This window comes from Stutzerimonas stutzeri (assembly GCF_009789555.1).
Classification (GTDB): Bacteria; Pseudomonadota; Gammaproteobacteria; order Pseudomonadales; family Pseudomonadaceae; genus Stutzerimonas; species Stutzerimonas stutzeri_R.
The window spans coordinates 1,830,752-1,888,242 of sequence record NZ_CP046902.1; the positions used below are offsets into that span (position 1 = coordinate 1,830,752).

Sequence of the window (57,491 nt, forward strand, 5' to 3'; positions counted from 1 at the left end):
TGCTGTCTCGGTCGAGTGCCGCGCACCAGCCGTCGTCCAGGCGGCGCATGACCTGCGCACCCCAGTCGTCCTCTTCGATGAAACGGTCGGGTACGCCGGTGTCGGTGATCAACAGCACTTCCAGCCGGCAGCAGCACGCCGCGCAGGTCGAGCAGCTGACTGCGTCGTCGTGCGGCAACTGACGATGGGGGATGGCGGAGCTCATCGCGGCAGTCTACGCGTATTGCCTCGCGATGGCTCATGGATACGATCAACGTCCATCAATGGGCCGCCAGCACGCGCCGTGCTGGCGGCTGTTTCAGCTTTCCTCAAGCTGCTTGTTCTTCCAGCCTTCGCCGCCGGGCAGGACCAGGTTGAGGATCAGCGCGATGATTGCGCACAGCGAAATTCCGGAAAGGGTGAATTCACCGTAACCGAACACCATGCCGCCGATTCCGAACACCAGCGTCACCGACACGATGATGAGATTGCGTGCTTCGGCCAGGTCCACCTGATGGCGGATCAGGGTGCTCAGGCCGACGACAGCGATCGAGCCGAACAGCAGGCAAAGAATCCCGCCCATCACCGGCACCGGAATGCTGAGCAGCCCCGCCCCGAACTTGCCAATGAACGCCAGGACGATGGCGAAGACGGCTGCCCAGGTCATGACTTTCGGGTTGTAGTTCTTCGTCAGCATGACCGCGCCGGTGACTTCCGCGTAGGTAGTATTGGGCGGACCGCCGAACAGGCCGGCGGCAGAGGTCGCCAGGCCGTCGCCGAGCAGGGTGCGGTGCAGGCCGGGCTTCTTGATGAAATTGTTGCCGGTAACGCCGCCGATCGCGACGACGCCGCCGATGTGTTCGATCGCCGGAGCCAGCGCTACTGGAACCATGAACAGAATCGCGCCCCAATGAAACTCCGGCGCGACGAAGTTGGGAACGGCGATCCACGGCGCTGCGGCGATGCCGGTGGTGTCGACCACGCCAAAGGCGAACGACAGGCCGTAACCCACCGCGACGCCGGCCAGGATCGGCACCAGCCGAAACAAGCCTTTGCCGAGTACGGCCACCAGCAGCGTGGTGAGCAGCGCAGGCATGGAAATCATCATCGCCGTGGCATAGGGCACGAGCTGGGCGCTTCCGTCGCCGGCCTTGCCCATGGCCATGTTCACCGCCACGGGCGAGAGGGCGAGGCCGATGGAGATGATCACCGGCGCAATCACCACCGGTGGCAGCAGCCGGTCGATGAATCCGGGGCCTCTGAGGCGAACCGCAAAGCCGAGGATCATGTAGACAATGCCCGCCGCGACCACGCCGCCGAGTACGGCAGGAAGCCCGAAGTCACCTTTCGCAGCGATGATCGGTGCGATGAAGGCAAAGCTCGAGGCAAGGAAGACGGGCACCTGGCGCTTGGTGACCAACTGGAACAGCAGCGTTCCGATGCCGGCGGTGAACAGCGCAACGTTCGGGTCCATGCCGGTGATCAATGGCATCAGGACCAGGGCGCCGAAAGCCACGAACAACATTTGGGCGCCTGCCAGCACCTGGCGTCCGAGCGGTTCCTCCATGGGGTGCGGCATGTCAGATGTCCTTCTGCTTGGTGCCGAAGATCTTGTCTCCCGCGTCGCCCAGGCCGGGCATGATGTAGCCGTTTTCGTCCAGTCGATCATCAATCGAGGCGGTATAGATGATGACGTCCGGGTGTGCCTGCTCCACAGCGGCGATGCCTTCCGGCGCGGCGACCAGCACCAGCGCGCGGATCTCCTTGCACCCGGCCTTCTTCAGCATGTCGATGGCGGCGACCATGGAACCGCCGGTGGCCAGCATCGGATCGATGATCATGGCCAGGCGCTGATCGAGATCGTCTACCAGGCGCTCAAGGTAGGTATGGGCCTGCAAGGTTTCCTCGTTGCGGGCGATGCCCACCGCACTGACCTTGGCTCCGGGAATCAGGCTGAGCACACCGTCGAGCATGCCGATGCCCGCCCGCAGGATGGGCACCACGGTGATTTTCTTGCCGGAAATCTTTTCGACCTGAACCGGGCCACACCAGCCGTCGATGCTGTAATTCTCCAGCGGCAGGTCGCGGGTCGCTTCATATGTGAGGATCGAGCCGACCTCCTGCGCCAGTTCGCGGAAGTTCTTGGTACTGATATCGGCTCGGCGCATCAACCCAAGTTTGTGGCGAATAAGCGGATGGCGGATCTCTCGAATGGTCATGGGTGGCTCCGGCGGTCGAATAAACCGGCGTAGATTAATGCATCGAGGGGGTAGCGGCTATTGATGTATCAAACAGGGCTTGCCCTGGCCACGGCAGCATCGGTATCGTCGCGCCCCTTGTTTTTCGCGTAGCCGACCTGGCTGCTTTCGCCCTTCTCATTCTCTGGAGCATCGCCATGTCCGTCGATCTCGCACACGTCCGCCAGATCATGGCCGAAGCCGACTGTCTATATGCCGAAGCCGAAGTGGAAGCGGCAATCGATGCGGTGGCCGAAAAAATCAATGGCGAACTGGCCGACCGTAATCCGGTAGTGTTCTGCGTCATGAATGGCGGACTGATCTTCTCCGGCAAGCTGGTGACCAAGCTTAACTTCCCGCTGGAGCTTTCCTATCTGCACGCCACGCGTTATCGCAACGAGACCAGTGGTGGCGAGCTTTTCTGGAAGGCCAAGCCGGAGATTTCCTTTATCGACCGCGACGTACTGATCGTCGACGACATTCTCGATGAAGGCCATACGCTCGGGGCGATCATCGATTTCTGCCGGCATGCCGGTGCCGCCGCCGTGCACACCGCGGTACTGGTCGACAAGGATCATCAGCGCAAGGCCCGCCCGGATCTCAAGGCCGATTACGTCGGCCTCAGCTGTGTCGATCGCTACGTGTTCGGCTATGGCATGGATTACAAAGGCTACTGGCGCAACGCGCCTGGCATCTACGCCGTCAAAGGCCTGTAACGAAGACATCGCCGGGTAGCGGTCCTCGACAGTCGAGGGCCGCCGGCTCCTGAGGGGGCCGGAACGCGGCGCTGCGGCCTCCGGCGTGTCCGGGCGGCGGCATTCGCTGGCGCTCATCTGTTTCCTGCCGTCCCGACGTGATTCGCCATCCTGGCGCGAGGCTCGGTTGTCGCCGTCGAGCCTCGACTGTTTCGTTTCGCCCCAACATCGCGCTTCGGTAACGCTCTTGCACGCCGCCGGATTCCTTTGCCGGCCGGCGAGGGTGGCGGGCGCCCTCCCGCTAGGCGCCGCGCGGCGTGCCATCGATGGTCGGGGGAGCACCGCTCTGCCAGATTTCCCTTCATTTGCCTGGCAACTGCTCTATTTCGGGGGTTGCGCCAAATTCGCTTGCGGCTAAGCTCTCGGATAGCTTCGCGGGGCGCTACGTTTCGAGTAGCGTGACGCCCCGTCGCAGGCCAATGACGGGAAGGCTATTCATCCTTAAGGATTACAAAACAAATCAAACCTTAGTGCGCTTAACCCTCCGCTGCCGTGTGGTTAGGGTGAGCGTACTTCGAACCAACCAGGAGCGCCTCATGACAAAAACAACAAGGCAAGGAATCTTCCAGCCCAAAACCCTGGCCCTCGCGGTCGCGCTGGGCATCGCCGCACCGGCTTATGCAGTCAACTTCAATATCGGGGAAATCGAGGGGCAACTCGATTCATCCATGTCCATCGGTGCAAGCTGGTCGATGGCTGAGCGGGACATGGATCTGGTGGGCATCAACAATGGGGGCACCGGCTACACCCAGACCGGTGACGACGGCCGCCTGAACTTCAAGAAGGGCGAAACCTTTTCGAAGATCTTCAAGGGCATCCATGACCTGGAACTGCGCTACGGCGACAGTGGCGCGTTCATTCGCGGCAAATACTGGTACGACTTCGAACTCAAGGACGAAAGCCGCCTGTTCAAGGACATCAGCGACAGCAATCGCAAGGAGGCCGCGCAATCATCCGGCGCGCAGATCCTCGATGCGTTCCTGTACCACAACTATTACCTGGGCGACCTGCCCGGCACCGTGCGCATCGGACGTCAGGTCGTGAGCTGGGGCGAGAGCACCTTCATCGGTAACTCGATCAACTCGATCAACCCGCTCGACGCGGCTGCGTTTCGCCGGCCCGGTGCAGAGATCAAGGAAGGCCTCATTCCGGTCAACATGCTCTATCTGTCGCAAAGCATCAGCGACCGCTTGAGCATGGAGGCGTTCTATCAGCTGGAATGGGACCAGACGATCGTCGACAACTGCGGAACCTTCTTTGCGGTCGATGTGGTGCAAGACGGCTGCGACAACAACTACCACGTCGGAAGCCCGGCCATCGCACCGCTGCAGCCGGTAGCGGCCGCGTTCGGGCAGGGCTTCGAAGTGACGCCGGAAGGCGTCGTGCTGCCCCGTGGCGGCGACCGTGACGCGCGGGATTCCGGACAGTTCGGCCTTGCCTTGCGCTGGCTCGGCGACGCTACCGAGTACGGTGCGTACTTCATGAACTACCACAGCCGCACGCCAAACGTGAGCACCCAATCCGCGGGTCTTGCGACCGCCGCCGCTCTGCCGGGCATTATCGGTACGGCCGAAGGCATCGCGGCTGGATCGGGTGCCGGCCTGGCTCAGAGCGTGATGCTGGGTAACGGCCAGTACTACCTGGAGTACCCGGAAGACATCCAGCTCTATGGCCTGAGCTTCTCGACCACGCTGCCCACCGGTACCGCCTGGTCGGGCGAGGTGAGCTATCGACCCAATGCGCCGGTTCAGATCAACACCACCGACGTGACGCGGGCGCTGCTCAACCCGATCGCTCCGGGCACATCACCCGTGGCAAGCACCTTCGGCGCGGAAAACCGCGGCTACAACCGCAAGGAAATCACGCAAGTACAGACCACCTTCACGCATTTCTTCGACCAGGTGCTGGGTGCGGGTCGGGTAACGGTCGTAGGTGAGATCGGCTACGCCCATGTGGGTGGCCTGGAAAGCAAGAGCGAACTCCGTTACGGTCGCGACGCCATCTATGGCACCCCTGATGATCCCATTCAGTTCGCCGCATATGGCGATGACGGTTTCGTTACCGCCAACTCCTGGGGTTATCGCCTGCGTGCGCTGGCCGACTACAGCAACGTGTTCGCGGGTGTGAACCTTACGCCGAACATTTCCTTCTCCCATGACGTTGATGGCTACGGCCCGAACGGCTTGTTCAACGAGGGCTCCAAGGCAGTGAGCGTTGGCGTCGATGCTGTCTACCAGAACAGCTACACCGCCAGCCTGTCCTACACCGATTTCTTCGGTGGCGACTACAACACCCTGGTCGATCGTGACTTCCTCGCACTGAGCGTGGGCGTGAACTTCTAAGGGGGCCGCTTCGATTGTTGCCGCGCGGCGCCTGTAGACAGGTCTTCGTCGCGCGGCGAGCTTCATGCAAGGCCTCCGGCCAAAACAAGATCAAGAGGAACTGGAAGCGTATGAAAACAACAAGAAAACTATTCAGTGTCTTGGCCCTCTCGCTGCTCGCCAGCAGCGTTATGGCTGCCGTATCTCCTGAAGAAGCGGCCAAGCTTGGCAACTCGCTGACACCGCTGGGTGCTGAAAAGGCCGGCAACGCCGACGGGACCATTCCAGAGTGGACTGGCGGCCTGTCCACCGATGCCGCCCCGCTGGATAACGGCCATCTGACCAACCCGTTCAAGGACGAGAAGCCCGAGTTCGTCATCACTGCGCAAAACGTCGATCAGTACAAGGACAAGCTGACCGCAGGCCAGCAGGCGATGTTCAAGCGCTACCCGGAAACCTACAAGATTCGCGTATTCCCGACGCATCGTAGCGCCGCCGTACCGGATCGGATTTACGAAGCCGCGAAGAAAAGCGCGCTGAATACCGAGTTGGTGGGTGGTGGCAACGGCGTCGACAATTTTGCCGATAGCCGCTACTACGCCTTCCCGATTCCGAAGAACGGCCTGGAAGTCGTCTGGAACCATATCACTCGCTATCGTGGCGGCAACGTGCGCCGTAACATCGTGCAGGCCACGCCACAGACCAATGGCAGCTACACCCTGGTGCACTTCGAGGATGAAGTGGCGTTCCCGAGCGACATGACGGATCTGGAGCCGGAACGCGCCAAGAACGCGCTGCTGTTCTTCAAGCAGCGGGTAACGGCACCGTCGCGACTTGCCGGTAACGTCTTGCTGGTGCACGACTCGCTGGATCAGGTGAAAGAACCGCGTCAGGCGTGGATCTACAACGCCGGCCAGCGTCGTGTGCGCCGTGCCCCGCAGGTTGCCTACGACGGCCCGGGTACCGCCGCCGATGGCATGCGTACCACCGATAACTTCGATATGTTCAGCGGTGCGCCGGATCGTTACGACTGGAAACTGGTCGGCAAGAAAGAACTGTATATCCCGTACAACAGCTATGAGATCAACTCGAGCGACGTGAAATACAGCGACATTCTCCGGGCCGGTCACGTCAACCAGGACCTGGCGCGCTACGAGCTGCACCGTGTATGGGAAATCGAAGCCAACCTGAAAGATGGCGAGCGTAACATTTACGCCAAGCGCCGCTTCTTCGTGGATGAAGATACCTGGACCATCGCGCAATCGGAACTCTACGACGGTCGTGGCCAGCTGTGGCGCGTCGGCGAAGCCCACCTGCTGCAGTACTACCAGCACAAGGTTCCGGCCTATGCATTCGAAGCGCTGTATGACGTGATCTCCGGTCGCTACATCGCCATCGGCATGAGCAACGAAGAGAAGGCGCATGAGTTCGGCTACAAGGCATCGGCCCGTGATTTCACGCCCGCCGCGCTGCGAAATGCCGGGGTGCGCTGATCGCGTGGCATCCAGTTGATGAATAAGGCGGCCAGTTGGCCGCCTTTTTTTTTCTCGCCAAGCGGAGGATGATACTTTTTAGCCATTAGAGGGCCGGAGATCGATCCGACACGCCGAGCGCCTTGCATGAGTCGACAAACGAGTCGTAATCGTGCAGGTTGTGAGCGCATAAGCGCACCGATACGGCTCCGTTGGGCCGGCTCCCGGCGCAGGTTCTGACGGTTGCGCTCATGCGTTCCTCAATGGACTGATACGAATAAGAGAAGCCTCGCTATGTCCGTACGCTTCAACCCTGGTGCCCTCGGCACAGAAGCTGCCGCGCAGGTTCAGGTTGCGACCATTCCACGTCTTCCCCCTTTGCATATCCCAAGGCCCCGGCTGGTCGAGGCGCTGCTGGAGGCCCGCTGTCGGCTGCGCTTGATCTGCGCGCCGGCGGGTTTCGGCAAAAGCGTGCTGATGAACGAGTGCGCACGCCAGGTCCCGGCCGACACCCATCTCGTCTGGCTCGATCTCGGTGGCAGGCCTTATTCTGCCGAAGCGCTTTACGCCCAGCTTTGCCGAGTGCTCAATCGCTCAGCCACGGCCAGTGGGGACGTGCAGCAGGATCTTGTCAGCCTGTTGGATGATTTTCAGCGGCCGCTATGGATCATGCTCGATGACTACCCGCGAGAGACCACCGCGCAGTTCGATGCCTGCCTCGACCTGCTTCTCGAAAGAGGGCCCGAATGCGTCAGCTGGTGGGTCAGTAGCCGCCGGCAGCCGGCGTGGAAACTCCCCCGCCTCTTGCTTCAGGGTGATCTGTTCGAGGTAGAGGCCGAGGCATTGGCCCTGACGGCGGGTGAGCTCCGGCAGTTGCTCAAAACACACCGTCTGGAGCTTGCCGACGACACCTTCAAGCAACTCCTGGCGGGTAGCGAAGGCTGGCTGGCCGGGGTCAGCCTGCTGCTGTTGAACGCCGATGAGCAGGCGGTGCGTGAACGGCTTGTGGCGGGTACGCCCCTGCTGCGCGATTACGTGCAACGTGAAGTGCTCGAAGGGCAGGGCGAGGACGTTCGTCGCGCATTGTTCGCGCTGGCGCGCATGCCGCGCTTTTCGCCGCAGCTATGCGAGCATGTGCTCGACGGGATCGGGAGCGACATCCTCGATGTGTTGAAAACGTTCCAGTTGTTCATTCGCCAGATCGATAACTGCGGTGAATGGTTCCGGCTGTGGCGGCCGCTGGCGCTGATGTTGCAACGGGTACCCGAAGCGATCTCGCCCACTCAAACCCATCTGCGTGCGTGCCAATGGTTCGCCAACCGCGGCGAAATGCGCGAGGCGGTGGAGCATGCACTGTGGGCCGGCCAACCCGAGGTGGCGGCCAATTTCCTGCAACGCTACGGGCAGGAACAATTGCTCATCGGCGATAACGTCTCGCACTTCATGAAATGGCGAAGCGAGCTGCCACAGGACCTGTTCAACAGCACTACCCGGCTGATCGTGCTGCATGGCTGGGCGCTGATCATTTCCGCCCGGCTCGACGAGGTGGACGATTGCCTCGCCGATCTGGCCAAGTTCTTCCCCCAGCCCGATGCCAGGCGCCAGGCACAGCTGCTCGCGCAATGGCAGGCACTGCGCGGCTTCCTCGCGCGGCTGCGGGGCGAGCCCGAGGCCCGGAGTTATTGCCTCCAGGCGCTCGATGTCTTGTCCGACCATGCATGGGCGCAGCGGGTGCTGTGCTATCAGGCGCTGTCCCAGCAGGCGATGGCTGAAAGCCAGCTGGAACTGGCACAGCATTACAACAGCGAAGGCATGAAGCTGGCCCGGCTCAAGGGCAGCGTGCTGTACGAGGCGATGCTCAACGTCGACCGAATCCAGTTGTTGGAGTTGACCGGCGAATTCGAGCGCGCCGTTGGAGTGCTTGAAGAGTCTCTGATGGTGTTGCGCGACAGTGTCAGGCATAGCCCGATAATCGGGCGGTTGAAGCTGCTCCAGGGGCACCTGCTGGCCTACCAGGGACTCGACGAGCAGGCCCGCGAAGCGTATCAACAGGGTCGAATCGAGACGGAAACCTGTGGTGATTCCTATGTGTTTTTCGGCTATGCGGGTCTGGCTGAACTGGCGGCCCGCAATCACGAATTTCCGACGGCGTATCACTGGTTGCGCGAAGCCGAGCGGCTGACCCAATGGCGGCATGTGCCGGAGGCGCGTTTCCGTGGCATTTTACCCTTGATAACCGGGTTGACCTGGCTGCATCAGGGACAGCTGAAAAAGGCCAGGGCCGTGTTCGTCCAGGTGTTGGAGCTATACGAGGGGCACACCTACCTGGCCCCATCCGGGTTCTACGAATTGCTGCCGCGAGTCCAACGCTACCTGGCCGTGATCGATCTGCTCTCCGGGCGCTTTTCGCTGGCTATCGATACCTTGCGCGAGCTGATCGAACTGAATCTTCGTTCCCAGCGATTGGGGCTGGCCTGCGAATGCCGGTTCACGCTGGCCGAAGCGCTTCAACTGGACGGTCGCCATGACGAAGCGGAACTGGAGCTGCGCAAGGCGCTCGGTGAGGCCGCCAGGCAACAACTGATCAAGCCATTGTACGAACTACAGCATCGTCAGCCGCAGTGGCTCGCCAAGTGCTTGCCAGCGGGCAAAGGGGAAAGCCTGCGTGATCGGCTGCTGCAGTTCGAGCGTGAACCTGAAGATGCGCTCGGTTCAGGTGACGAGGTGATCCTGAGTAACCGCGAGCTCACGGTATTGCGGCTCATCGCTCAGGGATGTTCGAACCAGGAGATCGCCGAGCAGCTTTTCATCTCATTGCATACGGTCAAAACCCATGCCCGGCGAATCAACACCAAGCTGGGCGTTGCCAGGCGCACACAAGCCGTGGCACGAGCCAAGGCGTTGGCCTGGCTCTGAGCGAGCCAGGCCAACGCCAGCCGATTCGAGCGGCACGGCGAGACGCGCGGCACTGAATGCCGGGCGGTGAGGGGACAGGATCGTTCTTGTTTTTATCGGAAGGTAAACGCTGGGGTTGCAGGCGCCTGCAGGCAACAGGCTGGTGGTTACTGGGCTGCGGCGTGTGAATGCTTGGTCAACCGATAAGCGCTCGATTGTTCGCCACGTTCGATTGCCAGGCTGAACTGCAGGCTGGTGATCAGCCGTTCGAGCTGCTGCTGATCCCGCCATTGTTTTGAACTGATGAAGCGCTTGACCGCGACGCCCGCGGCGTCGGTCAGCGTCAGCAGAATGCTGCCGTCAGGTTTCTCGATGCTGAAATTGACGTTGTAGTCTGGTTGGAACACATCGCTGATCTTCGTGAATGGACTGTCCATTGCCGGTTACCTGATTGGATGACTGCACCCAATGGACCGGGTCTGGATTAACTAGTTTCGCCCGCTGGGCATGTTCCCTGTGGCAAAACGAAGCAGTGGTCTGTGCAAGGCGCAACCCGTCAGGACGCGTCGGTCGAGGTCGGCAACTCCGCCAACGCCTCAGGATTGTTCTTGAACGCCTTGGCAAACAGATCCCGATGCCTGGCCATGAAGATGCCGATGTCATCGGCCTGCTGCTCGCTGAGCGACGGCGCTGCCTTATGCAGGGCGGCGGCCAGGGCTTCGGCCAGTTCAAGCATCTTGTCGTGACGATCGGCTTCGGCTTTATCCATGAACAAACGCTCCAGGTCCCGGCTGCTGCGGTACACCACTTCGACGGCCATCTACCACCTCGGCTCAATTGAATGAAATACTGGTTGTTTGTACAGTATAGGCTGCCCGGCAGAGGATGGAAAGTGCTTGTCTGTCACATGGCCATCTCAGTTGGCGAAGCTGCCTTGCAACCGCTCGGCCCGAAACTCGAGGGCACTGTTGCGGTACCCCGAGCGTAGCGGCGGTGCGGGCGCACAGGATTCCCAGCGTTCGCCGGGCTGCAAGTCTCCGGGACCGCGATATCGCGGCGCATCGAAGTTCGACGTCACCAGGTTGAGGCTGGAGCCCGGGGAATAGGCCGCGACCTCCCATCGTAGATTGCGCAGGGGTTTCGGGCTGTGGTTGTCGAGCGTGATGCGCAAAGGCTGTGCGGCCGGGCAAGCGCCGGGTGCGTACGCCAGGCGCAACTCGAGTCGAGCCAGCAGGTGCTCCTCGTGTTGCTCTTGCCAGATCACCCATGCGGCAACCAGGCCCAGGCCCAGGAGCGCGCCAAGGGAAATCGGAACGGCCCGAAGGGGATAGCGAATCAGCAGTATCACCCAGGTGGCAACCAGCAGGGCACCGATCAGCATGGTGGATGGCCGCTCGAACGGATAGACATCGAAACCTCGGTACTCGGTAGCGTTCGCGACATCCTAACGCCGGTTCCGGCGAGTTGCGACTTCAACCCTGCGCGCAGTACCGGACGCACTGACGCCATCAGTCGCCCGAGGCGGGGCGCGCGTGTCCGGCGAGTCGCTCCAGCGCCGCCTTGAGTCTGGGGTCGGTTATTCCGCGCGCCGTTTCCTGGATATTGTCCGCGGCGCGTACCGACAAATGCGGTGCCGGGCCGGGCGTATGCCGTGGCGCTTGCGGGGGCTGTACCTTGAACTGGATCCGGCTCAGGTTGCGAAATTCCTCCATGCCCTGCAACTGACGGTGCAATCGCCGTTGCTGGTAGCGCAGGCGCGTCGCCCAATGGCCATCCGTGACGATGAGCAACAGAGTGCCTTCGCGCCAGGACGCGACACGGCAGTATTCGCGCGCCGCCGGCTGCAATTGGCTTTCAACCAGCTGTTGCAGCCGATCCAGGCGTCTTGCCTCGCCGAACAGGGCCTTCAGTGGCTTTGCCTCGCGCAGCAGCGAAGCGGGCGCTTTGGCTGGCAATGGGCGCAACGACATGATGAGACCTGGGCAAGTGCGATAAGAGTGCTCATGTTAGCAGAAGCCTGCGCACGCGCCTGCGCTGGCGATCCGGCCATCGGATGGCGGGTGGGTAAGACCGACCCAGGCAGCGTGCCGGTACTGGCATATCGCCGGTGTCTGTCTGCGAACTGACCGAGGGGTCGGCGGGTTGTCAGTATCGCTGGCGCTCACGGCTGCGCAGCAGGCACCTTTTCTCTCAGGCGTTTCCGAGTAGAATGCCCCCTTTGCACGCCGCCGTAGTGGCCCTGCGGCCGTGCCTCCATCCCCAGCATGGAAATCTTTGTCGATATGTTTGCGCCTTTAATGAAGAAGCTCTTTGGTAGCAAGAATGACCGCGAGGTCAAGCGCATGCTCAAGGCGGTACAAGCCGTCAATGCGCTCGAAGAGCAAATGCTGTCTCTCTCCGACGAGCAACTGCGGAGCAAGACCGAAGAATTCAAGGCCCGCCTCGGCCAAGGCGAGACCCTCGATCAGATTCTTCCCGAAGCCTTCGCTGTCTGCCGCGAGGCAGGCAAGCGTGTGATGGGCATGCGCCACTTCGATGTGCAGCTGATCGGCGGCATGACCCTGCACGAGGGCAAGATCGCCGAAATGCGGACCGGCGAGGGCAAGACGCTGGTCGCGACGCTTGCGGTCTATCTCAACGCACTCGCCGGCAAAGGCGTTCACGTGGTAACGGTGAACGACTATCTGGCGCGCCGCGATGCCAACTGGATGCGACCACTGTATGAATTCCTCGGGCTGACGGTGGGCATCGTTACACCCTTCCAGCCGCCGGAGGAAAAGCGCGCCGCTTATGCCGCCGACATTACCTACGGCACCAATAACGAGTTCGGCTTCGATTACCTGCGCGACAACATGGCGTTCAGTCTCGGCGAGAAGAACCAGCGTGAACTCAACTTCGCGGTGATCGACGAAGTGGACTCGATCCTGATCGACGAAGCCCGTACGCCGCTGATCATCTCCGGTCAGGCCGAGGACAGCTCCAAGCTCTACCAGCAGATCAACCAACTGATTCCTTTGCTCAAGCAGCACATCGAGGAAGAAGAGGGCGTCGTCACGCAGGAAGGCCACTTCACCATCGACGAAAAGACCCGGCAGGTCGAGTTGAACGAGCAGGGTCATCAGTTCGTCGAGGAAATGCTGACCCAGGCGGGGCTGCTGGCGGAGGGCGAAAGCCTGTATTCGGCGCACAACCTGGGCTTGCTCACCCACGTCTACTCGAGCCTGCGGGCGCACAAGCTGTTCCATCGCAACGTCGAGTACATCGTGCAGAACAATCAGGTGCTGCTGATCGATGAGCACACCGGTCGCACCATGCCGGGTCGCCGTCTTTCCGAAGGCCTGCATCAGGCCATCGAGGCGAAGGAAGGCCTGCCGATCCAGCCGGAAAGCCAGACGTTGGCGTCGACCACCTTCCAGAATTACTTCCGTCTTTACAAGAAGCTTTCCGGTATGACCGGCACCGCCGACACCGAAGCCTTCGAATTCATGCAGATCTACAACCTGCCGGTCATGGTGATCCCGACCAACAAGCCGTTGGCGCGCAAGGATTACAACGACCTGGTCTATCTGACCCAGGAAGAAAAGTTCGCCGCGATCATCGCCGACATCAAGGATTGCCAGAACAACGGTCGCCCTGTCCTGGTCGGGACCGCGACGATCGAGAGCTCCGAATACGTGTCGCAGCTGCTGCAGAAGGAAGGGATCGACCATAAGGTGCTCAACGCCAAGCACCACGACAAGGAGGCCGAGATCATCGCCCAGGCAGGGCGCCCCGGCGCGGTCACCATCGCCACCAACATGGCGGGTCGCGGAACCGACATTCTCCTGGGCGGTAACTGGGAGGTTGAAGTCGCGGCGCTTGAAAACCCGTCCGATGAGCAGGTCGCGCAGATCAAGGCCGACTGGCAGAAGCGTCATCAGGCCGTGCTCGAGGCGGGCGGGTTGCACGTGATCGCGTCCGAGCGACACGAGTCGCGTCGTATCGACAACCAGTTGCGGGGCCGCGCCGGCCGCCAGGGCGATGCCGGTTCGAGCCGTTTCTACCTGTCGCTCGAAGACAGCCTGATGCGAATCTTCGCCTCGGATCGGGTGAAGAACTTCATGAAAGCCCTGGGGATGGAGTCCGGCGAGGCCATCGAGCATCGCATGGTCACCAATGCCATCGAGAAGGCGCAGCGCAAGGTCGAGGGCCGCAACTTCGATATGCGCAAGCAATTGCTCGAATACGATGATGTCGCCAACGAGCAGCGCAAGGTCATTTACCACATGCGCAACAGCCTGCTGGCTGCCGATGAAATCGGCGAGACCATCGTCGAGTTCCGGCGTGAAGCGCTCGATGCCGCCATCAGCCAGCATATCCCGCCGCAATCATTGCCCGAGCAATGGGATGTGGCCGGCCTCGAAGCGGTGCTCTACAGCGACTTCGGCACGCGTCTGCCGGTTCAGCAATGGCTCGACGAAGACGAGAAGCTCTACGAGGAAACCTTGCGCGAGCGCATCCTGCAGGCGCTTGTCGACGCGTATAAAGAGAAGGAAGAGATGGCCGGTGCCGAGGCGCTGCGCACCTTCGAGAAGCAAATCGTGCTGCGTGTGCTCGATGACCTCTGGAAGGATCATCTGTCCACCATGGATCATTTGCGTCACGGCATTCATCTGCGCGGTTACGCCCAGAAGAACCCGAAGCAGGAATACAAGCGCGAGTCGTTTGCGCTGTTCCAGGACCTGCTCGAATCCATCAAGCGCGATAGCATCCGTGTCCTTTCCCACGTTCAGGTCCGCCGCGAGGACCCGGCCGAGGAAGAGCAGCGCCTGCGCCGTGAGGCCGAACAACTGGCACAGCGCATGCAGTTCCAGCACGCCGAAGTCTCGGCGCTGGAGCAGCCTGACGATGAGCCGCAGGTCGACGGGGACCTGGCCACAGCCGCAGCGCCAGTGCGTACCGAGCAGAAGATCGGGCGCAACGAGCCCTGCCCATGTGGCTCCGGCAAGAAGTACAAACACTGTCACGGTCAGGTTCAATAAACGAGTCTGTCCAGATGACCCGCGCCGCGACCGGCCCAGCCGCTCGCGGCGTTTTTCTCCCTGTTTCACAGTGGCTCGAGGCCACTCAATCGTTCTAAGGAGTGCATCATGGCTGTCGGTCTTGGTCCTTTACCCACACTGCATCCGGTTCCCGGCTTCGAGCTGGGTATCGCTTCGGCCGGCATCAAGCGACCAGGACGCAAGGACGTCGTGGTGATGCGCTGTGCCGAAGGCTCGACCGTTGCCGGCGTGTTTACCCTCAATGCCTTCTGCGCGGCCCCTGTGATCCTGGCCAAACAACGGGCACAAGGGACGGTTCGTTATCTGCTGACCAACACCGGTAACGCCAACGCCGGTACGGGCGAGCCGGGCATGCAGGCGGCGATCCGCAGCTGTGCCAGCCTTGCCGCTCTGGCCGGGGTCGATGAGCAGGCCATTCTGCCATTTTCAACGGGTGTGATCGGCGAGCCCCTGCCGGTCGAGAAGATCGAAGCGGCACTGCCCGCCGCCCTGGCTGACCTGGACGAGAACAACTGGGCCGACGCGGCGACTGGCATCATGACCACCGATACGCTGCCCAAGGGGGCGAGCCGCCAGTTCGAATACCAGGGCGTCACGGTCACCGTTACCGGCATCTCCAAAGGCGCCGGCATGATCCGTCCGAACATGGCGACCATGCTGGGCTACATCGCCACCGATGCCAAGGTCGACCAGGCCGTGCTGCAGGATCTGCTGCGCGATGCGGCGAACAAATCCTTCAACCGCATCACCATCGATGGCGATACCTCGACCAACGATTGCTGCATGCTGGTGGCGACTGGCAAAGCGGCGCTACCTGAGATTACCGAAGCTCGGGGTGAGCTGTTCGCTCAGCTCAAGCAGGCGGTGTTCGAGGTCAGCATGGAAATCGCGCAGTCGATCGTGCGCGATGGCGAGGGCGCGACCAAGTTCGTCACAGTGGTCGTCAATGGTGGCAAGAACCATCAGGAATGCCTGGATGTTGGCTATGCCGTAGCGCATTCGCCGCTGATCAAGACGGCGCTGTTCGCATCCGATCCGAACTGGGGGCGCATTCTCGCGGCCGTGGGGCGCGCCGGTGTACCTGAACTGGATGTGAGCAAGATCGATGTCTACCTGGGCGCGGTGTGCATCGCCAGCCAGGGTGGTCGCTCGCCAAGCTACACGGAAGAGCAGGGCGCTGCGGTGATGGCCGAGGAAGAAATCGAGATTCGCATCGAGCTGGGCCGCGGCACCTGCAGCGAGACCATCTGGACCACCGACCTGTCCCATGAATATGTGCGTATCAATGCTGAATACCGCACCTGAGAGGCTGTTGCAGCGTGGCACGCGGGTGTTGCGATGAAGCGCATCCATGTCGCCGCGGCGGTGATCCGAGGTGCTGAGGGGCGCGTCCTGATAGCCAGGCGCCCGATGGACAAGCACCAGGGTGGCTTGTGGGAGTTTCCCGGCGGCAAGGTCGAGCCAGGCGAGTCAGTGGAAGTTGCACTCGCTCGCGAGCTGCTCGAGGAGCTTGGCATCGTTGTCACGCGTTCGCGGCCCTTGATCCAGGTGCACCATGACTACCCCGACAAGCAGGTGTTGCTGGATGTCTGGCAGGTGACGGCGTTCGAAGGGCAAGCGCACGGCGCCGAAGGCCAGCCGTTGGCCTGGGTCGCCCCTGACGCGCTGCTCTCGTACAGCTTTCCGGCAGCCAATCGCCCAATTGTCACCGCGGCACGCTTGCCTGATCGCTACCTGATCACGCCCGAGGGATTGGAACAGCCTCAATTGCTTCATGGGTTGGCCGGCGCGCTGGAGCAAGGTGTCGGTCTGATTCAACTGCGCGCGCCAGGGAAAACCTCGCGTGACTATGCCGAACTGGCGAAGGCGGCGCTGGCGCTCTGTTCCGGCCGGGCGCACCTGATGCTCAAGGGGCCGCTCGAATGGGTCGAGGCGTTCCCGATGGCCGGGTGGCACCTTACAGCGCGACAGCTGCGCGACTACGCGGGCCGGGCGAGGCCGTTGCCCGCGGATCGATGGCTCGCCGCGTCCTGTCACGATGCCGATGAGCTGGCAATGGCCTCCGCTTTGGAGGTAGATTTCGTCACCCTGTCGCCGGTACTTTCCACGACAAGTCACCCAGGCGCAGCGGAATTGGGGTGGCCGTGCGTTGAGGCATTGCTGCGAGGCTTCAACCAGCCTGCATACGCACTTGGTGGCATGAAGACCGAACACCTGCCGCAAGCGCTTGCCTGCGGCGCGCAGGGCATTGCGGCGATCCGTGCGTTTTGGCCTCGCTGAACCATCGAGTGACGCATGGGTCGATGCCTCTATCGCGTCCCGGAGGCGGCGTTCGATGAGGTATTACAGTGATAGCTAAAAGCAATCGTTGCAATCGCCTTAATCAATTAACCATATGCGCTGTGCTGGGTTAAGGTGTGCCCCATAAAGTTTTTCTCAACCCGAAAGGAGTTAGCAGATGTCCGTCATCAACACTCAGATCAAGCCCTTCACCGCTCAAGCGTTCAAGAACGGCAAGTTCATCGAAGTCAGCGACGCCGACCTGAAAGGCAAGTGGGCTGTATTCTTCTTCTACCCTGCCGACTTCACGTTCGTTTGCCCGACCGAACTGGGCGACGTGGCTGATCATTACGAAGAGTTCCAGAAGCTGGGCGTGGAAATCTACTCAGTGTCGACCGACACTCACTTCACCCACAAAGCCTGGCACGACAGCTCCGAAACCATCGGCAAGATCCAGTACACCATGATCGGCGACCCGACCGGCACCATCACCCGCAACTTCGATTGCATGCGTGAAAACATGGGTCTGGCTGATCGCGGCACCTTCATCGTAGACGCCGACGGCATCATCCAGGCGGTCGAAATCACCGCTGAAGGCATTGGCCGTAACGCGGCCGACCTGCTGCGCAAGGTCAAGGCTGCTCAGTACGTTGCCGCTCACCCAGGTGAAGTTTGCCCGGCCAAGTGGCAGGAAGGCGAAGCCACTCTGGCGCCTTCGCTGGACCTGGTTGGCAAGATCTGATGACCGTCGGAAGCGGCTAGCTCCGCTTCCTCTGGCTGTCCGATAGGCTCGCAGGCCGGGGTTCTCCCGGCCTGCGACCGAACGCCTGGGCGCGAACCGCCCGGGCGTTTTATTACCTGACGTTGATAAAGGGGATCGCTGCTCATGTTGGACTCCAATCTCAAGACCCAGTTGAAGACCTACCTGGAAAAGGTCACCCAGCCGTTCGAGATCGTTGCGTCCCTCGGTGAGGGCGCCAAATCCCAGGAAATGCTCGGCTTGCTGGAAGACATCGCCAGCCTGAGCGACAAGATCACATTGCGTACCGATGGTGACGATGCCCGTCGCCCGTCGTTCGCGCTCAACCGCATCGGTGGCGACATCAGTCTGCGTTTCGCCGGCATCCCGATGGGGCATGAATTCACTTCGCTGGTCCTCGCCCTGCTACAGGTCGGCGGGCATCCCTCGAAGACCGCGCCGGAAGTCATCGAGCAGATCAAGAACCTCGACGGCGAGTACAACTTCGAAACCTATTTCTCGCTGTCCTGCCAGAACTGCCCTGACGTGGTCCAGGCGCTGAACCTGATGGCCGTGCTCAACCCGAACATCCGCCACGTCGCCATCGACGGCGCGCTGTTCCAGGATGAGGTCAATGCGCGCCAGGTCATGTCGGTGCCGAGCATCTACCTCAACGGCGAACTGTTCGGCCAGGGCCGCATGGGCGAGGAAGAAATCCTCGCCAAGCTCGACACCGGCGCCGCGGCGCGCGATGCCGAGAAGCTCAGCGCCAAGGATGCCTTCGACGTGCTGGTAATCGGTGGTGGGCCGGCGGGCGCCGCAGCGGCGATCTACGCGGCGCGTAAAGGCATTCGTACCGGTGTCGCCGCCGAGCGTTTCGGCGGGCAGGTGCTGGACACCATGGCCATCGAGAACTTCATCTCGGTGACTGAAACCGAAGGTCCGAAACTGGCCCGTGCGCTGGAAAACCACGTGCGCGAGTACGACGTCGACATCATGAACCTGCAACGCGCGGCGGCGCTGGTTCCGGCGTCGAGCGAAGGCGGGCTGCACGAAATCAAGCTGGAAAACGGCGGTTCGCTGAAAGCCAAGACACTGATCCTGGCGACCGGTGCCCGCTGGCGCGAAATGAACGTGCCGGGCGAGCAGGAATACCGCGGTCGCGGCGTGGCCTACTGCCCGCACTGCGACGGCCCGCTGTTCAAGGGCAAGCGCGTGGCGGTGATCGGCGGTGGTAACTCCGGCGTGGAAGCGGCCATCGACCTGGCCGGTATCGTCGCCCAGGTGACGCTGCTCGAATACGACAGCCAACTGCGTGCCGATGCGGTGCTGCAGAAGAAACTCTACAGCCTGCCAAACGTCACCGTGATCACCAGCGCGCTGACCAGCGAAGTCACCGGCGACGGGCAGAAGGTCAACGGCCTGGTCTACAAGGACCGCAACTCCAGCGAATTCAACACCTTGGAGCTGGAAGGCATCTTCGTGCAGATCGGCCTGCTGCCCAACTCCGACTGGCTGAAGGGCACCGTGGAGCTGACCTCGCGCGGCGAGATCATCGTCGATGCGCGTGGCGAGACCTCGCTGCCGGGCATCTTCGCCGCCGGCGACGTCACCACCGTGCCGTACAAGCAGATCGTCATCGCGGTCGGCGAAGGTGCCAAGGCCTCGCTGAGCGCCTTCGACCACCTGATCCGCAGCTCTGTCGCCGACTGAGCCTGACGGTAACGAAAAGGGGGAGCAGACTCGCGTCTGCTCCCCCTTTTTCGTTCTGGTGCCCTGGCCTCGAATGGGCCGGCAGGGTCGCAGGAGGATAGATAGCGCGAATCAGGGGTCTATCCGAATACACCGGGTCCGCTTTGGTCAGGTGGAAACGAGCGATGGAAGCGGAAATCGAACGCTTCATCGAGCATGTACCAGCAGTCCATGGAGCGAATCCACCCATGAAGAGCGCGGATACGCCACAAGACGCCCGAGGGGCCGTGGTCACCCTGGCCAATCGAGGCCACGAGCCCCGGCACGAGAAGGTCGTGCATGAGCAGCTTGCCCAACGTCTGGCCGCGCTGCACGGGTTTGCCTTTCTCGGTGAATACGACCGTGGCGTCAGCTATGCGTGTCCGCTGTATTTCGTACCGTCCAGCACCGTGGTGGGGGTGGGCCTCACCCGCGAGCTTGGAGTGGGCGGCGAGCGGGATCTGTTTGGTGGCGTCGTACCGCATGCCTTCATCGAAACCAAGGCCATCACCCATCCCCTGGTCCGCCCGGATGCCGATTCGCCCGTTGGCTGGTCGCGCGAGTTCGCCCGACGCGTCACCGGCGGCGTTCTGCCTGGCTACAGCGTGTTCTCCCTGCATGACGCGCGAGAGGCGGGCCGGCGCCTGCTGAACGAAGGTGCGTTGCGAATCAAGCCCGTCAGGGCCACTGGCGGTCGCGGGCAGGAGCGGGTGAGCACCGCCCAGGCGCTCGACCATGCGCTGGAGAAGATGGATGAAGCCGAGCTGGCACAGTATGGGCTGGTACTCGAGGCTCACCTGGAGCACGTGACTACTTTCAGCGTAGGGCAGATCCGCGTTGCCGGACGAGTCCTGAGCTACTACGGGACTCAGCGGCTGACCGGCGACAATTCAGGTGAAACCGTCTACGGCGGATCGGACCTGCTGGTGGTCGAGGGTGATTTCGACACGCTGCTCGGCCTCGACCTGCCGGAACGAACCCGTCTTGCCATCGCCCAGGCACAAATCTATGACACGGCCGCTTCGGCCTGCTTTCGACATTTCTACGCGTCCCGGCGCAACTACGACATCGCTCAGGGCATCGATGACAGAGGCAGGGCCTGTTCCGGCGTGCTGGAGCAATCCTGGCGAATCGGGGGCGCCAGCGGTGCGGAGATTGCGGCGCTGGAGGCCTTCGTCCAGGGACGTGGACCGGTCATTCGCGCCTCATCGGTCGAGCTGTACGGCGAATCGGTCGTACCGGAAGGCGCAACGGTGCTGTTTCGCGGTGAAGACGAAGAAGTCGGCTTCATAACCAAATACACAATGGTGGAGGAACATGGCAACCCACAGTGAGAGCGTTGACATCCTCGTGGATGACGAACACATCGCCGGTACTTTCCTGTCGCCACCGACGAAGCTGCCCGGCGTGCTTTTCGTGCACGGCTGGGGCGGCAGTCAGGAACGAGACCTGACTCGCGCGCGTGGCATCGCCGGGCTGGGCTGTATCTGTCTGTCTTTCGATTTGCGCGGGCACGCCCTGACGCTGGCGCAGCAGCAGACCGTCACACGGGAGCAGAATCTGCGCGATCTGCTGGCGGCCTACGACTTGTTGGTGCAACACCCCAATATCGACCCTTCGGCCATCGCGGTGGTCGGCACCAGCTATGGCGGATATCTGGCGGCGCTGCTGACCACCCTGCGGCCGGTCAGGTGGCTGGCGATGCGCGTGCCGGCGCTGTATGGCGACGATGATTGGCCAGTGCCCAAGCGGCAGCTGGACCGCGACCTGCTCAACCGGCTGCGGGGCCGGCGGGTCAGCCCGGAAGAGAACCGGGCACTGGCGGCCTGTGCCGAGTTTCGAGGTGACGTGCTGATCGTCGAGTCGGAGCACGACCACTTGGTCCCGCACAGCACGATCATGAGTTATCGGGCGGCGTTTCAGCAGACGCACTCGCTGACTCACCGCATCATTCTTGGCGCTGACCATGGCCTGACGAATGAGAGTTGCCAGAAGGCCTACACGGACATTCTCGTCAAATGGGCGACCGAGATGGTCGTCGGGGCGCGCATCGATCAGCAGCAGGGGGCGGCTGCCGCCAGATCCTGCTAGCCCGGTGGGACGGGGGGCTCGATTGGCCCGACAAAGCGACTCCAGCGACGGTCGAGCACTTGCTGCTTGAGCACTTCGATGACATCGACCAGCAGCTCTTCCAGGGCAAGGTCGGTGTGCTCGTCCTGATAGACCCAGGCTTCGAAGCATTCGTCGGCCAGATTGCGGGCCAGTCGTTGGAACTGGGCTCCCTGCAGACCATCGACCGCGCCCTGCAGGAGCCGCGCGGCGATATCGGCCAGGGCATCGTCCAGGGTGTCGGCGACCCGGTCGCCCAGCGGCAGACGGCGCAAACGATTGACCTCGGGGTTGTTCGCCAGCGCCTGGTGGATCAGGCTGCCGACGTAGCCTTCGATGGCGCCCCGATTGTCGCGGTAACCGTTGTCCAGCATCCCATGCAGGCGACGGGACAGGTCGTCGAGCAGCCGCTCTTTGCGGGGCCGCACCACTTCCTGGAGTAGCCTGCGCGAGAGGTCGTCGCTGGCGCCTATCTCTTGCTGCATACGGCTGAACAGCCGCACCATGACGCGGTCGGACAGTTCTTCGAGCAGCAGCGAATAGTAGCGATGCACGACGCTGAATATGGCCCATCGCCTGACGTCGATCAGCCCCAGCCGTTGCAGTCGGAGCAGCAGGCTGCCGACGCGCAGCACCCGCAGCCAGCGGAAACCGCTCAGAGGGATGCAACCGAGCACGTCGTACCAATGGGCGAACGGATAGTAGTACCAGCGTGCATAGCGCCGTTCGAACAACGCAACGGTCCAGCCGAGGATCACGTCGAGAATGAAAATCGCGACGAAACCGAGATCGATCACCTGGAAGTTGCGGTGAATCAAGCTTTCGTAGCGCTGATGGAAGGCGGGCAGCCACTCGGCGATAAGCCGGTTGATCGGCTGCACGGCGAACAGGCTGTCGAACAGGATCAGCCCCAGGTTGATGCACACCAGCAGGACGATGAACGCTTCCCAGGCTGCATGCAGCCCGTTACGCAAGCGTTCGCGCCGGTCCACGGCTGGTTCAGGCATCGGCTTTCGCGGGCGCACTGGCGGCATGCCAGAGGATTTCCGCACAGCCCTGGCGGCGTGCAATCAGGCGGGCAACCACGAAAAACAGGTCCGAGAGACGATTGAGGTAGGCCAGCCCGACCGGGCGCAACGGCTCGATGGCATTGAGCTGCTGGCAGCGCCTTTCGCCCGTTCGGGCCATGCTGCGGCACAGATGGGCCAGCGCGATCAAGCGCGTTCCGCCTGGCATGATGAAATCTTCGAGCGGTCCCAGCTCGGCATTCCAGTGGTCGATGGCCGCCTCCAGCCGCGCCACTTCGGTGTCGGCCAAGGCTTGATAATCCGGCATCGCCAGCTCACCGCCCAGATCGAACAAACGGTGCTGGCAAGGACCCAGGACTTCAATCAATTCGGCCAGGTCGGGCCAGCGTGCCTGGGCTTCGGCCAGCTCGGCGAGCAACAGCCCCAACTGGCTGTTGAGCGTATCGATTTCGCCCATGGCTTCGACCCTTGGGTGATCCTTCGGAACCCGCCGGCCATCGGCCAGGCCGGTTTCCCCTGTGTCGCCTGTACGGGTGTAGATCTTGGAGAGTCGATTGCCCATCGGTGAATTCCTGGTTCAGCTTCAGTTGGTTTCGGATGCCGATGTCAGTGGCAGGCGCAGGGTAAACACGGTCCCCTGGTCCGGCCTGCTCTGTACTTCCATCTGGCCCTTGTGATTGTTGGTGATGATGAAATACGAAACGGAAAGGCCCAGCCCGGTTCCCTGACCCACCTCCTTGGTGGTGAAAAAAGGCTCAAAGATCCGTTTGCGGATGTGTTCGGGAATGCCGCCGCCGTTGTCTTCCACCTGGATTTCCGCCCATGGCGGATTCAGACGCGTGCGCAGCGTGATCTGGCCTGGACCTCGGTGCGGTTTCTGGTGAATGGCCTGCGCGGCATTCTTGAGCAGGTTCAGCAGGACCTGCTCGAGTTCGTTGCCGATGCAGGGCACGCGGTCTACTTGCGGGTCGAAGTCGCGGATGATCTCCAGCGAACGGAAGTCGAAGCCGTCCAGTAGCGCGAAATCACTGCCTGCGATCTCCAGCGCCTGGTCGATCAGCACCGTCAGCTGGCATTCGGCCAGCTGTCGATTGCTCAGCCGACTGAAACTCAGCATGTGGCTGACGATCTTGGCCGCGCGCGAGCCGGCCTGCTGAATCCCATCGAGCAACTGGGGGATTTCGCGGCGCTGCAGGTACTGGTTCACCGCTTCCAGCAATACGCCGGTTTCCTCGGCAGCCTCGCGGTTTCGCTCCAAGTCCGGTGACAGGCGCCGGCGAATGTTCTGCGCGTTATGGAGGATGGCGCCGAGCGGGTTATTGATCTCATGGGCCATGCCGGCGGCGAGGCTGCCCACCGACAGCATCTTTTCCGATTGCACCATGATCTCTTCCATGTTGATGCGCTCGGTGATGTCATCGATACGGATGACCACACCGCGCCCGCCGCCGCCCATCAAGGGGTAGAGCGTCAGCGCGTAGTGCCGGGGTTCATCATTGAAGGTCCAGGTGACCCGCTCGATCTTCTCGACCTGATGGCGTTCAGAGGTTCGACGAATTTGGGTCAGGAAGGGTCTCAGCGGTTCGAAGGCGATGAATACGGGCTGGTTCAAGGCGTCGTCGATAGAGGTCCCGGACAGTGCGCTGGCCTGCTGATTCCATTGGGTCACGTAGAGCTGTTCGTCCAGAGCGATGAGCACCGAGGGCATCGAGTCGATGATGCTGTTGAGGTAGTTCTGAAAACCGGTGAGCTTCTTTTCGATCTTGCTGCGAACCTGGACCTCCAGCTCGAGCTTGCGGTTGGAATGACGGGTTTCTTCCGCCAGGCCCTGGGCATGGTCGAATGCGTCCTGGGCATCGTCGCGGGCGCGCTTGAGTTGCTGCTCGCGTGCTTCCATGCGTGAGAGCATGGTGTTGAAGGCATCGGCCAGACGACCGATCTCGTCCTGGCTCCTCGCCGTTGCCCGCAACGAATAGTTTTCTTCGCGGGTCACTTGTCGGGAGAGGGCCTCGAGATCGCGAATCGGCCGGGTGATCAGTTGGCGAATCTGTCGGGCGACCAGCGCCCAGAGCAGCAGGCTGGCCACGAGAATGGCGAGACTGGCAGTCAAGGTGCCGGTGTAGAACGCGCCGGGCAGTTCGCTGCTGGCCACGATCAGCAAATGACCAGGCCGCCCGCCGCGCTGCGGAAGTTCCACGAGCAGGTTGGCGCGCATCTCGGTTTTCTGCCAGGTCGAGAGCTCGCTGATCTGCTGCGGCAGGTCCAGCGGATCGCCCCGATACAGCTGGGCCAGGCGTCGTCCCGTGCTGTCGTAGACCACGGCTGCGCGCAACGGAGCGTAGTCGTTCAGCTTCTGCAACAGCTCGCCGGCGGCCGCTTCGGATTCCAGGGCCCGGTTGCTCAGCTCGGGTGTCGCCAGCAGCGCGCCCAGGGTATGCATGGCCTGCGGCGCGACGCTCTGGCGGGAAATCCAGTAGGCCGCGCTGATGAATGCCAGGTTGGAGACCAACAGCACGGCAGCAAGCAGGACGAGCAGAGCGATCAGCAATTTCCGGCCGACCGGCAGATTTTCAAGGCGCTGGCGCAGGGTCATGGCAGACACGAACTGAGGGTGTTCCAGCAGGGTAGCGGTGCCTCAGTCCGCGGGCAATCCATGGCGGCGCAGGAACGCCTGGAGTCGCTCCAGCAACCCGCACAGCTCGGGTGTCGCCAGCCCCTGTCGTTGCGCAGTCCTGCACGCCTGGCCGAGCAGGAAGCTGACTTCGGTCCGGCGCCCGTTTCGTACGTCCTGATACATCGAGGAATAGTTGTTGGCGGTTGCCTCGACTACACGTAGCACTTCATCCTCGAGCCCCTCGGCGGCACCCGCCTGATTGCAGGCCCGCAGCAGATCGCCGAGCTCGTTGCACAGCCTGTGCAGTGACGTACGTTGAGTCAGCAACTGGCCGTTGCGGCAGTCATGCAGGACGCTCAGGGGGTTGATGGCGCAGTTGATGGCTAGCTTGCGCCAGAGCTTGCCGAGGATATCGTCCGTCCAGGCGTAGGGGATGCCTGCTGCATCCAGCTCGGCGAGCCAGGACGGCGGCGTGCGCCCCTCGGGTGCGCCCAGCCAGTTGTGCCCCTGGCCGGCATGCACGATTCGAAAATCCCCCTCACGGTAAGCCCCCTCGGTACTCGAGACGAATACACAGCGGCTGTCCGGCCAGCGTTCAGCAATGGCTTGCTGGCTGCCCAGCCCATTCTGCAGCAGCAGGATATCGGCTCCCTTGACCAGGCGGGGCGCCAGTTCGGCAATGGCGGCCTCGGCATCGTAGGCTTTGCAAGCGACCAGCAATCGGCTTATCGGCGTGCGGGCATCGGGCAGCTCCGCCGCTACAGGATAGAGGCTGCACCGGTCATGCTCGATCAGGCTCAGGCCGCCGGAGGCGTGGTAATCGGCGAGCCGCTGTGGGGTGCGCAGGATGACTCGCGGCGGTACGCCGGCCCGAAACAGGCGCGTCGCCCAGAGCCCGCCCAGGCTGCCCGCACCGAGGATGTGCCAGGAAGGCGTCATCAGGCCGGTTGCGCGTAGCGTTGGGGCACGATACGGCCCGTGGCGTAAGCGCCTGGCAGCAAGGCCGCGGCGCGCTCGATCAACAACAGCGGGTCGACGGGCAAGGTGTCCGCGTCGAGACTGACCAGGCCGATTCCGGCTTTGATCGAGACGAAACCCTCGCTGGTCTTGAACGCCTTGAGATTGAGCCCGTCGTGCAGCCGTTTAAAGCTGCTTGGCGAGCAGCCGCGCAGGTCGTCGACCAGTGTGAGCAGGCCGAAATGGCTCTCATCCAGGCAGGTGAGCACATCCAGGGGCCGCACCAGTTGTTGCAGGCGCCTCGCCACGCCACGAAGCAGCTCCTGCAGAAATTGCTCGCCGTAGCGCGCCTGGAGGCCGGGCATGTCCGGCAGGCCGATCAGCAGATAGCACAGCGCGCCGCCACGGCTCTCGATCTGACGCAGGCTGTCACCCAGTCGCTGGCGCAGGTAGCGCGTGTTGCCCAGCCCGGTGACCGGATCGATCAGGTTGCGTTGCTCCAGGTTGGCGACGTTCTCGGTCAGTCGGCGGTTTTCGCGTATCAGTCGATGCAGCGAACCGCAAAGGCGATCGGCGGCGTAAATGCGAGGCACCAGTTGCTCGTTCATCACGGACTTGCCGACGAAATCATCCACTCCGTGATCGAACGCCTTGCTCAGCACGTCGTGGCCGTCACGCCCGGTCAGCAGGATGATGTAGGTGTAGTGATCCGACATCTCGTCCTGCTGTCGCACCTGCGCGGTCAGCTCCAGCCCGTCCATTTCGGGCATCAGCCAATCGGCGAGCAGCACGTCCGAGGGGCGCTGCTCGATCAGCTCCAATGCAGCGACGGCGCTGTTGGCGAAGCGAACATCTTCGTATCCCGCCTTTGAGAGAACGCGACCGATCATCACGCTTGAAAACTTGGCGTCATCGACCACAAGGATGCTGAGTTGAGGATTGGGCATTCATGGGCTCGGAGAAAGGAAATGGCCGAAGCACCCGGTGACCAGGCGCAATTGGCGTGAACAGTTATAATGATGGCCCATTTGTACCGTCAAGCTTAGCGCGCTGGGTCACACCGTCGCGCCGTTTTTATAGGAGCAAGCCCATGCCCTCGTTCGACGTGGTGTCCGAACTGGACAAACACGAAGTCACCAACGCCGTCGACAATGCACTCAAAGAGCTGGACCGGCGTTACGACCTGCGCGGTAAAGGTACCTTCGAACTCAAGGAGTTGACGGTTCACCTCACTGCCGACGCCGATTTCCAGTTGGAGCAGATGCTGGAAATCCTGAAGCTGAGCCTGGTCAAGCGCAAGATCGATATCCAGTGCCTGGAGTTCAAGGATCCCTATCCGTCGGGCAAGTCGGTCAAGCAGGACGTAGTGTTGCGCGAGGGCATCGACAAGGAGCTGGCCAAGAAGATCGTGGCCCATATCAAGGACGCCAAGCTCAAGGTGCAGGCGGCTATCCAGGGCGAGCAGGTGCGGGTGACCGGCAAGAAACGTGATGACCTGCAGGAAGCCATCGCGCTGCTGCGCGCCAAGGATTTCGGCATGCCTCTGCAGTTCAATAACTTCCGCGACTGATTCGCCGGGAGCGCTCGCGTTCCCTTTCACTCACGCCGGGTGGCCTGTCGGTCGACGCGCTCGGCGCTTCAAGGAGTCTTTTTCCGATGGATCTCAGTGTCGATTATCTGGTTGACCTTTCCGAGGCATGGTTGCCGATCGTTCTGCAATACGGTGCGCAGCTGCTGCTGGCGCTCGTCACATTCCTGGTCGGCTGGTGGCTGATCAACAAAATCATCGGCAAGGTGGGCGGTCTGCTGCAGCGCCGCCAGGTGGACGCTTCGCTGCATGGCTTCATCGAGAGCCTGGCAGGCATCATCCTCAAGGTGTTGCTGTTGGTCAGCGTCGCCTCGATGATCGGCGTGGAAACCACATCGTTCATCGCCGTGATCGGTGCGGCCGGTCTGGCGATTGGCCTGGCGCTGCAGGGCAGCCTGGCCAATTTCGCCGGCGGGGTGTTGATCCTGCTGTTCCGACCGATCCGCGTGGGTGAATGGATCGAGGCCCAGGGGGTTGCCGGTACCGTTCATGCGATCCAGATCTTCCACACCGTGCTCAAGTCAGCCGACAACAAGACCATCGTGGTGCCCAACGGCAGCCTGTCCAACGGACACATCACCAATTATTCCCGTGAACCGCGTCGTCGCGCTGATATCAATGTCGGCATCGACTACGGCGCCGATATCAAGTTGGCGCGCCAGATCCTGCTGGAAATTGCGCAGGATGAACGGGTGCTGCGTGATCCCGAACCGGTGGTCTTCGTGACCGGACTGGGCGACAGCTCGGTCAACCTGTCGTTGCGGGTATGGGTGGAAACCGGCAATTTCTGGCCGGTGACTTTCGGCTTCACCGAGCAAGTGAAGGAGCGCTTCGACGAGGCGGGGATCGGCATTCCGTTTCCGCAGCGTGTGGTCCATCTGGTCCAGAGCTGATCTCGGCAGAGGCAGTAAAAAGCCGGCGAAAGCCGGCTTTTTTTTCAGCTGCGCTCAGTGGTCGCCAGCGGGTCGCTCGGATCTGGCTGCTTGCGGCTGAGCGACCACTGCCAGGCGATCAACACCAGGGTCGGTACGCCGAGCAGCGCGGTGACCAGGAAGAAGTCACTGTAACCAAGGTGTTCGACCATGACGCCGGAGTAGCCGCCGAGCAAGCGTGGCAGTAGCAGCATCAACGAACTCAGCAGCGCGTATTGGGTCGCGGAGAACTTCAGGTTGGTGAGGCTCGACAGGTAGGCGACGAAGGCGGTCGAGGCCAGGCCCCCACTGAAATTATCGCAGGAGATGGTGATGATCAGCATGTTCAGGTTGGCGCCCATTTCGACCAACAGCATGAACATGAGGTTGGTTGCCGCGGAGGCCACGCCGCCGATGAACAGGATCGGCAGGATGCTGAACCGCACGATCAACAGCCCGCCAAACGCCGCTCCGAGCAGCGTCATGACCAGTCCGAACAGCTTGCTGACGCTGGCGATCTGGTCCTTGCTGAAGCCTTGATCGATGTAAAACACATTGGCCATGACGCCCATCACCGTGTCGGACATCCGGTACGTCGCGATCAGCCCCAGCAGCAGCAGTGCATGCCAGCGATAACGCAGGATGAAATCTGTGATGGGCGTCAGCACCGGTCCCATGAGTATCCGACCGGGCGCTGACAGGCAGCCCCAGCAGATCAGCAGGTACATGGTGCCGCGCGGCCAATAGCCGCCCCAGTAGGACTGGAACATGCCCGTGGTCGATACCATCAGGATGATCAGCACAATGACCGAGACCGCCTGGTGAACGAAGTCGAAGCGCGCCGGGCGTTGGCGTTGACCGGCTTGGCGCAGCATCTGGCGAACCGGCACCAGCAAGGTGCGGCCCCACGGCGACAGCGTGCCGACGATGAACAGCAGGTACAGCGTGGCGCGCGGCCAGGCCTGTGCGATCAGCGCATTGATCATTGCCGGCACGGATATCAGCAACACCAGCAGCAAGCCGACACCGGCCAGTTGGTGATTGAAACTGAACTTCGAGGGCTCGTTGGGCAGCGGCGCGGCGCCCTCCGGCTCCGGAATCAGCAGGCTGGTCACCAGGCCCGGCAGGATCAGCAAGGCGAAGGCGATGTAGGTCGTCGCCCATGCGCTCTGGCTGTACTCCAGGTTCGTCGACCCCAGCCATTCGGCGAGAAACAGTGCGCCGGCGCTGGCCAGCAGCATGGCGACCCGGTAACCGGTCATGTAGCTCGCCGCCAGCGTCGCCTGGAGTTTGTCCTCGGCGATTTCCAGGCGATAGGCATCGATGGCGATATCCTGGGTGGCCGAGGCGAACGCCACGGCGACGGCCAGCGCAATCAGCATGGTCAGATTGTGCTGCGGGTTGCACAGGGCCATGCCAATGAGACCGATGGCGATCACCGCCTGCGACAACACTAGCCAGGAGCGGCGACGCCCGAGCGCGCCGATCCAGGGCAGGCGCCACTGGTCGAGCATCGGCGACCAGACCCATTTGAATGCGTAGGCCAGGCTGATCCAGCTGGCAAAGCCGATGGTTTCACGCGAGACGCCCGCTTCGCGTAGCCACACCGAGAGGGTGGAGAACACGAGGATTGCAGGGAGGCCAGCGGCGAAGCCGAGTACCAGCAGCGTCAGTGAGGCAGGACTGGCATAGGCGGCGAGGGCGGTACGCCAGGTTTCACGGGACATATGACAGGACGGAGATAGACATTAAGCGCGCACTCTACCCGCTGTGCTCCGCCGAATGCCAGCCGTGCCGACGTATGTCTACGCGATCATTGATGATGGTTATGCCTTCGGCGCGCAGGCGCATGCGCTGTTCGTGCCCGGCGGCGGTGCCGGCTGGCAGGCTGAGCCGGCCACCGGCACCGATTACCCTGTGCCACGGTAGACGGGTACCGTCGGGCAACTGTGACATCAGCCGCCCGACAAAGCGCGCCGCCCGGCCGAGCCCAGCCATCGCAGCCAGCTCACCATAGCTCACCACCTTGCCCGCGGGGATTTGCGACATGATCACGTACACGGCCGAGCGGCGCGATTCGGCGTCGGCACCGGGCGGTAACAGTGGCGGATGTTCGGCCATGGAAAATGCGTCCTGAGGGCGGTCGGCGTTGCCGGGCAAGCGGGGCTGAACTCGTTTCCCGTTCGGCGGTCAGTGCTTGCTGTAACTCAACGCATAGGGATAATGCCTGCCTTTTTAACCGCTCCTGCGCAGAATTTCAGCCTCTCTATGATGTTTTCCAGAACCCTGCTTTGCGTGTCGCTTTCCGTTTTTGCCCTGCCGTCTCTCGCCGACACCGTCTGGCTGAAGAATGGTGATCGCCTGACTGGCAAGATCAGCTTGCTCGACGGCGGCAAATTGCTGATCGAAACCGACTACGGTGGATCGATCCCGGTGAAATGGAGTCAGGTCGCGACCCTGGAAAGCAACCAGCAACTGCTGATCAAGCAGGACGATGCCACCGGCGAAATGGCCAAGTCGCTCCAGGCCGCCGACGATGGGAAAGTCACCTTGAGCAACAGTGGCGTACCACGCACGGTCCCGCTGACCAGCATCACCCAGATCATTCATCCCAAGCCGCTGATTCAGGACCTGACCTGGAAGGGCAACATCGATGTCGCGCTGGACTACAAACGCGCGGAGACCGATACGGACGACTATGACCTGTCCTTCGACACCTCGGCCCGTCACGGCCTCTGGCGGCACAACGGGACGGCCAACTACAACCGCGAGTACCGCGACGGCGTAACCGCGACGGACAACTGGGATGCCGAATACGCCCTGGACCGTTTCCTCGATGAACACTGGTTCTGGCAGGGGCGCCTGGAGTACAAGCGGGACAACGTGGAAGACCTTCGCCGTCAGCGCACGCTGGGTACCGGTCCGGGTTATCAGTTCTGGGACAACGAACTGGGGGCCTTCTCGCTGGCCTCGCTGGTCAACCGCAGCGACTACCAGTTTGCCGATGGCAGCAAGGAGAACTTCTACTCGCTGGCGATGAAATGGCGATACAACCGCTACCTGGTGGGCAAGACGTTCGAACTGTTCAGTAACGGCGAGGTGGGCAAACCACTGGAAAACGTCGCCGACTACCAGCTCGATGCCGAGGTGGGATTGCGTTACAAGGTTACCGACTGGGCCTCGTTGAACATGAAGGCCGAAAAGGACATCGTCAGCGGGGCGGAAAGCGATATGGACGAAACGCGCTACAGCATCGGCTTTGGCGTGGGTTGGTAAGGCATCGAGCCACAAGAAGAGGCATAGCACGCCCCTGCTTGCGGCTCGAATCGGCTGTCAGAGGCGCAACCCGCCGTCCAGCTCCAGGATACGTCCGGTGTAGTAGTCGTTCTCGAAGATGTAGGCGACCGAGTGGGCGATTTCCATTGGCTTGCCGAGCCGCTTGAGCGGAATGCCGGCGGCCATCTTCTCCAGTGCTTCGGGTTTCATGCTGGCGACCATTTCGGTCTCGATGAATCCGGGCGCCACGCCCGCTACACGGATGCCGTAGCGCGCCAGCTCCTTGGCCCAGACCACCGTGTCCGCAGCGACCCCGGCCTTGGCCGCCGAATAGTTCGCCTGACCCACGTTGCCGGCACGCGAGATCGAAGAAATATTGACGATTGCGCCCTGGCGCTTGAGCTCGATCATCTTCGCCGCCACCTCCCGGGTGCAGAGGAACACGCCGGTCAGGTTGACGTCGATTACCGCTTGCCATTGCGCCAGGCTCATCTTCGACAGTTCGCCATCCTTGACCTTGATGGTCAGGCCGTCGCGCAGGATGCCGGCATTGTTGACCAGGCCATCCAGGCCGCCGAAGTCATCGCTGACCTGGCTCACCATTTGGCTGACCTGTTCCTCGTTGGCGACGTTGCACAGGTAGGCGCGGGCATCGCCCCCGGCGCGCTTGCAGGCCTGGACGGCCTCGTCCAGGCGCTCCTGGTTCAGATCCACCAGCGCCAGGCGCGCGCCCTTGCCGGCGAGATATTCGCCCATCGCGCGCCCAAGCCCCTGGCCGCCCCCCGTGATGATGATCACCTTGTCTTTCAGCTGCATGCCCATCTCCTTCTCTGGATGCGGTCGCCGGTGAACGACGGCCGCTGGCGAAACCGTTATGCTGGCGGTCCGTCGAATCGAACAAGCCTCGAGGAACCCCAGTGAGCGTTGAAGCCGCCAAGCATGCCCGACAACTCCTGCTCAAGGAATACCGAGGCGCACTGTCCACGCACTCGCGGAGCATGCCGGGATTTCCCTTTGGCTCGGCGGTTCCCTACTGCCTGAGCGATGACGGCTGGCCGCTGATGCTGATCAGCCGGATCGCCCAGCACACGAAAAACCTTCAGGCCGATCCTCGTTGTTCGCTGTTGGTAGCCGAGCGCGGTGCCGAGGATGTGCAGGCCAACGGCCGGCTGACGGTGCTGGCGGAGGCACGGACACTCGTCGATACCGCGGCGATCGAGGCGGCGGCGGAGCGTTATTACCGTTATTTTCCTGAGTCACGCGACTACCATCGCGTGCATGACTTCGACTTCTGGGTGCTGCAGCCGGTGCGGTGGCGTTACATCGGGGGGTTCGGCGCGATCCACTGGCTGGACGACGTGGCGCTGGCCAATCCGTTCGCCCGTGCGGGCGGCGGTGAAAGCGACATGCTCGGGCACATGAACGATGACCACGGCGCGGCGATTGCCCACTACGTGGAGCGGGCTGGTCTGCCGTCGACCCCTGAAGCCTGCATGGTCGGGATCGACAGCGAAGGTTTTCATCTGCGCATCGGACGAGCGATTCACTGGTTGCCGTTCCCGGACACCTGCACCCATCCAGGTGCGGTGCGACAAGCACTCGTGTCGATGGCCAGGGGCTGATTCAGCCTGAGGTAAGCGCAGGGGTGAATAATCCGGTTACAGGCTGTTTCCCGGATGGGTTGAATTCGGTTCCACCTGCCGTCATCTACACCAGATCGGAAGCCGTTCTTCCGCCAAGGACTATCGATGCGTATTTTCTTATTGCTGTTTCTCCTGTTTCCGCTGGCCGAGCTGGCATTGCTGATCAAGGTCGGCAGCTCGATCGGCGTACTGCCGACCATCCTGCTGCTGATCATCAGCGGCATGGCCGGCATCCTGTTGCTGCGTCTGGCAGGTTTCGCCACCGCCTGGCGCGCGCGTGAGCGGTTGGCTCGCGGCGAGTTGCCGGAGCAGGAAGTGCTTCAAGGGCTGATGATGGCCGTCGCGGGCGGTCTGCTGTTCCTGCCCGGGTTTCTCAGCGACATCGTCGCGCTGCTGGTGCTGTTTCCGCCGTCGCGCAAACTGTTTCTCAACCTCGTCGGTCGCCGCGTCGAGGCCCAGGCCCAACGCCGTCGAGCCTTCGCCGATGACCTGCGCCAGCAACAGGACCGTCACGCCGGGTCGCAGCGTCCAAACGTGATCGAAGGCGAGTGGGAGCGCCGCGACAAGTAAGCATTGCTCTCGCATGCCAGCTGGCCTCTGCCAGATAACGGACCCCGCAGACTGGCGGGGTTCGCGTTTTTACAGGCCGTACTCGTCTGCCGAGCGGGAGCGCGTCAGCCCCGCTCGAGGCGTTTCCTGGCCAACTGCGATGAAAAAAACATCTGCGCCCCTTGAAATCAATTTTCCGCGCCCGCATGTAGCGGTCACCGCAAGGTCGCTGTCGTGTTCGACAGTCCGTCTTCTGCGGCTCGCGTTGCGGGCCGCAACCGGCCCCGCCGGATTTGCCAACCCGCCGATGAGAATGCATCGGCATGGAAACCACTGTACTAGGAGAGATCGACAATGAAGCTTCGTCCTCTGCATGACCGCGTCGTGATTCGTCGCAGCGAAGAAGAAACCAAGACCGCAGGTGGCATCGTGCTGCCGGGCTCCGCTGCCGAAAAGCCCAACCGTGGCGAAATCGTCGCTGTTGGCACTGGCCGCGTTCTGGACAACGGCGAAGTGCGTCAGCTGGCCGTCAAGGTTGGCGATCAGGTCGTCTTCGGCCCTTACTCCGGCAGCAACACCGTCAAGGTCGACGGTGAGGACCTGCTGGTGATGAGCGAGAACGAAATTCTCGCCGTCGTCGAAGCCTGATCAGCGCTCGCTCAAAGCGAACTGCGTTCCATCAACAGAATTTGAGGAAGAATCAACATGGCTGCTAAAGAAGTTAAATTCGGCGATTCCGCCCGTAAGAAAATGCTGGCAGGCGTCAACGTCCTGGCTGACGCAGTAAAAGCGACCCTCGGCCCGAAAGGCCGCAACGTGGTCCTGGAGAAGAGCTTCGGCGCGCCGACCATCACCAAGGACGGCGTCTCCGTCGCCAAGGAAATCGAGCTGAAGGATCGCTTCGAGAACATGGGCGCGCAGCTGGTCAAGGACGTCGCATCCAAGGCCAACGACGAGGCCGGTGACGGCACCACCACCGCCACCGTTCTGGCCCAGGCCATCGTCAACGAAGGCCTGAAAGCCGTCGCTGCCGGCATGAACCCGATGGACCTCAAGCGCGGCATCGACAAGGCGACCATCGCCGTCGTCGCTGAGCTGAAGAACCTGGCCAAGCCGTGCACCGACTTCAAGGCCATCGCCCAGGTCGGCACCATTTCCGCCAACTCCGACAGCTCCATCGGCGCGATCATCGCCGAAGCCATGGAGAAGGTCGGCAAGGAAGGCGTGATCACCGTTGAAGAAGGCTCGGGCCTGGAAAACGAACTGTCCGTCGTCGAAGGCATGCAGTTCGACCGTGGCTACCTGTCCCCTTACTTCATCAACAAGCCGGACACCATGGTGGCCGAGCTGGACAGCCCGCTGCTGCTGCTGGTCGACAAGAAGATCTCCAACATCCGCGAACTGCTGCCGGTTCTCGAAGCCGTTGCCAAAGCCGGTCGTCCGCTGCTGATCGTGGCCGAAGACGTCGAAGGCGAAGCCCTGGCGACCCTGGTCGTCAACAACATGCGCGGCATCGTCAAGGTTGCGGCCGTCAAGGCGCCAGGCTTCGGTGATCGTCGCAAGGCCATGCTGCAGGACATCGCGATCCTGACCGGTGGCACCGTGATTTCCGAAGAAGTCGGCCTGAGCCTGGAAACCACTACCCTGGAGCACCTGGGTAATGCCAAGCGCGTCGTGCTGAACAAGGAAAACACCACCATCATCGACGGCGCTGGCCAGCAGGCTGACATCGAAGCCCGCGTTGCTCAGATCCGCAAGCAGGTCGAAGACACCACCTCCGACTACGACAAGGAAAAGCTGCAAGAGCGCCTGGCCAAGCTGGCCGGTGGTGTTGCGGTGATCAAGGTCGGTGCCGGTACCGAAGTCGAGATGAAAGAGAAGAAGGCCCGCGTCGAAGACGCCCTGCACGCAACCCGCGCAGCGGTCGAAGAAGGTGTGGTACCTGGCGGCGGTGTTGCGCTGGTGCGCGCGCTGCAGGCCATCTCCGAACTCAAGGGCGAGAACGAAGACCAGAACGTCGGTATCGCACTGCTGCGTCGCGCTGTCGAAGCACCGCTGCGTCAGATCGTGGCCAACGCCGGCGGTGAGCCGAGCGTCGTGGTCGACAAGGTCAAGCAGGGTGAAGGCAACTACGGCTTCAACGCCGCGTCCGACACCTACGGCGACATGATCGAAATGGGCATCCTCGATCCGGCCAAGGTGACGCGTTCCGCGCTGCAGGCTGCTGCCTCCATTGGCGGCCTGATGGTCACCACCGAAGCCATGGTCGCCGAGAGCATCGACGACAAGGCCGCTCCAGCCATGCCGGACATGGGTGGCATGGGCGGTATGGGTGGTATGGGCGGCATGATGTAAACCTGCCTCCGCTGTATGAAAAGCCTCGCCTTTTGGCGAGGCTTTTTTTTTGCGCCATCGGCAGCGAACGGGTGTTTGGCGTGGTGCCTGGACAAACAGGCGACGCCCGGTTGGTCGTAGCCCTGCTCAAAAAACGACCACTTGTCATGTTCTTCGGCGCACAGCCAGATACTGGACTATGGTGAGCTCTCGATTCACCAGATAACAAGGGCTTGCGCCATGAAGCTTGAAATTGCACGAGGAATGTTTCTCGCCGGAGCGCTGGGTGTCGCTTCCCTGTGTGCCGCCGCTTGGAGCGAGCCCGATGCCCAGGTGGTGGCGCGCAGCGAGGTCAGCGACCATTGCCCGATTCCGCGCATGGCGCAGGTGCCTGCCTGGGAGGCACGCCCCGATCAGGATCTGTTGTTGTTCATGTACGGTTTGTCGCAGAGTCTGGTGGGTCAAAGCTAGCGATCCGCTTCGCCCCCTCTGCCCGGTACGAGCGGAGGGGGTGACGCTTCAGCCCTTGCTTCGAACGGTGCTGCTGCGTTCCGGACGTGCCAGCAAGGTGTAGACGGCAGGCAGGACGAACAAAGTGAACAGCGTGCCGACGGTCATGCCGGTCGCAATCACCATCCCGATATCGAAACGACTGACCGCGCCGGCACCGCTGGCCAGGATCAGCGGCACCATGCCGAACACCGTTGCCGCTGTCGTCATCAATACCGGGCGCAGGCGGATGGCCGCCGCTTCTTCCACGGCCTCGCGACGGCTCAGCCCGCGTTCCTGGCGCAGCTGATTGGCGAACTCGACAATCATGATGCCGTGCTTGCTGATCAACCCGATCAGCGTAACCAGTCCGACCTGGGTGTAGATGTTCATGCTCGACAGGCCGAGGAACAGCGGCACCAGTGCGCCACAGATCGACAGCGGCACGGTGACCAGAATCACCAGCGGATCTCGGAAACTCTCGAACTGTGCCGCCAGCACCAGAAAGATGACCGCCAGCGCGAGCGCGAAGGTCGTGTACAGGGCGGAACCTTCCTGGATGTACTGACGCGACGCGCCGGCATAGTCGAAGGTAAAGCCTTGCGGCGCTTGTTCGCGGGCGATGCTGCGCAGCGTATCGATGGCCTCGCCCATGCTGACGATCGGGAAGCCCTGGATGGTCGCCGCGTTGAGCTGCTGGAATTGCGCCAACTGGGTCGGACGTGCCCGGTCATGCACCTTGATCAGGGTGGATAAGGGCAGCATCTCGTTCCGGTCGTTCTTGACGTAATAGTTGCTCAACCAGCCCGGGTTGTCCCGGTAGGCCTGTTCGACCTGGGCGATCACCTTGTAGCTTCGGCCCTCGATGGTGAAGCGATTGATTTCGCTTTCGCCGAGCAGGGTGGCCAGCGTCACGCCGAGATCTTCCATCGTCACGCCCATCTGCGCGGCTTTTTCGCGGTCGATTTCGACGACGATCTCCGGCTTGTCGAACGCCAGGTCCACATCGAGAAACGCGAACTTGCCGGACGCCTGGGCCTTTTCCTTGATGCGCTCGGTGACCTGCAACAGCGACTCGTAGTCGTTTGCCGTGTTGATCACGAACTGGAATGGCAGTCCCTCGCCGGTGCCGGGCAGGGAGGGCAGGTTGAACCCGAAGATCTGCAGCCCGGGAATCTTGTCGAGCTTGGCCTGCACCAGGGGAAGCACTTCCATTTGGGTGCGCTCGCGCTCGTCCCAGGGCGTCATGAGAAACCCGCCGATGCCGCTCTGTACGCCGTTGAAGCCGTTGATCTGGAACCAGGAGTAGTACTCCGGGAACGATTTGAACACCTCCAGGAACTGGTCGGTATAGGCGTTCAGGTAGTCGAGGTTGGCCGTTTGCGGTGCGCTGGCCATCATGAAGATGATGCCCTGGTCTTCTTCGGGCGCCAGTTCGCTTTCGGTAAACATGAGCAGGACAGGAATCAGCCCGAGCACGATCACGGCGAACACCAGTACCACCGGACGCGTGTTCAGAGTGCCGTGCAGGGCGCGCTGATAGCGCAGCTTCAACCGATCGAAGATCAGGTCCAGCCGGTGAGCCAGGCCCGTCGGGCTCTGTTCATGGCGGAGCAGGCGCGAGCACATCATCGGCGACAACGTCAGCGCCACTACCCCGGAAATGATCACCGCACCGGCCAGCGTCAGCGCGAACTCCTGGAACAGCGCGCCGGTCAGACCCTGCAGAAAGCCGATCGGCGCGTAGACCGCCGCCAGGGTGATGGTCATGGTGACCACCGGCATGGCGATCTCCCTCGCGCCGTCAATCGCCGCCTGGATCGGCGCCTTGCCTTTTTCGATGTGGCGGTGGATGTTTTCCACCACCACGATCGCATCGTCCACCACCAGACCGATCGCCAGCACCATGGCCAGCAATGTCAGCAGATTGATCGAATACCCCATGGCCTGCATGAAGAACATCACACCGATCATCGACAGCGGAATGGTCACCACCGGAATCAGAACCGAACGCAGCGAACCCAGGAACAGGAAGACCACCACGATCACGATGACCACCGCTTCGGCGAGGGTCTTCACCACCTCGTCGATGGAGGCCTGGATGAAGCGCGTGGCGTCATAGGCGATGGTGACCTTCAAGCTCGGCGGCAGTTGCGATTCGATCTCCGGCATGATCGCGCGCACCTCGCTGATCACATCCAGCGGGTTGGCGCTCGGGGTGCCCTTGATGCCGATGTAGACCGAGGGAATGCCGTCGAACGAGCTGATGGCGTTGTAGCTTTCGGCGCCCATCTCGATCCGCGCCACATCGCCGAGCAGCACCCGGCTGTCGCCCTGGGTCTTCACCGCAATGGCGGCGAACGCCTCGGGCGTTTTCAGTTCGGTGTCGGCGTTGATGCTGGTGACGACGTATTGCCCCTTCACCTCCCCGGCCGCGGACAGGAAGTTGTACTTGCGTACCGCCTCGTTGACATCGCTTGCCGACAGGCCGTACGCGGCGAGTTTCACCGGGTCCAGCCAGAGACGCATGGCGAAGACCTGATTGCCGAGAATTTCGGCCTCGGCCATGCCGGGCAAGGTGGCCAGCTTCGGCTGGATGACCCGCGACAGGTAATCGGTGATCTGCGGATTGCTCAGCTGTTCGCTGTAGAAACTGATGTACATGAGCGCCGTGGAGTCGGCGGCCTGCTTGTTCAGCACCGGGTCCTCGGCATTCTGGGGCAACTGGTTCTTCACCGAGTTGGCTTGGCTCAACAGCTCGGTATAGAGCCGGTCGGTGTCGGCCCCGATTCGCGCGTAAACCGAGATGACCGAGAGGTTCTGCTGGCTCACCGAGGTCATGTAGTCCACGCCTTCGGCGCTGGCCAGACTCTGTTGCAGCGGCTGGGTGATATAGCCCTGGATGGTTTCGGCGTTGGCACCAGGATAGGCCGTGGTCACCGTGATCAGGGCGCTTTCCATCTGCGGATACTGGCGTATCACCAGGCTGTTGAACGCCTGAAAGCCGAGCAGCACGATCAGCAGACTGATCACGCTGGCCAGTACAGGGCGGCGAATGAATGGATCGGTAAAAGCCATGACGATCTATGTCCCTGTAGTCGACGCCCTCAGCGGTCGTCGGACCCGCTGTTTGGCGCGAGCGTACGTTTTTCGGCGATGGCGACGTGGGCACCGGTATCGAGCTTGAGCTGGCCGGCAACGATGACCTGCTCGCCTGCATCGAGCCCGTCGAGGATCACCACGCGGCCGTCGCGACGCTCGCCGGTCTCGACGAAACGCCGCTCCACGACCCGATAGGGTTCGCTGCGCTCGGCCGCCTCGGCGCCTTCCTCGGGTTCGGGCGGCTGACCTTCGGTCACGACCAGCACCGAGTTACCGTAAAGCGTGTAGGTGATCGCGGTTTCCGGCACCACGACCCGCGCCTCCTCGCTGGGCAACAGCACCTGCAGGTCGGCGAACATGCCAGGCAGCAGCCGCTCGCCCGGGTTGGCCAGCTCTGCGCGCACCTGCACGTTGCGGGTGGTGGTTTCCACCTTGGGATTCAAGGCGACGATCCTGCCTTCGAACCGTTCGCCCGGAAACGCGGCGACCTCCAGCCGAACGGCTTGTCCGATGCTGAGCCAGGGCACCTGCTGTTCGGCCAGATAGAAGTCGACGTACAGGGTCGACAGATCCTGCAAGGTGGCGATGGGCGTGCCGGCCGCAACGAAGTCGCCCACGTCGACCTGCCGGATGCCGATGGTCCCGGAGAAGGGTGCGAGGATGCGTTTTTTCGCCAGGCTCGCCTTCAACTGGGCAACCGTAGCCGCGGCTTTCTGGGATTCGGCATTGAGCCGGTCGAACTCGCTGCGCGAGATGGCCTGCCGGTCGACCAGGCTGCGTGCCCGCTGGAATTCCACTTTGGCCAGGTGCAGATCGGCCTCGGCGGCCGCCAGGCTGGCCTTCTCGATTTCGCTGTCGAGCAGAACGATCGGCTGGCCCTTGGTCACTTTTTCGCCTGAGCGAAACTGCACGGCGCTGACGGTGCCGGCAATCTCCACCGACAGGTCGATGCCCTGCGACGCTGTCAGCGTACCGATTGCCGGCAGCCGGCTCTGCCAGGGCTGGCGACTGGACTCGACGACCTCGACATCGATCGGCGGCTTCGGTGCCTTGAATTGCTGGATTTGCGAGTAGATCGAATTGAACTTCAAGGCGGCGAGGATCAGTACAACGACGATCACCGCGCCGAGCATGAGCAGCATGCGGCGCAACATTTTCCGTATTCCTTGGAGAGATGAGCCGGCTGACTACTGCCGTGATACGAGGCAGCCGTTCGAGTGCACACGAGCGACCGAGTGCCGGTCTGATGGGGCCTCGGTTCATTGTTCCGACAGGGTGCCGGGGAAGCAGCGAAATTAGCGTCGAATCCGACGCATGTAAAGGGACAGGTAAACGCCTTTCCGACACACTGCAAGCGGACGCACAAACTGGCGAAACAGAGCACAGCGTTGCGGCGGCCAGGACCCGACCGTGCAACGGCGCCGCCGCATGGCACCGTTGCATCGAGCGCGGGCCGTCAGCTTGCGAGGCGGTGCGTTACATCGCTGAGCTGGGCTGAAAGGTCGTGCAGGTTCCGGCTGGCTTTTTCTGTTCGTTCGACGTTGTCCTGGTTGGTCGTGGCGATGGCGGTAATTTCGGTCAGGTTGCGCGAAATGTCTTCCGCCACGAACGTCTGCTCCTCGGCTGCGGTGGCGATCTGCCGGTTCATGTCGCGGATCGCCTCGACTTCCCGGGTGATGCGCTGAAGCATGCCGCCCGCCTGCGTGACCTGCTCGACACCTTCGTCGCTGCGGTGCTGCCCGCTTTCGATCGCCCGCACGGCATCCACCGCGCCGGTTTGCACCGTGTCGATGATCTGGTGGATCTCGGCCGTGGAATCAGCGGTGCGTTTGGCCAGTGTGCGCACTTCATCGGCAACTACGGCGAAACCACGACCCGAATCGCCGGCGCGGGCGGCTTCGATGGCCGCGTTCAGGGCCAGCAGGTTGGTTTGATCGGCTATGCCCCGAATCACATCCAGAACCTTGCCAATGCGAGCGCTGTCGGTTTCCAGGCGCCGTATGACCTCGGCGGTGGTGACGATTTCGCCGCGCATCCGGGTGATCGTCTGGATCGTCGAGCGCATCATGTCCTCGCCCTGCTGCGCCGAATGGTCGGCGGTATCCGCTGCACGCGCGGCTTCTGCGGCATGGCGCGCCACCTCCTGCGCGGTGGCTGACATTTCATGCATGGCGGTTGCGACCTGATCGGTACGCGAGAACTGCTCGCGCGTGCCTTGCCCCATCAGCGCGGCGATGGCGTTCAGTTCGCCGCTGGCGTTATCCAGGTCCGAGGTGCTGCGTTGCAGGCGGGCGAAGGTGTCGGCAAGGAAATCGCGCAGGATGTTCGCGGCGACTGCCAGGCGCCCCAGTTCATCCGGGCGGGAACTGTCGACACGCTCACTGAAATTGCCTTGGCTCAGCTTGGCGATGTGATCGATCAATTGGCGGATCGGGCCGATCAGGTTGCGGTTGACCAGCCACACGCTCAGAAGCGCCACCAGTGCGCCGGCAACGAGCATGATCAGCGAGCCGGTGACGATGGCACGGTCGGCCGCGTGGCTGATTTGTTCGGCGTTGCGCAACGCAGCGTCGCGCAGTTGCTCCACCAGGGCGCTGAGCTGATCGCTGGTGTCGCGGTCGATGCCCTGCACGGCTTTGTCCCCGGCAAACGGGTCGTGTCCGGCGGCGACGTAGGCGTCACGGCCGGCACGGTAGGCAATACCCAGGCTGCGGTGGGTTTCGCTCAACTGGCGAAGCTGGCTCGACAGGGCCGGGGCATGTTCGCTTCGCTCGACCAGTTTCGCCAGGATCGCCTGGACCTTGCGTTCCTGATCCTCGAAGCGCTGCCAGTAGGTGTTCAACGCGTCCGGCGTCTTGCCACGCAGCAGGACATTTTTCCATTCCTGCACCTGAAGCTTGAATTCCACGTTGGTTTCGTCGATCAGGCGCGACGTTTCGATGGGGCCCTTGAGCAGTTTCTGGTAGGCGGAAATGTCGTCCGACAGAAATGAAAAGCTGGCGAGGGCGATCATCAACATCACCAGCAGGCTGCCGCCGATCAGGGTCAGTAGCTGAGCACGCAGGGATTTATTCACGAACATCGGAGCGGTCTCTTATCGAGGGGGCTTGCGAACACCGCAAGGGTGAACCGAGCAGCTCGATAAAAATGACCGCTCGGTCCCTCTGCGTTTCGGCGCGCCGCTTCGATACTTGAGCGCTTTCAGGCCAGCCGCAGATGGTTATCCCACAGGCCCGCAGGCAACTGCAGCGCGGTGCTGACGAAGCGCTCGCCGCTGCAATCGACCAACCGGCAGCGGCCTTGGCCCGAGCTGACCACGAAGCCTTGCGCGACCGCCGCGACCCCGGCGCAATCGGGCAGGTGCACTTCCTGGCGCAGGGTTGCGCTGTCAAGGTCCCAGAAGAACACCTTGTTGCCGCGGGGTGCCGTCACGGCCAGCAGGCGCAGGCGGTCGTGAATCGCCAGGCTGGCGGTGTACTGGTTCATGGTCTGGCGCTGGGCTTCTGCCAGCGGGAAGGGCTGGAAGGGCTGGCCCGGGCGCTTGATCGCCAGCAGCGGTACCCGATCCATGGGATCGCCTTCGTACTGCTGTCCGGACACCACGGTTCCATCGGCGGCAACGGCCAGATGGCGCACGCTGTTCATCCGTTCGGGCAGCCGCTCCTTGCTGATCAGCGTGCCGTCGCGGCGCAGCATCACCAGGCTGGGTTCCATGGCATCGAGATTCATCATTTCCCGGCTGTCGGCTTCGGTACGGATGCCGCCGTTGGCGATCACCAGCGTCTCGCCGTCGGGCATCCACAGCAGCTGATGCGGGCCTATGCCGTGCGTCGAATGCTCTGCGCTGCGTACCAGCCGCTGTTGCTCGACGCGATAGATGCCCAGCACGCCGCGGCCCGCATCGGCGGTGTCGTTCTCGGTGGTGTAGAACCAGTCGCCACTGGCCTGGAACACACCGTGGCCATAGAAATGCCGGTCCGGCGGCGAGGCCAGCACCTGCAGCAGCGTGCCGTCACGGCTGTCGATCAGGTAGCTTTCACGGCTTGGCCGGCGCCCAACGAACACCGCCAGGGGCAGATGGGGATGGGCGTAGACGTCATGGCAGCGCTCGCTGACCGGTGTGGCGAACACGCGCGTGCCGTCGAGCCGGTAGCCGACCGCGTAGTGTCGACCATCGGCATCGTCGCGTGCCGAAAGCAACAAGGGTTGGTCGGTATGCCGGCTGAGGGTCCAGCCGCCGACGGCTGAGGCTGCCACCAGGGCACTGCCCAGCCCGAGGAAGGTACGGCGTCTCATGATCAATCACCGTCGTGGGCATTGAAGCCGATCTGTACGCCCAGCGCCCGGGCCAGTTCGTTCTGATGCAGCCGGTGCAGGACGTCGATTTCCTGATACAGCTCGTTCAAGCGCACGCGTCCAGCTTCATCGGCGATCAGTTCGCTGAATGGCAACAGAGTGTCGGCCAGCTGCTTACGGGTCGTGGCGTAGGCGACGTCGATGCGCTCGATCAGATCGGCCTGTTCCGCCGGGACGAGTTTCTTGAAACCGTTGTCGTCCTTGCCCAGCCACAGTTGCTGGGCGCCGGCGAGCACCGCATCGATACTGCCGAGCGTCGCATCGCTGCGCCAGGCCTCGGCTTGGAAGGGTTGGGGGAAGCCCTTGCTCTGGCGGCCCAGCGGAGCGCCCAGTTTTTTCTTCAGACCGTCCAGCGCGGTGACCTGCACGCGCAACAGGTCGGCAATCGCTTCTTGCGATTCGGTGTAACGCTCGTTGGGAAATTCGCTCAACTGGGCAGCCATGCCATTGTCGGCTTTCCACGCGTGCAGCATGTCGGCGGCGAGCTGCTGCTGATGCTCGCCGATCGCCTGCAGCAGGCGGCAGTAACGCACCTTGGTCGGCTCATCGCTCAGGTCCACGGCTTTGTCATAGAGTACGTACTCATACGCTGAAAGCCCCTGCAGGACGACGCTGGCGTTTTCCAGGTCGGCCTGGGTCAGCTCGGGTTTGTTTTTCAGCAGCGCAGTGACCTGGCGCCCGACCAGGTTCTTCTTGTCGGGCCAGAACTGCACCTGCCAGGCGCGGTTGCCTTCGCCCATCGGCCCGATCAGCATCGGCTGCAGGCCTGACCAGGCGAACTGCGCGTTCAGGAAGGCCTTGCGCGCGGTGTCCAGTTCTTCATTGCCGGCACAGAAGGCGATGCTGCTGGCAGCCATGCGCCGGTTGGTATCGGCCCATTGGGTGTAGGCCGGCAGTACGACGTCGTCGGCCAGGGTCTTGCTGGTTTCGGCGAACGGGTCGGAGGGGGCGCAGCCGCCGAGCAATAGGCCGAGCGCGGTGGCGGTGAACGCTGAGAGATAACGGTTGGGGTACATAGTGCTCCTCGGCAAGGTCGGACAGCGCTGGCCTGACCGGCGCTAGAGTGAGTCGAGAAAAGCCAGCAGGGCGCTGCGTTCGTCGCTGTCGAAGCCGAGTACGGCCTGCTTGGCCCGTTCCGCTTCGCCGCCATGCCAGAGTATCGCTTCGAGTAGATTGCGGGCGCGCCCGTCATGCAGGAACTGGGTATGGCCGCTGACCGTTTCGGTCAGGCCGATGCCCCACAGCGGGGGTGTCCGCCACTCGCTGCCGCTGGCTTCGAATTCGGGGCGGTGATCGGCAAGCCCGTCGCCCATGTCGTGCAGCAGGAGATCGGTGTAGGGGTGGATCACCTGGTTGGCGAGTTCCGGCTCAGCGGCATCCCCCGTGGTGAATGTCGGCACGTGGCAGTTCTGGCAGCCGGCCCGGTGAAACAGTGTCTTGCCCGCCAGCACCTGAGGGTCGTCGACCTTTCGCCGTGCCGGTACGCCGAGGTTGCGTGTGTAGAACAGCACCAGCCCTAGAATGTTATCGCTGACTTCCGGCTCGCCGCCGTTGGGCATCGCCTGGCACGCCTGTTGTCGGTCGGTGCAGGTGTCGCCGGTGAACAGGCTGCTGCTCAGGCCCATGTCGTTGAAGAAAGCGTCGGCGTTCTGCTGGTTCAGGTTCGGCTGCCCGGCTTTCCAGCCGAAGCGGCCGACCACCGTCTCGCCTGTGCGTTGGTCGAACACCCGGTTGGGGCGGCCGGAGATACCGTTTCCGGTGCGGTCCTCCGGGTCGGCGTTAGCCAGCAGGGCGGATTCGGGGATGGCTTCCAGCAATCCGAGGCCGATCATTGGCGGTGCCACACGGACGGAAGAGCGGGTCTGCGGGTGCATCGGGCCGTAGCCAAGCTCGGAGATTTCCAGCTGCGGAATGCGCAGTTCCACTTCAAAGCCGTCGGTGAAGCGCTCTACCCGGGTGCCGTAGCTCAACCGGACCTTGCCTTCAGGGGGTACGCCGGGAACCGCCATGTCCTGCAGTTGGCCGCCGTATGTGGGTTCCGGCGCAATGCCGCGCTGCCTGAGCACCTCGGTGTGTTCCGGGCCAGCGGGTATCGACAGACGCACCAGCATCGACACGGCGTTGCCACGCTCGGCTTCGACCGGACGGCCGCGGCCATCCTTGATGTGGCAGTTCTGGCAGGCGTTGGTATTGAACAGCGGACCCAGCCCGTCGCGAGCGGTGGTGGAGGAGGGCGCGATCACCCAGGGATTGCGGAAGAAACTGTTACCGACGCTGAAGTCCAGGCGCCGCGATGGCGTCAGGTTGGCCGACGGCAGCGAAAAGGCATTGTGATCGAACTTCATCACGGTCGCGCCACCAGCGGAAAGGGCTTCCCCTGGCTCGGCCTGCGTAAAGCGGGGCGTCTGCTCGCCACAGCCGGTCAGGCCATAGGCCAGCAGCAAAGCGGTCGCAGCGCGGAAAAGCGGGTGCATCGGTGGTACCAGGGTCGTGACAGGGCGGTAATCTTAGCAGGCTAATGGAGTTTGAATAAGAGCAATTTGCATTTGCCGGCTGACGTATGCGGGGCAGGAATCACGTATCGGGGCATCGGTTGGGGCTCCGAGGGCGGCATCGCACCGCCTCGGGGTCAGGTGTCGGCTCAGAACTGGTGGTCAGCCGTGTCCGGGTTCAGATCGCTGATGCCCAGTGCGGCAGCGGCTTTCTCGATGGATGCGGTCTGCTGCACCAGCGCCGCAATCGCGTCACGTACCTTCTCCTGGCCTTCGCTGTTGTCGGGTGCGATCAGTTGGTCGAAGGCTTCGCCGCCCTCGGCGCTGGTGACCAGCACCTGCAGTTTGGCCTCGGTGGTTTCCAGGTCGGTCTTGAGTGTGGTGCCGATCTGCGGATCGGTGCCTTCTACCAACGATGCCAGGCTCGCGCCGCTCAGCGTGCTGCCATCGACACGCTTGTACTCGCCCAGGTAGACGTTACGGATGCCCCTGGCGTTGTAGTAATGCGAGTTGTGCGTGTTATCGCTGAAGCAGTCGTGCTCGTCCTCGGGCGAGTTGGCTTCCAGGGCGACCTTCATGCGTTCACCCGCCAGTTCGCCGAGCGACAGGCTTCCCATGCCGAAGAGCATCTTGCGCAGGCCGTTTTCGGCCGACTCGCTTTCCAGGCTGGCGCGGTAGTTGTCGGCGACGCCGGGTGCCCACTCCCCGACCATTTGTTCGAGGTCGCTGACCAGCAGTTGGGTTGCCGCTTTCAAATAGGCGCGGCGGCGGTCGCAATTGCCGCCGGTGCAGCCGTCACCGTCGATGTAATCGCTGGCGGGGCGTTCGCCGGCGCCGGCTTCGGTACCGTTGAGGTCCTGACCCCAGAGCAGGAATTCGATGGCGTGATAACCCGTGGCCACGTTGGCTTCCGAACCGGCCAGCTCGTTCAGGCTGGCAAGCTTCTCGCCGGTGATTTCACTGACGTCGATCTTGTCTTCGCCAACCTGCAGCTCCTTGTTGGCAATGATGTTGGCGGTGGCGCCCGGATTGCCGAGGGCGTGTTGATAATCGCCCTGGACGTAGTCGATCAGGCCCTCATCCAGCGGCCAGGCGTTGACCTGACCTTCCCAGTCGTCGACCACCGGATTGCCGAAGCGGAACACTTCGGTCTGCATGTACGGCACGCGAGCTGCCAGCCAGGCATCCTTGGCCGCCTGTTGGGTTTGCTCGGTCGGGTTGGCGAGCAGGGCATCGATCGCTTCCTGCAATTTCAGCGCGGTGCTGTGTGCATCGCTGAAGACGGCATGCGCAATGTCGGCGTAGTGCTTGACCACTGCCTGCGCGGCCTCGTCGTTCACGGTCTCCGTCGCTGGCGCGCTCGCAGCCGGCTCGCTCTGCGTGGTGGCTTGCGGAGCGGCGGCCTGTTCGGCTGGTGCTTTATCCTCGCCGCAACCAGCGAGTGAAATGGCGACTGCCAACAGGCTGGCGGTGGCCCAGACGGGAGTACGTAGCATGGCGGGTTCCTTTGCTTGCAAATGGTATTAGCGGACGCCGAAGAGAAAGCCGTTGGCGATCCGATGCGGGTCATAATGCGAAAGATTTGCATTTTGTGCAAAGGAAATGCGTGGAGCAGGTCGCGCTTCGCTTTACGCAGCGCCGCTAGAATGCCATTCCGATAGCTGGATCTGGAGAGCCCCCGATGAGCCTGAGCGCTGTGGTTGCACTGGTCGTACTGTTTCTCGTCGCTGCCTACGCGGTAGTGCTCTACAACGGCCTGGTGCGCCTCAAGCACGGGGTCGGCAAGGCGTGGTCCAACATCGACGTACTGCTGCGCCAGCGCCACGAAGAGTTGCCAAAGCTGGTCGAGACCTGCAAGCAGTACATGCAGCACGAGCGCAACACCCTGGAACAGGTCGTCACCGCCCGCAACGCAGTTTCCAGCGCGCGCGAGCAGGGCGATGTCAGCGCGTTAGGACATGCTGAAACCGGGTTGCGGGCGGGGCTGGGACGTCTCTTCGCGCTGGCCGAAAATTATCCCGAGCTGCGTGCCAGTGAAAGTTTTCGCCATCTGCAGCAGCGCATCAGTGGTCTGGAAAGCGGCATCGCCGATCGCCGGGAGCTCTACAACGAGTCGGTCAACCTGAACAACGTGCGCATCGAGCAGTTTCCCGATGTGTTGCTGGCACGCGCCTTCGGCTTCGGCCAGGCCGAGTTGTTGCAGTTCAGCGAGGCGGAAAAAGCCGACGTCGACCTCAAGCCGCTGTTTGGCTGAGCGTGCTCGGGCCGATGCTGTTCGTGGGGGTGGCGGTTGCCCTGTGCCTGGCCGGCGGCTGGCTATGGGTCAGTCGCTGGACCAAGTTGCGCCATCTGCTGGACACGCCGACCTCCAGGATTCGCTCGGCAGCCCAAGGCTACGTCGAACTCACCGGGGTGTTGCGAGCGCTGCCCGATGCGCCATTGTTGCAGGCGCCGCTGACGGCCAAGCCGTGCCTATGGTGGCGCTACCGTATCGAGCACCACCGGCCCGGCGACAAGCGCAACCGGTGGCGGGTCGTCGAGCAGGGAACCAGCGACGGGCTGTTGCGTCTGTCCGACGCCACGGGGGACTGCCTGATCGATCCTCGAGGCGCCGAGGTGGTACCGGCGCGGCGCGACAGCTGGACGGGCGATCAACGCCATCCCAGGGCACAGCCGGCGCGCGGTGCATTTGGCTGGCTCACCGGCCATCGCCAGTATCGCTACATCGAGGAGCGGCTTCATGTCGATGAGCCGCTGTACGCCATTGGCGATTTCCGCACCGCGGGCGGCGGCCGGGAGGGGCTCGATCTTGACGCCGCCCAAGGAGCGCTCGTGCGCGAATGGAAAGCCGATTACGCCGGTCTGTTGCGGCGTTTCGACAACAATCGTGACGGCCAGCTCGACCAGGCCGAGTGGGCGCGGGTGCGTCTCGCGGCAGGTCTGGAAGCCGAACAGCGTCACCGGCTTGCCAGTGCCCGGCAGGCGCAGCACAGGCTCGTGCGGCCCAGCGAAGGCCGGCCGTTCGTGTTGTCGAGCCACGGTGAGGAGGTCCTGGCACGGCGCTATCGCCGAGATGCGCTCGGGGGCGCTGTGTTATGTCTGCTAGGGGCGGCGATACTGGCGTCCCGGTTGGCTGGTTGAGCTGAGCGGCCAATCCGCGGCGCTGCGGGTGGCTGCTAAAGCGGTTGCGAATTGAGCCGGTGTTCGAAACGCAGCGATTGGCGCAGCAATGCGGCCAGTTCGGCGGCTGGCAGCGGCTTGCTGTAGTAATAGCCCTGGCCTTCGTTGCAGCCTTCGTCGATCAGGTAGCGCTCCTGCTCGGCGGTCTCCACGCCCTCGGCAATCACCAGCATGCCGAGGCTCTTGCCTAGCTGAATGATGGCTCTGACGATGGTCGTATCGCCCTGGTCGGCGGCCATGTCACGCACGAAGCTTTTGTCGATCTTGATCTTGTCCAGCGGCAGGCTCTTGAGGTAACTGAGCGACGAGTAGCCGGTACCGAAGTCATCGATCGCGATCAGCGCACCGGAGCGGCGCAAGCTGTGCAGGTTGTGAGTCGCGGCGCCGATGTCTTCCATCAGACCTGTTTCGGTGACTTCCAGCTCCAGCGTTTCAGGTGGCAGCCGATGGGTGCCGAGCAGGTTGCTGATCATCTCCGGCAGTTCGGCGTGGTGCAGTTGCACTGTCGACAGATTCACCGCCATGCGCAGGTCGCTGAACCCTTGCTGGTGCCATTCGCGCAACTGTCGGCAGGCCTGATCGAGCACCCATTCGCCAATCGCGATGATGCTGCCGTTTTGTTCGGCGAGGGGGATGAAGACATCCGGCGGGACCATTTTGCCGCTCGGGTGGGACCAGCGCAGCAACGCCTCGACGCCGGTGATGCGTTTGAGCCGATAGTCGATCTGCGGTTGATAGACCAGATGGAATTCACCGCGTTGAAGGGCTTCCGCCAGATCGTTCTGCAACTCGCGGCGCGCTCGCATCTGGCTGTCGATGCTGGCGACGTAGAACTGGTAGCGGTTGCGCGAGCGGTTTTTCGCCAGGGTCATGGTCTGCTCGGCTTTTTGCAGCAGTTTCTCGGTGCTGTCGCCGTCTTCGGGGTACAGCGTGATACCGATGGTCGCGCGCAGTCGTATGTTGTGCTGATCCATCACGACCGGGCGTTCGAGATCGTCGAGTATTTTCTGTGCCAGCTCCGCTGCCTCGTAGGGTTGTTCGAAGCCGAACAGCACCAGTACGAACTGATCCCCGCCCAGGCGCGCAAGTGCCCCGACGCGCCCACTCAGGCTGCGCAAGCGCTCGGCCAGGGCCACCAGCAGACGGTCGCCGTGCTGATAGCTGAACTGCTCGTTCACGCCTTTGAAGTCGTCCAGGCCGAGACAGAGCACCGCCACACGGCGTTGGACCCGGGCGGCTTCGTTGAGGATATTGTCGAGCTGTTGCTGCAGCTGTTGCCGGTTGGGCAGGCCCGTGAGCGAGTCGTACTGGGTCATGCGCTGCAGATCGTTCTCGGCGGCATGGCGCAATTGCATGTTGTGTTCGATCGCGGCGAGCAGACCATTGGCGGTCTCGACCCAGAGGCCCAGTTCGTTCTGCTCATGGCCCTTGGGCATGGGCAATGAATGCTCGCCTGGGCGACCTGGATTGATGTGCGACAGATGTTCGATCAGCTTGGTCAGCGGCCGCGTCAGCAGCCATTCGTAGATCAGGTACAGCAACAGGCCAAGGACCAGCGCGCGGAGAATGCCGACGACGAAAATCACGCCCGACTGGCTGATGAAGTCCTCGCCATAAGGGGCGGTGTCGAGCGTGATGCGTAGGTCGCCGTAATATTCGTTATAGGGCGGACGACCGATCAGCGGGATCGTGAAATCCTGATCGCGACCCAGTATCGGGTCGGTCAGCCAGCGCGATGGCAGGGACATGAGCGGGCGCGATTTGTAGGCCAGAGGCGGCTCGCCTGGGTGGCCGATCGATGCCTTGCGGATCGACTCGTGCTGGAACAGCCCTTCCATGACCTGCGCGCCCATTTCCCGGTCCAGGCTGTAGATCGCCTGGGTGGAGGGATCGCGCGTCATGCGCAGGATTCGCTGCGCCTCGGTGCTGATCAACTGGCGAGTCTTGTAGGCGTCGAAAACGATTTGTGCGCAGCTCAGTACCAACCCAACGGCCAGCGCTGACAGCAGAACGATACGGAGCAATTTCCTCGACAGGCTGTTGCGCAATGCGGTCAAAAGGATTTCCTTTTTCCAAGCCGGTGCCCAGCGCAAGTATTGGTCGTCATAGATGAGGCGTCAAAGATTCGAGCGTGCTGATGTGGCGAAACGTTATCAAAACCCCTGGGCGCTTGCAGAACCTTCTGTCGACCGCCGTCGGGCATGGTGCGCTGGCACCGCAGTTCGGTGCGAGAGCGTCTCGCAGCACCTGCGCGGCTCGGGCGAATCAGGCGGTAGCGGGCGATTCCTTGACGTCGCAGCCCTTGATGACCATGCGGATGATCGTTTCGGCTGCGGCTTCATAATCGGCATCGTCGAGTTTGGCCTTGCCCGTGACGGTGGAAATCTGCCAGTCGAAATCGGCGTACGTCTGGGTCGCGGCCCAGATACTGAACAGCAAATGACTGGGATCGACCGGGGCCATCAGCCCTCGATCGATCCAGCCCTGGATACACGCGACGTTATGGCTTGCCTGGGCATTCAACTGTGCCGCTCGCTCGGCGGGCAGATGGGGCGCGCCGTGCATGATTTCGCTCGCGAATACCTTGGAGGCACAGGCGTGTTCGCGTGAAATCCGGATCTTGGTGCGGATGTAGGCGCGCAGGACGTCGGCCGGCTCCCCCGGCTGATTGAACGGAGCGGACGCCTGCAGCAAAGGCTCGACGATACTGTCGAGCACCTCTCGGTAGAGGTTTTCCTTGCTTTTGAAATAGTAGTAGACGTTGGGCTTCGGCAGCCCGGCGCGGTTGGCGATGTCACTGGTCTTGCTGGCAGCGAAGCCCTTTTCGGCGAACTCTTCGCTGGCAGCGCGCAGGATCAGTTCTTTGTTGCGCTCGCGGATACTGGACATAGGGCCTGTTCAATTCACTACCACCGCCTGGTGGCCTGCCGCGGCATGCTAGCACTGGCTTCCGGACTGTCTCAAGGCGGTCACGCCCAAGCGATTTTGTGTGAACGCGTGGACGGAATGACTGTATACAGTCAGTGAAAACCATGTGCTCCCTTCACCTCGGCTTCGCCGCCTCCCGGCATCCGAACTGTCCAGCGTCCCGACCGCTGACGGCCAAACAGCAGCCTGCAGCCGGTGCGCCCAAGCGCACCACGGACAGCGTGCCTGGCATGGCGATTCAGACGTTGATAGCCGAGGCGCCCGGTGTCCTCGGATTCCACATCGCCTCGAGCCGCCGCCAAACGGTTCTAAAGGCCCGGCCGCTCGGGCCGATAACCTGATGGCATCGAGATTGAAATGTTGTGCACAATAATGAGTATTTATTGTGTTCGAGTTAAGGGTCCTACTGAGGTCAACGCCATGCCTTTCATGCAACGCAGTATTCAGTGGCAACTGATAGTCAGCATGGGGGCTGCGCTCCTTGCCAGCATCCTCGTCGTCATCCTGGTGTATTCATCGGCGGTTAACCGGTTGGCCGAGCGCTATCTGGTGGGGCAGGCGCTGCCTGCCAATATCTCGGCGATCCGCAACGACATCGAGCGGACGCTGGCCGCGCCGATCACCGCGACGGCGTCGATAGCCGCCAACAGCCTGGTCCAGGAGTGGTTGCGTGACGGAGAGCGTGAAGATCAGGCGCAGGCGATGGGCCGTTACCTGAACGGCGTCAAGACGCAACAGAACGCACTTACCACCTCGATTGCGGTGCTCGACAGTGGCAACTATTACTCCGAGGCGGGTCTGTCGCGCAGACTCAGCCGCAGTGCGCCCGGCGACGGCTGGTTCTACGGGCTGCTCGACAGCGGCATCGAGCGCCGCTTCGAGATCGACATCGACAAGGCGTCCCGCCAGCCGACGCTGTTCATCAATCAGCGTATCGAAGCAGGCGGCAAACCCTTGGGCGTGGCAGGTCTGGGTTTCAGCCTCAAAAGCATGTCCGAGCTGATCAGCAACTTTCGGTTCGGTGAGCGTGGCGAGGTCTACCTGATCAACGGCGAAGGCCGGGTCATGGTGCATCCACGTACCGAGAATAACGATCGGATCGAGCTGAGCGCGTTGACCGGTGACGCCGCCGCCCTGGAGCTGCTCGACGGCGCGCATGACGCGGTGCGTTTCGAGCGTGACGGGGAATCGTTCCTGGCGGTTGCACAGCCCCTGGAAAGCCTCGGATGGGTACTGGTCAGCGAAGTCCCGGAGGCGGAAATCTTCGCCGAGGCACGACGCACGCTCTGGACGATCAGCCTGATCGGCGCCTGCATAGGCCTGTTCTTCCTGGGGCTGGTGGTATTGCTGGCGCGTGGGCTGGTGCGACCGATTCGCCAGGTGACCTCGGCGTTGGTGGAAATCGGCGGTGGCGGCGGTGACCTCACACGGCGTCTGGATGAGAGCCGCGCCGATGAACTCGGCGATCTCGCGCGCGGGTTCAACCGTTTCCTCGGCAGTTTGCGCGGGCTCATTGGCGATGTGCTGAACACCAGCGAGCAATTGCGCGTCGCGGTAGGGCAGGTCGCCGAAGTGGTCGATAACACCGCAAGCCGTGCCGGGCGTCAGCATGAAATGACCGATATGGTGGCCACGGCGGTACATGAAATGGGGCTGACCGTGCAGGAGATTGCACGTAACGCCAGCAGCGCCGCCCAGGCCTCTCAGGACGCCCGTACCGAAGCGATGCGGGCGGGCAAGGTCGTCGGCGACTCGATTGCGCACATCGAGAAGATGTCCAGCGAGATCGGCCATGCTGCTGAATCGGTTACCGATCTCGCGCAGCAGGTCGCCTCGATCGACAAGGTACTGGCAGTGATTCGCAGCATTTCCGAACAGACCAACCTGCTTGCCCTCAACGCTGCCATCGAAGCGGCGCGTGCGGGTGAAATGGGGCGGGGCTTCGCAGTGGTGGCCGACGAAGTGCGAACCCTGGCCAGCCGAACCCAGGCCTCGACCGACGAAATCCAACAGATGATCCAGGGGCTCAAGGGCGGCGCGGAAACCGCGGTCAACTCGATGCATGCCGGGCAAGCGGCCACGGGTACTGGCGTGCAGGCCAGCCAGCGTACCGGCCAGTCGCTGAACGCCATCACCGAGCAGGTCGACGCGATCAGCGGCATGAACGCCCAGGTGGCCGCGGCGACTGAAGAACAAAGCAGCGTCACCGAGGAGATCACCCACAACATCCAGGGCATCGCCGACCTGGCTCAGGCGACCGCCAGCGATGTGCAGGGCTGCCGTGAGGACTGCCAGGCGCTCAGCCGCCTGGCAGATGACCTGAGCCGGCAGATGGGCAGTTTCAAATTGTGATGGGTACTGCGCGCCTCGTTCAGCGAGCGTCGGCGCGCAGCGGTTCCTGTGGGTGTAGCGCTTCAGGCGTAGCGTGGGCTGTTCGGAGCCGCCAGGGCAGCACGGCGATGCACCGCGTGATGCTGCGCGATCAGAAGTGCGCTTTCACCAGCAGGCTCGCGGTGTTCTGGTGGGTCCCGCCCACCAGGTCGCTGACGAAGCCTCCATTCTCGATGCCGTATTTGTCGGACCAGTAGTCATACTCGATCCCCACATAGAGCTTGCCGGGTTCGCCATCCAGGGCCTTGCCCAGGTCGTACTTGATCTGGGGGTTGATATGCAGGTTTTTCGAGATGAAGTCGCCGCGGCGTTCGGAGCCTGCATCGTTGACCACCCAATCGATGAAGCCGTCGAAGAGTATGTCCGACTTGCCAACCGGGAAGGTCATGGCCCAGGTCGGCGTGACCTGCCACTGACCGGACGGCTTGCCGGTGGTGCCGTCGGGCTTGCGATAGTAGAGGTTGATGGCCAGGCGATCGAAGCCGGGCACGTCGAGGTCAACGGCCGGGCCGAGCAGGTAGTTCTGGTTCGGTACGCCGTTGGTGCTTTCGCCTCGCTCGTAGGTGGCCGACAGCAACACGTCCTTGATCGGCCCGAAGCTCATGGTCCGGCCGCTGATCTTGCCCAACGACAGACGAGGGCTGAATTCGCCGTAATAGGTGTGGCCTTCTCCGCCGGACAGGCCGTTGTACCACTTGTTGTCGATGAACAGGAACATGTCGCCCCAGCTCCAGCCGCTGGCATGTTCGAAGGTCACGGTCTGCTGGATTTCACCTGCATCGACCTTGAAGTCCTTGCCGTACAGGTAGGTGAGGCTGTTGTTCTGCCAATGCAGCATACCGTCGGCGAAGGCCGGCGCGGCCAGCGCGCAGCTGGCCAGCGCCAGCGAAAGGGGGGCGAGTCTGAAGTTCATGCGGGTACCCTTTGGTTTTGTTGTTGTGATGTATGCGGGTGGGCGCCCGGTGCCGCAGCGACCGGGCGCGAGCAGCGGCTCAACCCGTTGGGGTCAGGTGCTGCCGGATGTCGTTGCTGGTCGCCTTGGCGTCAGGTTCGGAATAGTTCGGGATGTTGACGGCCAGGGTGTTGGTGCCGAGCGAGTCCTCGATCAGGTTGTCCGGGTCGTAGTCGTCCAGTTCGCCCGGTTCGCGTGGCAGGAAGAAATTGAGCAGGATCGCGCTGAAAGCGCCAATGGTGATCGGCGAGCCGAAGATGTTCTTCAGCACTTCCGGCAGGTTGTTCAGCACATCCGGCACGGCGGCCACGCCCAACCCCAGGCCCAGCGAAATGGCGACGATGAGCATGTTGCGACGATTCAGGCCGGCTTCGGCAAGGATCTTGATCCCGGCAATCGCAACGGTGCCGAACATGATCAGGGTGGCGCCACCGAGTACCGGCTTGGGCATCAGTTGCAGCACGCCGCCTACCACCGGGAACAGCGCGAGCAGGATCAGGATGCCGGCGATGTACAACCCCACGTGACGGCTGGCCACACCGGTCAGCTGGATCACGCCATTGTTCTGGCTGAACGTCGTCATCGGCAGGCTGTTGAAGGTGGCGGCCAGCAGCGAGCTGCAACCGTCTCCGAGGATGCCGCCCTTGATCCGCCTGATATACAGCGGGCCCTTGACCGGCTGGCGCGAGATCATCGAGTTGGCGGTCAGGTCGCCGGCGGTTTCCAGCGGCGTGATGAGGAAGATGACCGCAATCGGAATGAAGGCCATCCAGTCGAACGCGAAGCCGAACTTGAATGGCTGCGGCACGCTGACGGCCGGGAGCGTGGCGAGGCTGGAGAATTCGACCATGCCCATCATCCAGGCGGCAAAGTAACCCACCGCCAGGGCCACGATCACAGCCGAAAGCCGCAGCAGGGGAATGCCGAACCGGTTGAGCACGATGATGGTGCCGAGGACCAACCCGGCCAGCGCCAGGTTGGGCAGCGCACCGGGATTCTCAGCGCCGTATCCGCCGGCGATGTCCGTCATCGAAACCTTGATCAGCGACAGGCCCATCAGGCAGATGATGGTGCCGGTGACCACCGGTGTGATGACCCGGCGCAACCGATCGATGCAGCGGCTGACAGCAATCTCGACGAA

At 62.4% G+C, this 57,491-nt stretch carries 48 protein-coding genes (2 of these 48 running past the window's edge); 22 read left to right on the top strand and 26 right to left on the bottom strand.

The features are described from left to right. The 3 genes from GQA94_RS08595 to upp all read right to left on the bottom strand — a co-directional run. Positions 1-205: the 5' portion of a YkgJ family cysteine cluster protein gene (locus GQA94_RS08595; RefSeq protein ID WP_158187615.1), read on the bottom strand. The gene continues 116 nt to the left of window position 1, outside the view; only the first 205 of its 321 coding nucleotides appear in the window; the start codon lies at positions 203-205; its stop codon lies beyond the left edge, outside the window. Positions 206-298: 93 nt separating this feature from the next. Then, positions 299-1,558 carry a uracil-xanthine permease family protein gene (locus tag GQA94_RS08600; RefSeq protein WP_158187616.1) on the bottom strand — a complete coding sequence of 420 codons (1,260 nt, stop codon included), beginning with the start codon at positions 1,556-1,558 and terminating at the stop codon, positions 299-301. Position 1,559: 1 nt separating this feature from the next. After that, complete coding sequence (gene upp / locus GQA94_RS08605) at positions 1,560-2,198, bottom strand: uracil phosphoribosyltransferase (protein ID WP_158187617.1); 639 nt, start codon at positions 2,196-2,198, stop codon at positions 1,560-1,562. A 176-nt stretch (positions 2,199-2,374) separates the two neighbouring features. Between upp and GQA94_RS08610 the strand changes: the two genes are divergently transcribed. From GQA94_RS08610 to GQA94_RS08625, 4 genes are all read left to right on the top strand, one after another. Further along, positions 2,375-2,932 carry a hypoxanthine-guanine phosphoribosyltransferase gene (locus tag GQA94_RS08610; protein WP_158187618.1) on the top strand — a complete coding sequence of 186 codons (558 nt, stop codon included), beginning with the start codon at positions 2,375-2,377 and terminating at the stop codon, positions 2,930-2,932. Between the two features lie 575 nt (positions 2,933-3,507). Next, entirely contained in the window at positions 3,508-5,313 is a 1,806-nt protein-coding gene (locus GQA94_RS08615; protein ID WP_158187619.1) for a DUF1302 domain-containing protein, read from the top strand. A 110-nt stretch (positions 5,314-5,423) separates the two neighbouring features. Further along, entirely contained in the window at positions 5,424-6,785 is a 1,362-nt protein-coding gene (locus GQA94_RS08620) for a DUF1329 domain-containing protein (protein ID WP_158187620.1), read from the top strand. Positions 6,786-7,058: 273 nt separating this feature from the next. Next, complete coding sequence (locus GQA94_RS08625) at positions 7,059-9,680, top strand: LuxR C-terminal-related transcriptional regulator (protein WP_158187621.1); 2,622 nt, start codon at positions 7,059-7,061, stop codon at positions 9,678-9,680. Positions 9,681-9,826: 146 nt separating this feature from the next. On the opposite strand, the gene GQA94_RS08630 is transcribed toward GQA94_RS08625, so the two are convergent. The 4 genes from GQA94_RS08630 to GQA94_RS08645 all read right to left on the bottom strand — a co-directional run bounded on the left by GQA94_RS08630 (position 9,827) and on the right by GQA94_RS08645 (position 11,629). After that, positions 9,827-10,096: a DUF3509 domain-containing protein gene (locus tag GQA94_RS08630; protein ID WP_158187622.1), complete on the bottom strand. Its 270-nt coding sequence runs from the start codon at positions 10,094-10,096 to the stop codon at positions 9,827-9,829. A gap of 119 nt (positions 10,097-10,215) precedes the next feature. Beyond that, entirely contained in the window at positions 10,216-10,479 is a 264-nt protein-coding gene (locus GQA94_RS08635) for a YebG family protein (protein ID WP_158187623.1), read from the bottom strand. Positions 10,480-10,575: 96 nt separating this feature from the next. Further along, a complete protein-coding gene (locus tag GQA94_RS08640; RefSeq protein WP_158187624.1) occupies positions 10,576-11,040 on the bottom strand; it encodes a multidrug transporter in 465 nt (154 codons plus the stop codon). Positions 11,041-11,167: 127 nt separating this feature from the next. Further along, positions 11,168-11,629 carry a DUF721 domain-containing protein gene (locus GQA94_RS08645; RefSeq protein WP_158187625.1) on the bottom strand — a complete coding sequence of 154 codons (462 nt, stop codon included), beginning with the start codon at positions 11,627-11,629 and terminating at the stop codon, positions 11,168-11,170. A 312-nt stretch (positions 11,630-11,941) separates the two neighbouring features. Between GQA94_RS08645 and secA the strand changes: the two genes are divergently transcribed. The 7 genes from secA to GQA94_RS08680 all read left to right on the top strand — a co-directional run bounded on the left by secA (position 11,942) and on the right by GQA94_RS08680 (position 21,542). Next, positions 11,942-14,680, top strand: coding sequence for a preprotein translocase subunit SecA (secA, locus tag GQA94_RS08650; RefSeq protein ID WP_158187626.1), 2,739 nt, complete (start codon positions 11,942-11,944; stop codon positions 14,678-14,680). Between the two features lie 108 nt (positions 14,681-14,788). Then, on the top strand, positions 14,789-16,006 hold the full coding sequence (argJ, locus tag GQA94_RS08655; protein ID WP_158187627.1) for a bifunctional glutamate N-acetyltransferase/amino-acid acetyltransferase ArgJ: 1,218 nt from the start codon (positions 14,789-14,791) through the stop codon (positions 16,004-16,006). 33 nt (positions 16,007-16,039) lie between these two features. Then, positions 16,040-16,981, top strand: a complete 942-nt coding sequence (locus GQA94_RS08660; protein WP_158187628.1) for a Nudix family hydrolase — start codon at positions 16,040-16,042, stop codon at positions 16,979-16,981. Positions 16,982-17,159: 178 nt separating this feature from the next. After that, complete coding sequence (ahpC, locus tag GQA94_RS08665; RefSeq protein WP_158187629.1) at positions 17,160-17,723, top strand: alkyl hydroperoxide reductase subunit C; 564 nt, start codon at positions 17,160-17,162, stop codon at positions 17,721-17,723. Positions 17,724-17,867: 144 nt separating this feature from the next. Beyond that, positions 17,868-19,433, top strand: coding sequence for an alkyl hydroperoxide reductase subunit F (gene ahpF / locus GQA94_RS08670; RefSeq protein WP_158187630.1), 1,566 nt, complete (start codon positions 17,868-17,870; stop codon positions 19,431-19,433). A 227-nt stretch (positions 19,434-19,660) separates the two neighbouring features. Beyond that, a complete protein-coding gene (locus GQA94_RS08675) occupies positions 19,661-20,785 on the top strand; it encodes a DUF3182 family protein (RefSeq protein WP_158190061.1) in 1,125 nt (374 codons plus the stop codon). Beyond that, entirely contained in the window at positions 20,769-21,542 is a 774-nt protein-coding gene (locus tag GQA94_RS08680) for an alpha/beta hydrolase family protein (RefSeq protein WP_158187631.1), read from the top strand. The genes GQA94_RS08675 and GQA94_RS08680 overlap by 17 nt, the downstream gene beginning before the upstream one ends. On the opposite strand, the gene GQA94_RS08685 is transcribed toward GQA94_RS08680, so the two are convergent. From GQA94_RS08685 to GQA94_RS08705, 5 genes are read right to left on the bottom strand one after another with little or no spacing between them, the layout of a single operon-like run. Next, positions 21,539-22,567: an ion transporter gene (locus GQA94_RS08685; protein ID WP_199270112.1), complete on the bottom strand. Its 1,029-nt coding sequence runs from the start codon at positions 22,565-22,567 to the stop codon at positions 21,539-21,541. The two genes, GQA94_RS08680 and GQA94_RS08685, sit on opposite strands and share 4 nt — an antisense overlap. Continuing rightward, positions 22,560-23,150: a cob(I)yrinic acid a,c-diamide adenosyltransferase gene (locus tag GQA94_RS08690; protein WP_158187632.1), complete on the bottom strand. Its 591-nt coding sequence runs from the start codon at positions 23,148-23,150 to the stop codon at positions 22,560-22,562. The genes GQA94_RS08685 and GQA94_RS08690 overlap by 8 nt, the downstream gene beginning before the upstream one ends. A gap of 21 nt (positions 23,151-23,171) precedes the next feature. Then, positions 23,172-25,181, bottom strand: a complete 2,010-nt coding sequence (locus GQA94_RS08695; protein WP_158187633.1) for a sensor histidine kinase — start codon at positions 25,179-25,181, stop codon at positions 23,172-23,174. Between the two features lie 42 nt (positions 25,182-25,223). After that, positions 25,224-26,141: a putative 2-dehydropantoate 2-reductase gene (locus GQA94_RS08700; RefSeq protein WP_158187634.1), complete on the bottom strand. Its 918-nt coding sequence runs from the start codon at positions 26,139-26,141 to the stop codon at positions 25,224-25,226. Beyond that, complete coding sequence (locus GQA94_RS08705) at positions 26,141-27,106, bottom strand: GGDEF domain-containing response regulator (RefSeq protein ID WP_158187635.1); 966 nt, start codon at positions 27,104-27,106, stop codon at positions 26,141-26,143. The genes GQA94_RS08700 and GQA94_RS08705 overlap by 1 nt, the downstream gene beginning before the upstream one ends. A gap of 143 nt (positions 27,107-27,249) precedes the next feature. Between GQA94_RS08705 and GQA94_RS08710 the strand changes: the two genes are divergently transcribed. Together GQA94_RS08710 and GQA94_RS08715 are read left to right on the top strand one after the other, a co-directional pair. After that, positions 27,250-27,729, top strand: coding sequence for a YajQ family cyclic di-GMP-binding protein (locus tag GQA94_RS08710; protein ID WP_158187636.1), 480 nt, complete (start codon positions 27,250-27,252; stop codon positions 27,727-27,729). Between the two features lie 86 nt (positions 27,730-27,815). Next, positions 27,816-28,640, top strand: coding sequence for a mechanosensitive ion channel family protein (locus GQA94_RS08715; protein ID WP_158187637.1), 825 nt, complete (start codon positions 27,816-27,818; stop codon positions 28,638-28,640). A 44-nt stretch (positions 28,641-28,684) separates the two neighbouring features. Here GQA94_RS08715 and GQA94_RS08720 read toward each other — a convergent pair whose 3' ends face one another. Both GQA94_RS08720 and GQA94_RS08725 read right to left on the bottom strand, forming a co-directional pair. Continuing rightward, positions 28,685-30,385: an AmpG family muropeptide MFS transporter gene (locus tag GQA94_RS08720; protein WP_158187638.1), complete on the bottom strand. Its 1,701-nt coding sequence runs from the start codon at positions 30,383-30,385 to the stop codon at positions 28,685-28,687. Between the two features lie 34 nt (positions 30,386-30,419). Next, positions 30,420-30,779 carry an MGMT family protein gene (locus GQA94_RS08725; RefSeq protein WP_158187639.1) on the bottom strand — a complete coding sequence of 120 codons (360 nt, stop codon included), beginning with the start codon at positions 30,777-30,779 and terminating at the stop codon, positions 30,420-30,422. Positions 30,780-30,929: 150 nt separating this feature from the next. On the opposite strand from GQA94_RS08725, the gene GQA94_RS08730 reads away from it, so the two are divergent. Next, complete coding sequence (locus tag GQA94_RS08730; RefSeq protein ID WP_158190063.1) at positions 30,930-31,934, top strand: DUF481 domain-containing protein; 1,005 nt, start codon at positions 30,930-30,932, stop codon at positions 31,932-31,934. A 57-nt stretch (positions 31,935-31,991) separates the two neighbouring features. Here the strand turns inward: GQA94_RS08730 and GQA94_RS08735 are convergent, their stop codons facing one another. Beyond that, positions 31,992-32,750, bottom strand: a complete 759-nt coding sequence (locus GQA94_RS08735; protein ID WP_158187640.1) for an SDR family oxidoreductase — start codon at positions 32,748-32,750, stop codon at positions 31,992-31,994. 101 nt (positions 32,751-32,851) lie between these two features. Between GQA94_RS08735 and GQA94_RS08740 the strand changes: the two genes are divergently transcribed. The 5 genes from GQA94_RS08740 (at position 32,852) to GQA94_RS08760 (ending at position 36,931) form a co-directional block, all read left to right on the top strand. Further along, complete coding sequence (locus tag GQA94_RS08740; RefSeq protein ID WP_158187641.1) at positions 32,852-33,556, top strand: HugZ family protein; 705 nt, start codon at positions 32,852-32,854, stop codon at positions 33,554-33,556. Positions 33,557-33,682: 126 nt separating this feature from the next. Continuing rightward, positions 33,683-34,147 (top strand): FxsA family protein, encoded by a 465-nt coding sequence (locus GQA94_RS08745; protein ID WP_158187642.1) that lies wholly within the window; start codon positions 33,683-33,685, stop codon positions 34,145-34,147. Between the two features lie 333 nt (positions 34,148-34,480). Then, complete coding sequence (locus GQA94_RS08750; RefSeq protein ID WP_019340746.1) at positions 34,481-34,774, top strand: co-chaperone GroES; 294 nt, start codon at positions 34,481-34,483, stop codon at positions 34,772-34,774. A 57-nt stretch (positions 34,775-34,831) separates the two neighbouring features. Continuing rightward, on the top strand, positions 34,832-36,481 hold the full coding sequence (gene groL / locus GQA94_RS08755; RefSeq protein WP_158187643.1) for a chaperonin GroEL: 1,650 nt from the start codon (positions 34,832-34,834) through the stop codon (positions 36,479-36,481). 219 nt (positions 36,482-36,700) lie between these two features. Then, positions 36,701-36,931 (top strand): hypothetical protein, encoded by a 231-nt coding sequence (locus GQA94_RS08760; RefSeq protein ID WP_158187644.1) that lies wholly within the window; start codon positions 36,701-36,703, stop codon positions 36,929-36,931. A 48-nt stretch (positions 36,932-36,979) separates the two neighbouring features. Here the strand turns inward: GQA94_RS08760 and GQA94_RS08765 are convergent, their stop codons facing one another. The 7 genes from GQA94_RS08765 to GQA94_RS08795 form a co-directional block, all read right to left on the bottom strand. After that, a complete protein-coding gene (locus tag GQA94_RS08765) occupies positions 36,980-40,027 on the bottom strand; it encodes a multidrug efflux RND transporter permease subunit (protein WP_158187645.1) in 3,048 nt (1,015 codons plus the stop codon). 29 nt (positions 40,028-40,056) lie between these two features. After that, positions 40,057-41,205: an efflux RND transporter periplasmic adaptor subunit gene (locus GQA94_RS08770; protein WP_158187646.1), complete on the bottom strand. Its 1,149-nt coding sequence runs from the start codon at positions 41,203-41,205 to the stop codon at positions 40,057-40,059. Positions 41,206-41,507: 302 nt separating this feature from the next. Further along, a complete protein-coding gene (locus GQA94_RS08775; RefSeq protein ID WP_158187647.1) occupies positions 41,508-43,133 on the bottom strand; it encodes a methyl-accepting chemotaxis protein in 1,626 nt (541 codons plus the stop codon). 119 nt (positions 43,134-43,252) lie between these two features. Beyond that, positions 43,253-44,347, bottom strand: a complete 1,095-nt coding sequence (locus GQA94_RS08780; RefSeq protein ID WP_158187648.1) for a DUF1513 domain-containing protein — start codon at positions 44,345-44,347, stop codon at positions 43,253-43,255. Positions 44,348-44,349: 2 nt separating this feature from the next. Continuing rightward, positions 44,350-45,423 carry an imelysin family protein gene (locus tag GQA94_RS08785; protein WP_158187649.1) on the bottom strand — a complete coding sequence of 358 codons (1,074 nt, stop codon included), beginning with the start codon at positions 45,421-45,423 and terminating at the stop codon, positions 44,350-44,352. A gap of 42 nt (positions 45,424-45,465) precedes the next feature. Continuing rightward, positions 45,466-46,881 (bottom strand): di-heme oxidoredictase family protein, encoded by a 1,416-nt coding sequence (locus GQA94_RS08790; protein ID WP_158187650.1) that lies wholly within the window; start codon positions 46,879-46,881, stop codon positions 45,466-45,468. A gap of 167 nt (positions 46,882-47,048) precedes the next feature. Next, positions 47,049-48,395: an imelysin family protein gene (locus GQA94_RS08795; RefSeq protein ID WP_158187651.1), complete on the bottom strand. Its 1,347-nt coding sequence runs from the start codon at positions 48,393-48,395 to the stop codon at positions 47,049-47,051. A 185-nt stretch (positions 48,396-48,580) separates the two neighbouring features. On the opposite strand from GQA94_RS08795, the gene GQA94_RS08800 reads away from it, so the two are divergent. After that, positions 48,581-49,153, top strand: coding sequence for a LemA family protein (locus tag GQA94_RS08800; protein WP_158187652.1), 573 nt, complete (start codon positions 48,581-48,583; stop codon positions 49,151-49,153). Between the two features lie 14 nt (positions 49,154-49,167). Beyond that, a complete protein-coding gene (locus GQA94_RS08805) occupies positions 49,168-50,040 on the top strand; it encodes a GIDE domain-containing protein (RefSeq protein WP_158187653.1) in 873 nt (290 codons plus the stop codon). 35 nt (positions 50,041-50,075) lie between these two features. Here the strand turns inward: GQA94_RS08805 and GQA94_RS08810 are convergent, their stop codons facing one another. Both GQA94_RS08810 and GQA94_RS08815 read right to left on the bottom strand, forming a co-directional pair. Next, on the bottom strand, positions 50,076-52,136 hold the full coding sequence (locus GQA94_RS08810; RefSeq protein ID WP_199270113.1) for a putative bifunctional diguanylate cyclase/phosphodiesterase: 2,061 nt from the start codon (positions 52,134-52,136) through the stop codon (positions 50,076-50,078). A 208-nt stretch (positions 52,137-52,344) separates the two neighbouring features. Then, positions 52,345-52,968, bottom strand: coding sequence for a TetR/AcrR family transcriptional regulator (locus tag GQA94_RS08815; protein ID WP_158187654.1), 624 nt, complete (start codon positions 52,966-52,968; stop codon positions 52,345-52,347). A 459-nt stretch (positions 52,969-53,427) separates the two neighbouring features. Between GQA94_RS08815 and GQA94_RS08820 the strand changes: the two genes are divergently transcribed. Continuing rightward, positions 53,428-55,359 (top strand): methyl-accepting chemotaxis protein, encoded by a 1,932-nt coding sequence (locus GQA94_RS08820; protein ID WP_158187655.1) that lies wholly within the window; start codon positions 53,428-53,430, stop codon positions 55,357-55,359. Between the two features lie 130 nt (positions 55,360-55,489). On the opposite strand, the gene GQA94_RS08825 is transcribed toward GQA94_RS08820, so the two are convergent. Next, entirely contained in the window at positions 55,490-56,311 is an 822-nt protein-coding gene (locus tag GQA94_RS08825) for an outer membrane protein OmpK (protein WP_158187656.1), read from the bottom strand. A gap of 79 nt (positions 56,312-56,390) precedes the next feature. Beyond that, on the bottom strand, positions 56,391-57,491 hold the 3' portion of the coding sequence (locus GQA94_RS08830) for a uracil-xanthine permease family protein (protein ID WP_158187657.1). 399 nt of this gene lie beyond the right edge of the window; only the last 1,101 of its 1,500 coding nucleotides appear in the window; its start codon lies off the right edge, out of view; its stop codon occupies positions 56,391-56,393.

What these genes read in the sequence shown, in the direction of transcription:
- GQA94_RS08600 (WP_158187616.1), bottom strand. Translation starts at nt 1,558, where the DNA reads ATGCCGCACCCCATGGAGGAACCGCTCGGACGCCAGGTGCTGGCAGGC.
- upp (WP_158187617.1), bottom strand. Translation starts at nt 2,198, where the DNA reads ATGACCATTCGAGAGATCCGCCATCCGCTTATTCGCCACAAACTTGGG.
- GQA94_RS08610 (WP_158187618.1), top strand. Translation starts at nt 2,375, where the DNA reads ATGTCCGTCGATCTCGCACACGTCCGCCAGATCATGGCCGAAGCCGAC.
- GQA94_RS08615 (WP_158187619.1), top strand. Translation starts at nt 3,508, where the DNA reads ATGACAAAAACAACAAGGCAAGGAATCTTCCAGCCCAAAACCCTGGCC.
- GQA94_RS08620 (WP_158187620.1), top strand. Translation starts at nt 5,424, where the DNA reads ATGAAAACAACAAGAAAACTATTCAGTGTCTTGGCCCTCTCGCTGCTC.
- GQA94_RS08625 (WP_158187621.1), top strand. Translation starts at nt 7,059, where the DNA reads ATGTCCGTACGCTTCAACCCTGGTGCCCTCGGCACAGAAGCTGCCGCG.
- GQA94_RS08630 (WP_158187622.1), bottom strand. Translation starts at nt 10,096, where the DNA reads ATGGACAGTCCATTCACGAAGATCAGCGATGTGTTCCAACCAGACTAC.
- GQA94_RS08635 (WP_158187623.1), bottom strand. Translation starts at nt 10,479, where the DNA reads ATGGCCGTCGAAGTGGTGTACCGCAGCAGCCGGGACCTGGAGCGTTTG.
- GQA94_RS08640 (WP_158187624.1), bottom strand. Translation starts at nt 11,040, where the DNA reads ATGCTGATCGGTGCCCTGCTGGTTGCCACCTGGGTGATACTGCTGATT.
- GQA94_RS08645 (WP_158187625.1), bottom strand. Translation starts at nt 11,629, where the DNA reads ATGTCGTTGCGCCCATTGCCAGCCAAAGCGCCCGCTTCGCTGCTGCGC.
- secA (WP_158187626.1), top strand. Translation starts at nt 11,942, where the DNA reads ATGTTTGCGCCTTTAATGAAGAAGCTCTTTGGTAGCAAGAATGACCGC.
- argJ (WP_158187627.1), top strand. Translation starts at nt 14,789, where the DNA reads ATGGCTGTCGGTCTTGGTCCTTTACCCACACTGCATCCGGTTCCCGGC.
- GQA94_RS08660 (WP_158187628.1), top strand. Translation starts at nt 16,040, where the DNA reads ATGAAGCGCATCCATGTCGCCGCGGCGGTGATCCGAGGTGCTGAGGGG.
- ahpC (WP_158187629.1), top strand. Translation starts at nt 17,160, where the DNA reads ATGTCCGTCATCAACACTCAGATCAAGCCCTTCACCGCTCAAGCGTTC.
- ahpF (WP_158187630.1), top strand. Translation starts at nt 17,868, where the DNA reads ATGTTGGACTCCAATCTCAAGACCCAGTTGAAGACCTACCTGGAAAAG.
- GQA94_RS08675 (WP_158190061.1), top strand. Translation starts at nt 19,661, where the DNA reads ATGAAGAGCGCGGATACGCCACAAGACGCCCGAGGGGCCGTGGTCACC.
- GQA94_RS08680 (WP_158187631.1), top strand. Translation starts at nt 20,769, where the DNA reads ATGGCAACCCACAGTGAGAGCGTTGACATCCTCGTGGATGACGAACAC.
- GQA94_RS08685 (WP_199270112.1), bottom strand. Translation starts at nt 22,567, where the DNA reads ATGCCTGAACCAGCCGTGGACCGGCGCGAACGCTTGCGTAACGGGCTG.
- GQA94_RS08690 (WP_158187632.1), bottom strand. Translation starts at nt 23,150, where the DNA reads ATGGGCAATCGACTCTCCAAGATCTACACCCGTACAGGCGACACAGGG.
- GQA94_RS08695 (WP_158187633.1), bottom strand. Translation starts at nt 25,181, where the DNA reads ATGACCCTGCGCCAGCGCCTTGAAAATCTGCCGGTCGGCCGGAAATTG.
- GQA94_RS08700 (WP_158187634.1), bottom strand. Translation starts at nt 26,141, where the DNA reads ATGACGCCTTCCTGGCACATCCTCGGTGCGGGCAGCCTGGGCGGGCTC.
- GQA94_RS08705 (WP_158187635.1), bottom strand. Translation starts at nt 27,106, where the DNA reads ATGCCCAATCCTCAACTCAGCATCCTTGTGGTCGATGACGCCAAGTTT.
- GQA94_RS08710 (WP_158187636.1), top strand. Translation starts at nt 27,250, where the DNA reads ATGCCCTCGTTCGACGTGGTGTCCGAACTGGACAAACACGAAGTCACC.
- GQA94_RS08715 (WP_158187637.1), top strand. Translation starts at nt 27,816, where the DNA reads ATGGATCTCAGTGTCGATTATCTGGTTGACCTTTCCGAGGCATGGTTG.
- GQA94_RS08720 (WP_158187638.1), bottom strand. Translation starts at nt 30,385, where the DNA reads ATGTCCCGTGAAACCTGGCGTACCGCCCTCGCCGCCTATGCCAGTCCT.
- GQA94_RS08725 (WP_158187639.1), bottom strand. Translation starts at nt 30,779, where the DNA reads ATGGCCGAACATCCGCCACTGTTACCGCCCGGTGCCGACGCCGAATCG.
- GQA94_RS08730 (WP_158190063.1), top strand. Translation starts at nt 30,930, where the DNA reads ATGTTTTCCAGAACCCTGCTTTGCGTGTCGCTTTCCGTTTTTGCCCTG.
- GQA94_RS08735 (WP_158187640.1), bottom strand. Translation starts at nt 32,750, where the DNA reads ATGCAGCTGAAAGACAAGGTGATCATCATCACGGGGGGCGGCCAGGGG.
- GQA94_RS08745 (WP_158187642.1), top strand. Translation starts at nt 33,683, where the DNA reads ATGCGTATTTTCTTATTGCTGTTTCTCCTGTTTCCGCTGGCCGAGCTG.
- GQA94_RS08750 (WP_019340746.1), top strand. Translation starts at nt 34,481, where the DNA reads ATGAAGCTTCGTCCTCTGCATGACCGCGTCGTGATTCGTCGCAGCGAA.
- groL (WP_158187643.1), top strand. Translation starts at nt 34,832, where the DNA reads ATGGCTGCTAAAGAAGTTAAATTCGGCGATTCCGCCCGTAAGAAAATG.
- GQA94_RS08760 (WP_158187644.1), top strand. Translation starts at nt 36,701, where the DNA reads ATGAAGCTTGAAATTGCACGAGGAATGTTTCTCGCCGGAGCGCTGGGT.
- GQA94_RS08765 (WP_158187645.1), bottom strand. Translation starts at nt 40,027, where the DNA reads ATGGCTTTTACCGATCCATTCATTCGCCGCCCTGTACTGGCCAGCGTG.
- GQA94_RS08770 (WP_158187646.1), bottom strand. Translation starts at nt 41,205, where the DNA reads ATGTTGCGCCGCATGCTGCTCATGCTCGGCGCGGTGATCGTCGTTGTA.
- GQA94_RS08775 (WP_158187647.1), bottom strand. Translation starts at nt 43,133, where the DNA reads ATGTTCGTGAATAAATCCCTGCGTGCTCAGCTACTGACCCTGATCGGC.
- GQA94_RS08780 (WP_158187648.1), bottom strand. Translation starts at nt 44,347, where the DNA reads ATGAGACGCCGTACCTTCCTCGGGCTGGGCAGTGCCCTGGTGGCAGCC.
- GQA94_RS08785 (WP_158187649.1), bottom strand. Translation starts at nt 45,423, where the DNA reads ATGTACCCCAACCGTTATCTCTCAGCGTTCACCGCCACCGCGCTCGGC.
- GQA94_RS08790 (WP_158187650.1), bottom strand. Translation starts at nt 46,881, where the DNA reads ATGCACCCGCTTTTCCGCGCTGCGACCGCTTTGCTGCTGGCCTATGGC.
- GQA94_RS08795 (WP_158187651.1), bottom strand. Translation starts at nt 48,395, where the DNA reads ATGCTACGTACTCCCGTCTGGGCCACCGCCAGCCTGTTGGCAGTCGCC.
- GQA94_RS08800 (WP_158187652.1), top strand. Translation starts at nt 48,581, where the DNA reads ATGAGCCTGAGCGCTGTGGTTGCACTGGTCGTACTGTTTCTCGTCGCT.
- GQA94_RS08805 (WP_158187653.1), top strand. Translation starts at nt 49,168, where the DNA reads ATGCTGTTCGTGGGGGTGGCGGTTGCCCTGTGCCTGGCCGGCGGCTGG.
- GQA94_RS08815 (WP_158187654.1), bottom strand. Translation starts at nt 52,968, where the DNA reads ATGTCCAGTATCCGCGAGCGCAACAAAGAACTGATCCTGCGCGCTGCC.
- GQA94_RS08820 (WP_158187655.1), top strand. Translation starts at nt 53,428, where the DNA reads ATGCCTTTCATGCAACGCAGTATTCAGTGGCAACTGATAGTCAGCATG.
- GQA94_RS08825 (WP_158187656.1), bottom strand. Translation starts at nt 56,311, where the DNA reads ATGAACTTCAGACTCGCCCCCCTTTCGCTGGCGCTGGCCAGCTGCGCG.